The sequence below is a fragment of the Streptomyces sp. JJ38 genome (assembly GCF_019303475.1).
Lineage (GTDB): Bacteria > Actinomycetota > Actinomycetes > Streptomycetales > Streptomycetaceae > Streptomyces.
Genome location: NZ_JABLSI010000015.1, coordinates 1 through 56,186 on the forward strand (window position 1 = coordinate 1; position 56,186 = coordinate 56,186).

At 72.9% G+C, this 56,186-nt stretch carries 52 protein-coding genes and 2 pseudogenes (1 of these 54 running past the window's edge); 24 read left to right on the plus strand and 30 right to left on the minus strand.

Going from position 1 to position 56,186, the window contains the following annotated elements; all coding sequences use genetic code 11:
• Positions 1-117: 117 nt before the first annotated feature.
• The 4 genes and pseudogenes from HPT28_RS27730 to HPT28_RS10245 all read left to right on the plus strand — a co-directional run.
• Positions 118-210, plus strand: a pseudogene (locus HPT28_RS27730) (hypothetical protein); the annotation flags it as partial.
• A gap of 550 nt (positions 211-760) precedes the next feature.
• The gene (locus HPT28_RS10235; protein WP_308119150.1) at positions 761-2,227 is read left to right on the plus strand and encodes a beta-ketoacyl reductase; all 1,467 of its coding nucleotides are present in this window, start codon (positions 761-763) and stop codon (positions 2,225-2,227) included.
• Entirely contained in the window at positions 2,224-7,854 is a 5,631-nt protein-coding gene (locus HPT28_RS10240; protein ID WP_374226949.1) for an SDR family NAD(P)-dependent oxidoreductase, read from the plus strand. Before HPT28_RS10235 ends, HPT28_RS10240 begins: the two co-directional genes overlap by 4 nt.
• Before the next feature lies 1 nt (position 7,855).
• Complete coding sequence (locus tag HPT28_RS10245) at positions 7,856-9,406, plus strand: NAD(P)/FAD-dependent oxidoreductase (protein WP_219090692.1); 1,551 nt, start codon at positions 7,856-7,858, stop codon at positions 9,404-9,406.
• An 81-nt stretch (positions 9,407-9,487) separates the two neighbouring features.
• Here HPT28_RS10245 and HPT28_RS10250 read toward each other — a convergent pair whose 3' ends face one another.
• The gene (locus tag HPT28_RS10250) at positions 9,488-10,816 is read right to left on the minus strand and encodes an NADH-quinone oxidoreductase subunit D (RefSeq protein ID WP_219090693.1); all 1,329 of its coding nucleotides are present in this window, start codon (positions 10,814-10,816) and stop codon (positions 9,488-9,490) included.
• A 363-nt stretch (positions 10,817-11,179) separates the two neighbouring features.
• On the opposite strand from HPT28_RS10250, the pseudogene HPT28_RS10255 reads away from it, so the two are divergent.
• Together HPT28_RS10255 and HPT28_RS10260 are read left to right on the plus strand one after the other, a co-directional pair.
• Positions 11,180-11,290 (plus strand): annotated as a pseudogene (locus tag HPT28_RS10255) (CopG family transcriptional regulator); the annotation flags it as partial.
• 29 nt (positions 11,291-11,319) lie between these two features.
• Positions 11,320-11,676, plus strand: coding sequence for a PIN domain-containing protein (locus HPT28_RS10260; protein ID WP_219090694.1), 357 nt, complete (start codon positions 11,320-11,322; stop codon positions 11,674-11,676).
• Between the two features lie 172 nt (positions 11,677-11,848).
• On the opposite strand, the gene HPT28_RS10265 is transcribed toward HPT28_RS10260, so the two are convergent.
• A complete protein-coding gene (locus tag HPT28_RS10265; RefSeq protein WP_219090695.1) occupies positions 11,849-12,991 on the minus strand; it encodes a hypothetical protein in 1,143 nt (380 codons plus the stop codon).
• 143 nt (positions 12,992-13,134) lie between these two features.
• Here HPT28_RS10265 and HPT28_RS10270 point away from each other — a divergent pair, with 143 nt between their 5' ends.
• On the plus strand, positions 13,135-13,674 hold the full coding sequence (locus HPT28_RS10270; RefSeq protein WP_219090696.1) for a GNAT family N-acetyltransferase: 540 nt from the start codon (positions 13,135-13,137) through the stop codon (positions 13,672-13,674).
• 8 nt (positions 13,675-13,682) lie between these two features.
• Here the strand turns inward: HPT28_RS10270 and HPT28_RS10275 are convergent, their stop codons facing one another.
• A complete protein-coding gene (locus HPT28_RS10275; protein WP_219090697.1) occupies positions 13,683-13,892 on the minus strand; it encodes a hypothetical protein in 210 nt (69 codons plus the stop codon).
• Positions 13,893-14,050: 158 nt separating this feature from the next.
• On the opposite strand from HPT28_RS10275, the gene HPT28_RS10280 reads away from it, so the two are divergent.
• From HPT28_RS10280 to HPT28_RS10290, 3 genes are all read left to right on the plus strand, one after another.
• Entirely contained in the window at positions 14,051-15,223 is a 1,173-nt protein-coding gene (locus HPT28_RS10280; protein WP_219090698.1) for a sensor histidine kinase, read from the plus strand.
• The gene (locus tag HPT28_RS10285; RefSeq protein ID WP_219090699.1) at positions 15,223-15,903 is read left to right on the plus strand and encodes a response regulator transcription factor; all 681 of its coding nucleotides are present in this window, start codon (positions 15,223-15,225) and stop codon (positions 15,901-15,903) included. The genes HPT28_RS10280 and HPT28_RS10285 overlap by 1 nt, the downstream gene beginning before the upstream one ends.
• Positions 15,904-16,278: 375 nt before the next feature.
• On the plus strand, positions 16,279-17,112 hold the full coding sequence (locus tag HPT28_RS10290) for a C40 family peptidase (protein ID WP_219090700.1): 834 nt from the start codon (positions 16,279-16,281) through the stop codon (positions 17,110-17,112).
• Between the two features lie 239 nt (positions 17,113-17,351).
• Here HPT28_RS10290 and HPT28_RS10295 read toward each other — a convergent pair whose 3' ends face one another.
• From HPT28_RS10295 to HPT28_RS10320, 6 genes are all read right to left on the minus strand, one after another.
• Positions 17,352-18,632: a geranylgeranyl reductase family protein gene (locus HPT28_RS10295; protein WP_219090792.1), complete on the minus strand. Its 1,281-nt coding sequence runs from the start codon at positions 18,630-18,632 to the stop codon at positions 17,352-17,354.
• 78 nt (positions 18,633-18,710) lie between these two features.
• Positions 18,711-19,403, minus strand: a complete 693-nt coding sequence (locus HPT28_RS10300) for a demethylmenaquinone methyltransferase (RefSeq protein ID WP_219090701.1) — start codon at positions 19,401-19,403, stop codon at positions 18,711-18,713.
• A gap of 240 nt (positions 19,404-19,643) precedes the next feature.
• Entirely contained in the window at positions 19,644-20,147 is a 504-nt protein-coding gene (locus tag HPT28_RS10305; protein WP_219090702.1) for a hypothetical protein, read from the minus strand.
• Between the two features lie 18 nt (positions 20,148-20,165).
• Complete coding sequence (gene mqnC, locus HPT28_RS10310) at positions 20,166-21,362, minus strand: cyclic dehypoxanthinyl futalosine synthase (RefSeq protein ID WP_219090703.1); 1,197 nt, start codon at positions 21,360-21,362, stop codon at positions 20,166-20,168.
• Between the two features lie 82 nt (positions 21,363-21,444).
• Entirely contained in the window at positions 21,445-23,253 is a 1,809-nt protein-coding gene (locus HPT28_RS10315; protein WP_219090704.1) for a serine/threonine-protein kinase, read from the minus strand.
• A gap of 78 nt (positions 23,254-23,331) precedes the next feature.
• On the minus strand, positions 23,332-24,210 hold the full coding sequence (locus HPT28_RS10320; RefSeq protein ID WP_219090705.1) for a menaquinone biosynthetic enzyme MqnA/MqnD family protein: 879 nt from the start codon (positions 24,208-24,210) through the stop codon (positions 23,332-23,334).
• A 321-nt stretch (positions 24,211-24,531) separates the two neighbouring features.
• On the opposite strand from HPT28_RS10320, the gene HPT28_RS10325 reads away from it, so the two are divergent.
• Entirely contained in the window at positions 24,532-24,735 is a 204-nt protein-coding gene (locus HPT28_RS10325; RefSeq protein ID WP_219090706.1) for a cold-shock protein, read from the plus strand.
• Between the two features lie 83 nt (positions 24,736-24,818).
• Here the strand turns inward: HPT28_RS10325 and HPT28_RS10330 are convergent, their stop codons facing one another.
• Entirely contained in the window at positions 24,819-25,433 is a 615-nt protein-coding gene (locus tag HPT28_RS10330; RefSeq protein ID WP_257578372.1) for a Uma2 family endonuclease, read from the minus strand.
• Positions 25,434-25,875: 442 nt separating this feature from the next.
• On the opposite strand from HPT28_RS10330, the gene HPT28_RS10335 reads away from it, so the two are divergent.
• Entirely contained in the window at positions 25,876-26,430 is a 555-nt protein-coding gene (locus HPT28_RS10335; RefSeq protein ID WP_219090707.1) for a peptidase inhibitor family I36 protein, read from the plus strand.
• A 44-nt stretch (positions 26,431-26,474) separates the two neighbouring features.
• On the opposite strand, the gene HPT28_RS10340 is transcribed toward HPT28_RS10335, so the two are convergent.
• Positions 26,475-26,855 (minus strand): ATP-binding protein, encoded by a 381-nt coding sequence (locus HPT28_RS10340; protein ID WP_219090708.1) that lies wholly within the window; start codon positions 26,853-26,855, stop codon positions 26,475-26,477.
• 321 nt (positions 26,856-27,176) lie between these two features.
• Here HPT28_RS10340 and HPT28_RS10345 point away from each other — a divergent pair, with 321 nt between their 5' ends.
• From HPT28_RS10345 to HPT28_RS10360, 4 genes are all read left to right on the plus strand, one after another.
• Complete coding sequence (locus HPT28_RS10345) at positions 27,177-28,031, plus strand: helix-turn-helix transcriptional regulator (protein ID WP_219090709.1); 855 nt, start codon at positions 27,177-27,179, stop codon at positions 28,029-28,031.
• Between the two features lie 10 nt (positions 28,032-28,041).
• Complete coding sequence (locus HPT28_RS10350) at positions 28,042-28,236, plus strand: DUF397 domain-containing protein (RefSeq protein ID WP_219090710.1); 195 nt, start codon at positions 28,042-28,044, stop codon at positions 28,234-28,236.
• Between the two features lie 100 nt (positions 28,237-28,336).
• Positions 28,337-28,813 (plus strand): hypothetical protein, encoded by a 477-nt coding sequence (locus HPT28_RS10355; RefSeq protein ID WP_219090711.1) that lies wholly within the window; start codon positions 28,337-28,339, stop codon positions 28,811-28,813.
• 62 nt (positions 28,814-28,875) lie between these two features.
• Positions 28,876-29,346, plus strand: coding sequence for a GNAT family N-acetyltransferase (locus HPT28_RS10360; RefSeq protein ID WP_219090712.1), 471 nt, complete (start codon positions 28,876-28,878; stop codon positions 29,344-29,346).
• 36 nt (positions 29,347-29,382) lie between these two features.
• Here the strand turns inward: HPT28_RS10360 and HPT28_RS10365 are convergent, their stop codons facing one another.
• The 4 genes from HPT28_RS10365 to HPT28_RS10380 all read right to left on the minus strand — a co-directional run bounded on the left by HPT28_RS10365 (position 29,383) and on the right by HPT28_RS10380 (position 32,143).
• The gene (locus tag HPT28_RS10365; protein WP_257578373.1) at positions 29,383-29,775 is read right to left on the minus strand and encodes a VapC toxin family PIN domain ribonuclease; all 393 of its coding nucleotides are present in this window, start codon (positions 29,773-29,775) and stop codon (positions 29,383-29,385) included.
• Between the two features lie 61 nt (positions 29,776-29,836).
• The gene (locus HPT28_RS10370; protein WP_257578374.1) at positions 29,837-30,547 is read right to left on the minus strand and encodes a hypothetical protein; all 711 of its coding nucleotides are present in this window, start codon (positions 30,545-30,547) and stop codon (positions 29,837-29,839) included.
• On the minus strand, positions 30,544-31,605 hold the full coding sequence (locus HPT28_RS10375) for a DUF3179 domain-containing protein (RefSeq protein ID WP_219090713.1): 1,062 nt from the start codon (positions 31,603-31,605) through the stop codon (positions 30,544-30,546). The genes HPT28_RS10370 and HPT28_RS10375 overlap by 4 nt, the downstream gene beginning before the upstream one ends.
• Positions 31,606-31,816: 211 nt before the next feature.
• Positions 31,817-32,143, minus strand: coding sequence for a rhodanese-like domain-containing protein (locus HPT28_RS10380; protein WP_219090714.1), 327 nt, complete (start codon positions 32,141-32,143; stop codon positions 31,817-31,819).
• A gap of 34 nt (positions 32,144-32,177) precedes the next feature.
• Here HPT28_RS10380 and HPT28_RS10385 point away from each other — a divergent pair, with 34 nt between their 5' ends.
• On the plus strand, positions 32,178-32,789 hold the full coding sequence (locus HPT28_RS10385) for a TetR/AcrR family transcriptional regulator (RefSeq protein ID WP_257578375.1): 612 nt from the start codon (positions 32,178-32,180) through the stop codon (positions 32,787-32,789).
• 169 nt (positions 32,790-32,958) lie between these two features.
• On the opposite strand, the gene HPT28_RS10390 is transcribed toward HPT28_RS10385, so the two are convergent.
• The 3 genes from HPT28_RS10390 to HPT28_RS10400 all read right to left on the minus strand — a co-directional run bounded on the left by HPT28_RS10390 (position 32,959) and on the right by HPT28_RS10400 (position 35,902).
• The gene (locus HPT28_RS10390) at positions 32,959-33,645 is read right to left on the minus strand and encodes an alpha/beta fold hydrolase (protein ID WP_219090716.1); all 687 of its coding nucleotides are present in this window, start codon (positions 33,643-33,645) and stop codon (positions 32,959-32,961) included.
• Positions 33,646-33,748: 103 nt separating this feature from the next.
• Complete coding sequence (locus tag HPT28_RS10395) at positions 33,749-34,336, minus strand: AAA family ATPase (protein WP_219090717.1); 588 nt, start codon at positions 34,334-34,336, stop codon at positions 33,749-33,751.
• 36 nt (positions 34,337-34,372) lie between these two features.
• Positions 34,373-35,902 carry an endonuclease/exonuclease/phosphatase family protein gene (locus HPT28_RS10400; RefSeq protein WP_219090718.1) on the minus strand — a complete coding sequence of 510 codons (1,530 nt, stop codon included), beginning with the start codon at positions 35,900-35,902 and terminating at the stop codon, positions 34,373-34,375.
• Positions 35,903-36,143: 241 nt separating this feature from the next.
• Between HPT28_RS10400 and HPT28_RS10405 the strand changes: the two genes are divergently transcribed.
• The 3 genes from HPT28_RS10405 to HPT28_RS10415 are packed head-to-tail and all read left to right on the plus strand — an operon-like array spanning position 36,144 to position 39,959.
• On the plus strand, positions 36,144-36,623 hold the full coding sequence (locus HPT28_RS10405) for a hypothetical protein (RefSeq protein ID WP_219090719.1): 480 nt from the start codon (positions 36,144-36,146) through the stop codon (positions 36,621-36,623).
• Positions 36,624-36,639: 16 nt separating this feature from the next.
• Entirely contained in the window at positions 36,640-38,871 is a 2,232-nt protein-coding gene (locus tag HPT28_RS10410; RefSeq protein ID WP_219090720.1) for a hypothetical protein, read from the plus strand.
• Positions 38,871-39,959 carry a hypothetical protein gene (locus tag HPT28_RS10415; RefSeq protein WP_219090721.1) on the plus strand — a complete coding sequence of 363 codons (1,089 nt, stop codon included), beginning with the start codon at positions 38,871-38,873 and terminating at the stop codon, positions 39,957-39,959. The genes HPT28_RS10410 and HPT28_RS10415 overlap by 1 nt, the downstream gene beginning before the upstream one ends.
• A 266-nt stretch (positions 39,960-40,225) precedes the next feature.
• Here HPT28_RS10415 and HPT28_RS10420 read toward each other — a convergent pair whose 3' ends face one another.
• Positions 40,226-40,771, minus strand: coding sequence for a DUF2087 domain-containing protein (locus HPT28_RS10420; protein ID WP_219090722.1), 546 nt, complete (start codon positions 40,769-40,771; stop codon positions 40,226-40,228).
• Positions 40,772-40,774: 3 nt separating this feature from the next.
• A complete protein-coding gene (locus HPT28_RS10425; RefSeq protein WP_219090723.1) occupies positions 40,775-41,293 on the minus strand; it encodes a DinB family protein in 519 nt (172 codons plus the stop codon).
• Positions 41,294-41,472: 179 nt separating this feature from the next.
• Here HPT28_RS10425 and HPT28_RS10430 point away from each other — a divergent pair, with 179 nt between their 5' ends.
• Positions 41,473-42,804, plus strand: coding sequence for a hypothetical protein (locus tag HPT28_RS10430; RefSeq protein ID WP_219090724.1), 1,332 nt, complete (start codon positions 41,473-41,475; stop codon positions 42,802-42,804).
• Between the two features lie 211 nt (positions 42,805-43,015).
• On the opposite strand, the gene HPT28_RS10435 is transcribed toward HPT28_RS10430, so the two are convergent.
• Entirely contained in the window at positions 43,016-43,462 is a 447-nt protein-coding gene (locus HPT28_RS10435) for a DUF6463 family protein (RefSeq protein WP_257578376.1), read from the minus strand.
• Positions 43,463-43,518: 56 nt separating this feature from the next.
• Between HPT28_RS10435 and HPT28_RS10440 the strand changes: the two genes are divergently transcribed.
• Positions 43,519-44,112 carry a TetR/AcrR family transcriptional regulator gene (locus HPT28_RS10440; RefSeq protein ID WP_219090725.1) on the plus strand — a complete coding sequence of 198 codons (594 nt, stop codon included), beginning with the start codon at positions 43,519-43,521 and terminating at the stop codon, positions 44,110-44,112.
• 9 nt (positions 44,113-44,121) lie between these two features.
• Here HPT28_RS10440 and HPT28_RS10445 read toward each other — a convergent pair whose 3' ends face one another.
• The 3 genes from HPT28_RS10445 to HPT28_RS10455 all read right to left on the minus strand — a co-directional run bounded on the left by HPT28_RS10445 (position 44,122) and on the right by HPT28_RS10455 (position 47,853).
• Entirely contained in the window at positions 44,122-45,177 is a 1,056-nt protein-coding gene (locus HPT28_RS10445) for a cation diffusion facilitator family transporter (protein WP_219090726.1), read from the minus strand.
• A gap of 343 nt (positions 45,178-45,520) precedes the next feature.
• Positions 45,521-45,820 (minus strand): hypothetical protein, encoded by a 300-nt coding sequence (locus HPT28_RS10450; RefSeq protein WP_219090727.1) that lies wholly within the window; start codon positions 45,818-45,820, stop codon positions 45,521-45,523.
• 83 nt (positions 45,821-45,903) lie between these two features.
• Positions 45,904-47,853, minus strand: coding sequence for a long-chain fatty acid--CoA ligase (locus tag HPT28_RS10455; RefSeq protein ID WP_219090728.1), 1,950 nt, complete (start codon positions 47,851-47,853; stop codon positions 45,904-45,906).
• Between the two features lie 336 nt (positions 47,854-48,189).
• Between HPT28_RS10455 and HPT28_RS10460 the strand changes: the two genes are divergently transcribed.
• Positions 48,190-49,611 carry an ATP-binding protein gene (locus tag HPT28_RS10460; RefSeq protein ID WP_219090729.1) on the plus strand — a complete coding sequence of 474 codons (1,422 nt, stop codon included), beginning with the start codon at positions 48,190-48,192 and terminating at the stop codon, positions 49,609-49,611.
• Positions 49,612-49,681: 70 nt separating this feature from the next.
• Here HPT28_RS10460 and HPT28_RS10465 read toward each other — a convergent pair whose 3' ends face one another.
• From HPT28_RS10465 to HPT28_RS10490, 6 genes are all read right to left on the minus strand, one after another.
• Positions 49,682-51,055, minus strand: a complete 1,374-nt coding sequence (locus tag HPT28_RS10465; protein WP_374226947.1) for a dicarboxylate/amino acid:cation symporter — start codon at positions 51,053-51,055, stop codon at positions 49,682-49,684.
• 372 nt (positions 51,056-51,427) lie between these two features.
• Positions 51,428-51,742 (minus strand): DUF4229 domain-containing protein, encoded by a 315-nt coding sequence (locus HPT28_RS10470; protein ID WP_308119151.1) that lies wholly within the window; start codon positions 51,740-51,742, stop codon positions 51,428-51,430.
• 58 nt (positions 51,743-51,800) lie between these two features.
• Positions 51,801-52,319, minus strand: a complete 519-nt coding sequence (locus HPT28_RS10475; protein WP_219090731.1) for a GNAT family N-acetyltransferase — start codon at positions 52,317-52,319, stop codon at positions 51,801-51,803.
• Positions 52,320-52,335: 16 nt separating this feature from the next.
• Positions 52,336-53,502: an aminofutalosine synthase MqnE gene (gene mqnE, locus HPT28_RS10480; RefSeq protein WP_219090732.1), complete on the minus strand. Its 1,167-nt coding sequence runs from the start codon at positions 53,500-53,502 to the stop codon at positions 52,336-52,338.
• A gap of 166 nt (positions 53,503-53,668) precedes the next feature.
• The gene (locus HPT28_RS10485; protein ID WP_219090733.1) at positions 53,669-54,136 is read right to left on the minus strand and encodes an Lrp/AsnC family transcriptional regulator; all 468 of its coding nucleotides are present in this window, start codon (positions 54,134-54,136) and stop codon (positions 53,669-53,671) included.
• Between the two features lie 51 nt (positions 54,137-54,187).
• Positions 54,188-54,883 carry a UbiX family flavin prenyltransferase gene (locus HPT28_RS10490; RefSeq protein WP_219090734.1) on the minus strand — a complete coding sequence of 232 codons (696 nt, stop codon included), beginning with the start codon at positions 54,881-54,883 and terminating at the stop codon, positions 54,188-54,190.
• Between the two features lie 130 nt (positions 54,884-55,013).
• Between HPT28_RS10490 and HPT28_RS10495 the strand changes: the two genes are divergently transcribed.
• Positions 55,014-56,186, plus strand: the 5' portion of a protein-coding gene (locus tag HPT28_RS10495) for a hypothetical protein (protein ID WP_219090735.1). 186 nt of this gene lie beyond the right edge of the window; only the first 1,173 of its 1,359 coding nucleotides appear in the window; its start codon is at positions 55,014-55,016; its stop codon lies off the right edge, out of view.

Below are 56,186 nucleotides of genomic sequence, written 5' to 3' on the forward strand. Positions count from 1 at the left end.
CACGAGAACCACACCAACCCACACACCGAACTCCCCACCTACCCCTTCCAACACAAGAACTACTGGCTGAACCCCGCCCCCACCGAGCCCGACGCGGAGGACTCCTCCTGGACCGAGCTGGAGAAGGCGGACCCCCGCAGGCTCGCGGGCGACCTGGGGCTGGACCCCGAGGCCCTCGGTGCCGTCCTTCCGGCCCTGGCGGCGTGGCGGAGGAGCACACGCCATCTGGGGAGTTGGCGGTACCGGGTCGACTGGCGTCCGCTGGAGCTCGCCGAACCGGCGGGTGGCGTCGGGGCCACCTGGGCCGTGGTCGCGCCCGACGGCGTTCCGAAGGCGTTGACGGCGGCGTTCGAGGCGGCCGGGGCGGTTGTGGTGCCGTGCGAGGGCACCGCCGAGCTGCCAGCTCTCCGGCAGGAGCACCCTGGCCTGTCCGGCGTACTGAGCCTGCTGCCCGAGGCGGCCGACGTGGTGGACCTCGTCAACGCTCACGAGGCGGCGGGCGGACCGCCCGTTCCGCTGTGGCAGGTGACGACGAACGCGGTCCGTGTCCGGCACGACGAGGCGGCACCCAGCCCCGAGCAGGCACAGATCTGGGGGCTCGGCAGGGTCGCCGCCCTGGAACACCCCACCCGGTGGGGCNACCCGGTGGGGCGGCCTCATCGATCTGCCCCCGCACCCCCGGCCGCAGCACTACAGCCTCCTCACGCGCCACCTGGTCGCTGGGGAGGACCAGATCGCGGTCCGGGACGACGGCGTCCGCGTGCCCCGGCTCGTCCGGGCGCCGCACCCCGCCGGGGCGCGGGAGGCGTGGCGGCCGAGGGGCACCGTGCTCGTCACCGGTGGCACGACGGGGATGGGGGCGCTGGTGGCTCGTTGGCTTGCCCGGGCGGGTACGCAGCACCTGGTCCTGACGTGCCCGGGGCGCCGGGCGGAGACGGACAGGGCGGAGGGGGACGGGCCGCTGGTCGCGGAGTTGCGGGAGCTGGGCGCGGGAGCGGTGACCGTCGCGCCCTGTGATCTCACCGATCCGGAATCCGTCCGGGCGCTGCTGTCCGGCGTGCCCGAGAGCCTGCCGCTGTCCGCCGTCTTCCACACCGCCGAAGCCGATACGTGGGCGCCGATGGCGGAGTTGACGCCGGAGGCGCTGGCCGAGGGGATGTCCGTGCGGGTGACCGGGGCGCGGCTGCTGGATGAGCTGACACGCTCCGTGGGCCACTCCGGGGACGACGACGCCCGCGGCCTGGACGCCTTCGTCGTCTTCTCCTCCGTGGCCGGGGTGTGGGGCGCGGCGGGGCAGGGGGCGCATGCCGCAGCCGTCGCGTCGGTGGACGCGGTGGCACAGGCTCGCCGGGCCGCCGGGGAGCGTGCGACGTCGATCGCCTGGGGCCTGTGGGCGGAGGCGCCGATCGGGGTGCGGGACGCGGCGGCCGAGGGTGAGCGCAGGCTCCAGCTGGAACGTCGCGGGTTGACGGGGCTGGCGACGGAGGCGGCCCTGGCGGCGCTCCAGCAGGCGCTGGACCACGAGGAGACGAACGTGGTGGTCGCGGACGTGGACTGGGCGAGGTTCGCGCCCCTGTTCACCGCCTCCCGGCCGAGCCCGCTGCTCGCGGACCTGCCGGAGGTGGCTGCGGCGTTGGCGCCCGACGACGAGTCGGAGGACGTCGACGGGGGCGGGGACGGCTCGGCGTGGTCGGCCCGGCTGGCGGGGCTTTCGGCCGAGGAGCGGCGGTCGGCGGTGCTGGACGTGGTCCGGGCGGCGGCCGCGGCGGTGCTCGGGCACGAGGGCGCCGAGTCGGTGGAGGCGTCGAGGCCGTTCAAGGAGCTGGGCTTCGACTCGCTGGCGGCCATGTCGCTGCGGAACCAGCTCAACACGACGACGGGCCTGCGGCTGCCCGCGACGCTGGTGTTCGACCATCCGACGCCGGCGGCCGTGGCCGAGCTGGTCCTCGCGGAGCTGGACGCGGCCTCCGCGCCGGAGCGAACCGGAGAACGAGCCGTGGCCGGGGACGCCGGCCGGCCGGCGTCCGGCGCCGGGCCGGAACGTGTCGGGGGCCCGCTGACCTCGGCATCGGACCCGTCGTACGCGTCGGACGACCTGGGGACGGCGGAGGTCGCCTCGGCCGTCGAGGGGTTCACGGACGACGAGCTGTTCGCGTTCATCGAGGACCGACTGGGCACCTTCGAGGCCCCGACCACCGACCACAACTCCGCCCGGGGGAGCGCCTGATGGCGAACGAGGCACAACTGAGGGACTACCTGAAGCGCGTCACGGTGGACCTGCACGAGGCGCTGCGGCGACTGCACCGCGCCGAGGCGCGGCAGCGGGAGCCGGTGGCGGTCGTCGGGATGGCGTGCCGTTTCCCCGGGGGCGCGGCGTCCCCCGAGGAGCTGTGGGAACTGCTGTCGGCGGGCCGGGACGCGATCGGGGGCTTTCCCACCGACCGCGGCTGGAACCTGGACGCGCTCTACGACCCGGATCCCGACCACCCGGGTACGAGCTACACGCGGCACGGCGGGTTCGTCCACGACGTGGCGGACTTCGACGCCGAGTTCTTCGGCATCTCGCCGCGCGAGGCCCTCGCCATGGACCCGCAGCAGCGCCTCCTGCTCGAAGCCGCCTGGGAGGCGGTGGAGCGGGCGGGGCTGGACGTCGCGGAGCTGTCGGAGTCGGAGACGGGGGTGTTCGTCGGGACGAGCGGCCAGGACTACGGCTCGCTGACACTGTCGACGTCGGACCCGGTCGAGGGGTACGTACTGACGGGCAACATGGCCAGTGTCCTGTCGGGCCGGCTCTCCTACACGCTCGGGCTGGAGGGGCCCGCGGTGTCGGTGGACACGGCCTGCTCGTCGTCACTGGTGGCGACGCATCTGGCGGTGGAGTCGCTGCGCTCGGGACGCTGCGGCATGGCGCTGGCCGGCGGGGTGACGGTGCTGTCCACCCCCGCCGGGTTCGTGGAGTTCAGCCGCCAGCGGGGGCTGGCCCCGGACGGGCGCTGCAAGTCGTTCGCGGCGGGGGCGGACGGCACGGGCTGGGGCGAGGGCGCCGGGGTGCTGCTGCTGGAGCGGCTGTCCGACGCGCGGCGCCGGGGCCACCCGGTGCTGGCCGTCATCCGCGGGAGCGCGGTCAACCAGGACGGGGCCAGCAACGGGTTGACGGCACCCAACGGCCCGGCGCAGCAGCGGGTGATCCGGGCGGCGCTGGCGGCGGCCGGGCTGGAGCCGTCCGACGTGGACGCCGTCGAGGCCCACGGCACCGGCACCACCCTCGGCGACCCCATCGAGGCCCAGGCCCTCCTGACCACCTACGGCCGGCGGCCGAAGGACCGGCCCCTGTGGCTGGGCTCGATGAAGTCGAACGTCGGCCACACGGGGGCAGCAGCCGGGGTGGCCGGGATCATCAAGACGGTGCAGGCGTTGCGGCACGAGCGGCTGCCGAGGACGCTGCACGTGGACGCGCCGACCCCGCACGTCGACTGGGCCTCGGGCGCCGTGCGGCTGTTGACCGAGGAGCGGGCCTGGCCGCGTGGGGAACGGCCGCGGCGCGCGGGGGTGTCGGCGTTCGGGGTGAGCGGGACGAACGCGCACGTCATCGTCGAGGAGGCGCCGCCGGGGGCGGAGGGTGGCGGACGGGCGCCGGACGGGCAGGCCCCGCTGACGTTGGGCGCGGGGGCGCCGGTGCCGTGGGTGCTGTCGTCGCGGAGCGGGGACGGGCTGCGGGCGCAGGCGGCCCGTCTGCGTGCCCATCTGGACGCCCACCCGGAGGCGGGCCCGCTGGATGTGGCGTTCTCGCTGGCGGCCACGCGGCGGAGCTTCGCGCACCGGGCCGTGCTGGCGGCCGGGGACCGGGACGCGTTCGGCCGGGCGTTGGAGGCGCTGGCGGCGGGCGAACCCGGCGCCGTGCCCGGTGTCGGGTCCGGCACCGGGCCCCGGATGGTGCTCGGTTCCGCGGCGGACGGGGACGGGGGCGGCGGCCCAGGACCCGTGTTCGTGTTCTCCGGCGGCGGGGCGCACTGGGCCGGGATGGGCCGGGAACTCCTCGACTCCTCACCGGTGTTCGCCCGGTGGATCGCCGCCTGCGAGGAGGCGCTGCGGCCGCACGTGGACTGGTCGTTGGCCGCGGTGCTGCGGGAGGAGGCGGGCGCGCCCTCGCTGGGCTCGGCGGGGGTGGTGCAGCCGGTGCAGTGGGCCCTGGGCGTGGCTCTGGCGGAGTTGTGGCGGGCCTGCGGGGTGCGCCCTGCCGCGGTCGTCGGCCATTCGCAGGGCGAGGTGGCGGCGGCCGTGGTGGCGGGCGGGCTCGGGCTCGCCGACGGCGCGGCCCTGGTCGCGCACCGCGGCAGGGTGCTCAACTCGTTGGCCGGGAACGGCGGTATGGCGGTGGTGCCGCTGCCGGAGGAGGAGGCGGCCGAGGCGCTGGCGCGCTTCGGGGGGCGGCTGGTGGTGGCGGCGGTCAACAGCGCCTCGGCCGTCGTCGTCTCCGGGGACGGGGAGGCGCTCACGGAGCTGCTGGCCGAGCTGGCGGCCCGGGGTGTGGACGCGCGCAGGGTGAAGGTGGACTTCGCCTCGCACTCCCCCCAGCTCGACCCGTTCCGTGAGGAGTTGCTGGCCGGCTGGCGGCCGGTCGTCCCGGTGAGCGGGGAGGTCCCCTTCGTCTCGACGGTGACCGGCGGCCTGGTGGACACCGCCGGGCTGGACGCCGACTACTGGTGGCGCAACGTGCGCAGCCCCGTGCGCTTCGAGGCCGCGGTACGGGAGCTGGTGGGCCGGGGGCACCGGGCGTTCGTCGAGATCGGGGCGACACCGGTGCTGGGCCTGAACGTCGGCGAGATTCTGGAGTCGGACGGGACGCCGGGGGCGGTGCTGTCCTCGCTGCGGCGGGACGACGGCGGGCTCGCCCGCTTCCTCACCGCGCTCGGCGAGGCGAGCGCGGCCGGGCTCTCGGTGGACTGGCCCGCGCTGTTCGCGGGCAGCGGTGCGCGGGTGTGCGAGCTGCCGACCTACGCCTTCCAGCGGGAGCGTTACTGGCTCGCCCCGGCCGCGCCCGCCCTCCCCGCCGGACCGGTGTCGCCGCTGGACGCGCTGCGGTACCGCGTGGCCTGGCGCCCGGCCGGTGCGGGGGCCGCGCCGCGGCTGGACGGCACCTGGCTGGTCGTCGCCGACGGGGCTCGGCGCGGGGACGGCGGCCCCCGGGCCGAGGACGTCGTACGGGCCCTGGAGGAGGCGGGGGCCCGCTGCCTGCGGTGGGACGTCGCGGCGGGGGCCGTCGAGCGCTCCGAGGCGGCGCGGCGGCTGAGGGAGGCCACGGACGGGGGCCTGCGCGGCGTGCTGTCGCTGCTCGGCGCGAACGAGGAGCCGCATCCGGGCGCCGCCGTGGTGCCGGGCGGTCTCGCGGGCACCCTCGCTCTCGTGCAGGCGATGGCCGACGCGGAGCCGGACGCCCGGCTGTGGACCGTGACACGGGGCGCGGTCGCGGTGGACGCTCACGACGCCGCGCCCTCCCCGGGCCAGGCGGCGGTCTGGGGGCTGGGCCTGGCGGCGGCGCACGAGCATCCGGCGTTGTGGGGCGGGCTCGTGGACCTGCCGGCGGACGGCGGCTGGGAGGGCCTCGTCGCGGCGCTGACGTGTGGAGAGGACGCCGTGGCGGTACGCCGGGACGGCTCCTTCGTGCGACGGCTCGTCCGCGCCCCCGCGCCGGACGGCGCACCGGCGGACGGCGACGGGACGGCGGACGTCACCGGCGGCACCGTGCTCGTGGCCGGTGCCGCCGGGGCCACGGGCGCGGCGGTGGCGCGCTGGCTGGCCGGACGCGGTGCGGGGCATCTGCTGCTGGCGGCGGACAAGGAGGACGGCGTACGCGACCTCGCCGCGGAGCTGACGGCGGCCGGCACCCCGGCGACGGCCGCCGGTGTCGACCTCACCGACCGCTCGGCGCTCACGGCGCTGCTGGACGCCCTGCCGGACGGGGCGCCGCTCACCGCCGTCCTCCACACCGGCGCGCCGCTGGACGAGGCGCCGTTGGACCAGCTGACGCCGCAGCGGCTGGCGGAGACGTTCACCTGCTCGGCCGCCGAGGTGCGGGCCCTGCACGCGGCCACGGCGGAGCACAAACCGGCCGGGTTCCTCCTCTTCTCCTCGATCGCGGCGACGTTCGGCGGGGTCGGCCAGGGCGCCTACGCTGCCGCCTGCGCCTACCTGGACGCGACGGCCGACCGGCGCCGGGCGGGCGGTCTGCCGGGTGCGGCGCTCGCCTGGGGTCCGTGGACCGAGCCGGACCGCCCCGGAGGCGGACGGACCGAGCGGCCGGACAGCGCCGGGAACGCGAGCGCTGGGAACGGGCCGGATGGGGAGGCGGTGACGGCCGAGGCGGTGACGGCCGAGGCGGCGGCGCGGGTACGCCGGGAACGCTTCCACAGTCGGGGCCTGTCCCTTCTCGACCCCGTCCGGACCCTGGACGCGGCCCGGGCGGCGTTGAGCGGCGCCGAGGGCAGTCTCGTCGTCGCGGACATCGAGTGGTCGCGGTTCGGCCCCGCCTACGCGGCGACGCGCCCGCCCGCGCTGCTCGCCGAACTGCCCGAGGCGGGCGGCCACGCGGCGTCGGGGGAGACGACCGGCGGCGGTTCCGGGCGGGGCGCGGAGCTGTCGCGCCGACTGGCCGAAGCCGGTTCCGAGGCCGAACGGCGGGGGGTGGTCGCGGAGTTCGTCCGGGCGGAGGCGGCGGCGGTGCTGGGCCACCCGGACCCGTCCTCGCTTCCCGAGGGCGGCCTGCTGGAGCTCGGGTTCGACTCGCTGACCAGTGTGGAGCTCCGCAACCGGCTCAGCGGCGCGACGGGCGTGACCCTGCCGACGGCGGCCTTCATGAGCAATCCGGCCCCGGCCGCCCTGGCCGACCTGCTGCTCGCGGAACTCCCCGCCCACGTCGTCGAGTCGGGGGCGTCGGACGGCGGCGGCGAACCGGCCCCGGCCGCCGGGGGTTCCGCGGCCCCGGGCGGCGGCACGCTCGCCACGCTGTTCCGGCGCGCCCTGGACCGTGGCGAGTCGGCCGCCTTCCTCCGGCTGCTCGGCGACGCCGCCGCGTTCCGCCCCGCCTTCGCCGGGCCCGGGGAGCCCGGCGCCGTCCCGGCCCCGGTACGCCTCGCCCACAGCGGCACCGGCCCGCACCTGCTCTGCCTGCCCAGCGCGCTCCTGGCCTCCGGGCCGCACCAGTTCGCCCGGTTCGCCACCGCCCTGCGCGGCGTCCGCCCCGTCACGGCGCTGCCGCTGCCCGGCTTCCTGCCCGGTGAGCCGCTGCCCGCGAGCCCGGAGGCGCTGAGCGAGGCCCTGGTCGCCGCGGTGCGTGAGGCGTCGCCGGAGGGCGAGCCGTTCGTGCTGGTCGGCTACTCGTCGGGCGGCTTGCTGGCGCACACCGTCGCCGCCCGTACCGGCGCCCGGGGCGTGGTGCTGCTCGACAGCGCGCCGCTGGACGGCTACTCCCCGGCCGACCACGCGTGGCTGCTGGCGGGCATGGCCGACCGGATGGACGCCGTCGGCGACGACCGGCTCACGGCCATGGGCGGCTATCTGCGGCTGCTGGAGGCGCTGCCGCCGATCGCCGGCGAGGGCACCGGGCAGGACGCCGAGGAGGGCGGCGAGCCGCTGCCCACGCTCCTCGTCAAGGCCGCCGAGCAGCGCCCCGGCCGCGCCGTCACCTGGCCGCTCCCCCACACCGAAGTGACCGTCCCCGGTGACCACTTCACCCTCATCGAGCAGCACGCCGGAGCGGCGGCGGAGGCCGTCACCGCCTGGCTGGACCGACCGGACCGGCCCGACGAGACCCGCCCCGTACCCCGGGACACGGAAAACCCTGAGAAAGGCACGTGACATGAGCGAGAACCCCAACCCCGCGCCGACGGGCGGCTCCGCCGATCCGGTCGTGGTCGTGGGCGCCGGGCCCTGCGGCCTGGTGACGGCCTGCGAACTGCTGCGGCACGGCGTGCCCGTCCGCGTTCTGGAAGCGGCGAAGGCCCCGCCCAGGGGCTCGCGGGCGATCCTGCTGTGGCCGCCGACCCTGGAGGTCCTGGACGGCCTCGGGCTGCTCCAGGAGGCCGAGACGTGCGGCATCCGGGCCAAGGCGCTCGCCTACCACATGGGCGACGGGAAGACCTTGCGCGTCCCCCTCGGTGCCGCGAACCAGCCGCTCCTGATACCGCAGGAGGAGACGGACCGGCTCCTGCGCGGCGCGTTGGAGAAGCTCGGCGGCGGGGTCGAGTACGGCACCCGCGTCACCGACGTGGCCGCCTCGGCCGACGCCGTCACTCTCACCGTGGAGAGGCCCGGACAGGCCGAGGACACCGAGGACACCGGGGGCCCTGAACAGGCCGGGGCGGCCGGGGACGGCCCGGCGACCCTGACCACACCGTGGCTGATCGGCGCCGACGGGGTCGGCAGCACCGTGCGGCAGCGGCTCGGGACACCGTTCACCGGCGGCGGGGTGCCGATGACGTTCCTGCTGGCCGAGGGTGAGGTGGAGGGCGAGTTCCCGCGTGAGGAGGTGCACTACTACCTCCGCCCGGCCGGTGTCATCCTGCTGTCCCCGCTCCCCGGCGGGAAGGTCCGCGTCTCGGGGCCGGTGCCGCCGGATTTCCCCTGCACCCAGGAGGGAGTGCAGCGCATCCTGGACGAACGCGGACCGGGCGGGCTGCGGTTCGTCTCCCCGTCCGCCATCGGCACGTTCACCAGCCAGGAGCGCATCGCCGAAACCCTGCGCAGCGGGCGGGTGTTCCTCGTCGGCGACGCCGCGCACGTCCACTCCGTCGTCGGCGGCCAGGGGCTCAACCTGGGCATCCAGGACGGCCGCAACCTGGCCTGGAAGCTCGCCGGGGTGATCGGGGACCGGCTCGCCCCCGGGGTGCTGGACAGCTACAGCGCAGAGCGCCGCGCGGTGGCCGAGCAGGTGGTGCAGAGCACCGGCAGAATGGTGCGGATGGCCGCCGCCGGGCCGGTGGCCTCCCGGGTGCGCAACGGCGTCTGGGCGCTGATGCAGGTCACCGGCGTCCTGCACCGGTGGTACGCGGCGATGCTCGCGGGGCGTCTCACCCGCCAGCCGGACGTGCTCTTCGGTCGCCCGGCGCCGAAGCCGCCGCGCGGGCTGCCGGCTCCGGGCAGCCGGACGCCGGTGTGGATCCCGGCGCCGGCCGCGCGGGCGGAGTCGGTCTTCCGGCTGGTGACGCTCGGGCCCGGGGAAGGGCAACTGGCCTCCTCGGCCCGCAGCCTCGCCGCCCGCTTCCCCGGTCTCGTCGCGCACGACCACATCGAGCGGCGGAGGGCGGGCTGGCTGCTCCTGCGGCCGGACGGCTTCGTCGCGGCGTCCGGGAACAGCGATGCCCGGCTGGCCGAGACGGGCGAACTCCTGGAGCGCGTCGCCCGCCGCTGACCGGGCCCCCACGTGCGGGCGGCGCGGCGAAGCCCACCGGCTTCCCCGCGCCGCCCGAACCCTGGGATCGCCGCCGGACCGTCAGCGGTCGACGCCGCCCAGCACCGGGTCGATGGAGGCGATCACCACGATCACGTCCGCGACCTGACCGCCCTCGCACATCGCGGCGATGGCCTGCATGTTGGCGAAGGACGGGTCGCGGAAGTGGACCCGGTAGGGGCGGGTGCCGCCGTCGCTCACCGCGTGCACGCCCAGCTCGCCCTTGGGCGACTCCACCGCCACGTACGCCTGGCCGGGCGGGACCCGGAAGCCCTCGGTGACCAGCTTGAAGTGGTGGATCAGGGCCTCCATGGAGGTGCCCATGATGGTGCGGATGTGGTCCAGGGAGTTGCCCAGGCCGTCGGGGCCGAGCGCGAGCTGCGCGGGCCAGGCGATCTTCTTGTCGCCGACCATCACCGGACCCGGCTCCAGCCGGTCGAGGCACTGCTCGACGATGCGCAGCGACTGCCGCATCTCCTCGACCCGGATGAGGAAGCGGCCGTACGCGTCGCAGGTGTCGGTGGTGGGGACGTCGAAGTCGTATGTCTCGTAGCCGCAGTAGGGGGCCGTCTTGCGCAGGTCCTGCGGCAGCCCGGCGGAACGCAGGATGGGCCCGGTCAGGCCGAGGGCCATGCAGCCGGTGAGGTCGAGATAGGCGATGTCCTGGAGCCGGGCCTTGAAGATCGGGTTGTTGGACGCGAGGGTCTCGTACTCGCCGAAGTTCTTGCGCAGCGTCTTCACCGTCTCGCGCATCGCGTCGACGGCGCCGGGCGGCAGGTCCTGGGCGAGGCCGCCGGGCCGGATGTAGGCGTGGTTCATCCGCAGGCCGGTGATCATCTCGAACAGGTCGAGGACCATCTCGCGGTCCCGGAAGCCGTACACCATCACCGTGGTGGCGCCCAGTTCCATGCCGCCGGTGGCGATGGCCACCAGGTGGGAGCTGATCCGGTTCAGCTCCATCAGCAGCACCCGGATGATCGTCGCGCGGTCGGGGATCTGGTCCTCGATGCCGAGCAGCTTCTCCACGGACATGCAGTACGCGGCCTCGTTGTGGAACGAGGTCAGGTAGTCCATGCGCGTCACGAACGTCGAACCCTGCGTCCACGTGCGGTACTCGAGGTTCTTCTCGATGCCGGTGTGCAGGTATCCGACGCCGCAGCGGGCCTCGGTGACGGTCTCGCCGTCGATCTCCAGGATCAGCCGGATCACGCCGTGGGTGGAGGGGTGCTGCGGACCCATGTTGACGATGATGCGTTCGTCGTCGCTCTTCTGAACGGCCTGGACGACCTCGTCCCAGTCCCCGCCGGTGACGGTGTAGACCGTGCCCTCGGTGGTCTCGCGGCCGGGTGCGTGTGACGTTGAGGTGCTCATCAGCTTTCCGACCTCCGCTGATCAGGGTCCGGGATGGCTTGCCTGTCCGCTCGTGAGATTGTGAGGCAGTTCACAAGACGTGCGTGCATCCTATGCCCCACCTCTGTGACATGCGACACGGGCCGGAACGTCGATCTTGTGATCCTCAACACCCGGCGACCCGCCCACTCCGAGCCTACGACTCCCTCCGCTCCACGCGCTGCCCCCAGTCGTTCACCATGCGTGACCGACGACCAGAACCTCGCGACTCGGAGCCACCTCGCCTAGCGCACATGATCCGCCCGGCCAAATTCGCGATGGACAACGCGGCATGCTAGCCGCCAGGAGGTGTACCAACCTCGGTACATGTACCAGTACCGACACATGCCCATGAAGCGCACCAACGTCTACGCCGACGCGGAAGACCTCACGATCATCAAAGAAGCCGCACTGCGGCGCGGCATAAGCGAGGCAGAGATCATCCGGGAGGGCATCCGGAGAACGCCGCCGCGGGCGAGGCGATCATGAGCGCCGGGCTGCTCGTCATGTCACCCCTGCTGCTGGCGGACCTCGACCACGTGGCCACACGCCGCCTCGGGCGTGATGCGGCGGCGAGCGCTGTCGACGATATTCGACGCTGGCTGCGTCGCGGCCGCGTCGTCGTGCCGTCCGTCACCGAAGAACACCTGGGCACAGCCCAGTCCGTACGCGCCCGCTACCGCGGCCTCGATCTGGGCCTCGCCGATGCTGTGAACGTGGCCATCGCCGCCGAATACGACACCGACGCCATACTGACGCTCGACCGCCGTGACTTCCGCACGGTGCGCCCACTCGGCCGCCACAAGGCGTTCCGCCTGCTGCCGGACGATCTGCCGCTCTGAAGCGGGAGCCGAACTCCGGGGTCCCCACGGGCGCCACCGTGGGCGTACCGCCCGTCGGTACCGCACTCGGTGTCTGCCGGGCGCGATCCGGGCGACACCGAGCGCCCCCGCCCCGGCCGGGGCGGGATCCGTCCGGCGGGCCTCACGGCCGGGCGGGGACGCCCGCTTCAGCTCACGGAAGCTCCGCGTAGGCGGCGAAGCCGTTGAACACGTCGATGTCTCCGCCGCCGACCCACAGCCGTCCGGCGTCGGCGTCGGCGCTCGTCAGCACGACAGCCCCGGTGGTCGGACCCGCCACCTGAACCAGGCGCGGACGCTCGGCGCCCGCCTCGGTCGTGAGCACCAGCGGCGTGGAGGCCCAGTCACGGTCGAACTCCTCGCCGACGACGACGGGCCGCCCGTCGACGATCGTCACGTCGTAGACCTGTGCCGAGACCTTCGGCGTCGGCACCTCGCTCCACTTCGAGCCGTCGTGGTGCCAGACGACCGGGCGAGCCGGGCCGGGGCCGGCGTACTCGACCCCCGCCGCCCAGACGTCGGTGGCGTCGACGGCGGCGAGGCCGGTCAGGATCTGCGAACCGTCGGCGGGGAACTCCTCGACCATGGTCCAGGACGTCCCGTCGAAGTGGGCCAGGCCCGGGTTGAGCGCCAACCACGCGTCGTCGGACGCCAGCACCGTCAGGCTGTTGCCGTTGATGGCACCCTCGAGACCGTCGGAGTGCTCGGTCCACACGCCGTCGGCGTACCGGTACACGACCGCGGGCTCGGCGGAGCCGATCCGGGCCCAGCCGGTCACCCAGACCGTGCCCTCCGCGTCGACGACGACGTCGTCGAACGCGCCGATCTCGGCCGGGCCCGGGATCTCCGTCCAGGCCGTACCGTCCCAGTGCACCACCAGAGGGCTGGTCGAGCCGTCGGCGGCCGAACCGTCCCAGCCGACGGCCCAGACGTCGTCGGCGGCGGCGACGTCCACCTCCACCAGGCTCGCCCCGGCGATGGCCGGCGTCGCGTCGGTCCAGGTGTCGCCGTCACGCCGCAGCGCCACGAGCCGCTCGCCGAAGTGCTCGGTCCCGACGGCCCAGGCGGTGCCGTCGTCGGCGTCGATGTCCTCGACCATGAGACCGGGCTGACCGATCGGCGTCTCGGTCCAGTCATACGGATCGCCGCCCGGCGCCGCCGCGCCGGCGGCCGGTACCGCCAGCGCCGCGGTCCACAGGAGCGCCAGGGCCGAGGCTCCGATCGCCCACCGCGACCGTCCGGTCGGCAGGTGTCGGTCCCCGGTCCGCGCTGCCCGCACTGTCCCTAACTTCGTCATCCACGCTCCTCCGATGACGGCCCCGTCCGGCGACGCGGCCTCCTGCCGTGATGGATGCAGCCGCGGGCGGTCGGGTTTCACGTGGTGCCCCGGCTGGGGAAACACGGTGACGGGCGGGTGGGGGCAGGAGAAGAATGGGGCGGATGCGAGAACGACTGCGACTGCCCTCCGGGCTGAGCCTGCGGCCGTGGGAACCCTCCGACGCAGCCGCCGTGCTGGCGGCCTTCGCGGAGCCGTTGACGGCCCGTCAGTCCGATGCACCCGTCCTCACACCACTCGACGCGGAGCAGTGGGTCGAGCGGCGGCGGACGCAGTGGCGGGAGGGCACGGCCCATGCCTTCGCCGTCACCGACGCCTCCGACTCGGCGCTGGGCTGCGTCACGGTCAGCCACCTCAACGCCCAGCACGCCACCGGCTGGGTCTCCTACTGGACGACGCCCGCCGCCCGGGGCCGCGGCGTGGCCTCCCACGGCTGCCGGGCGCTGGCCGACTGGTGCTTCACCGAGCTCGGCCTCTTCCGCCTGGAGCTCGCGCACCGCACCGACAACCCCGCCTCGTGCACCGTGGCCCTCACCGCCGGCTTCGCCGTCGAGGGGCTGCAGCGGCAGAAGCTCGCCTACGACGGCGTCCGCCACGACGTCGAAACCCACGCCCGCCTCGCCACGGACCCGCCGTCGCGCTGAGGGTCCGGTCAGGCGTGGCGCTTGCCGATGCGGTCGCCGGCGGCGCCGAGGGCGAGGCCGAGGACGACGAGGAGGAGGTTGGTGTACACCTCGTAGCCGTCCGGGCTGAGAAACCGCAGGAAGCCGAAGAGCCGGAACCAACCGAACCACTCGTGCAGCAGGCCGGTGACGCCTCCGGCGACGAGGACGAAGCTGAGCAGACCGAGCACGTTCTTCATACCGGCGACGCTAGGCGCGGGCGGGACCGGCGCGCGTCGGCCGTCGGGACCGGGGGCGCCGACGAAGGTCTCGTCCGGTGGCCGGGCCGTTCATCCGAAGGTATCGACACCGCTGCGGTCCGCCCCGCCCCGGCGCGGGGCGGACGTAGATTGCCGTCATGCCCCGCCGCTCCGCCCGCGAATGGTTCGCCGACACCGGCTTCTTCCTCTTCGCGATCGTCTTCTCCGTGCTGACGTTCGAGGACGCGCTCGCCGGCGACCGGGTGTCCGAGGAGGCGCTCTTCTACGAGCAGGTGGTGGGGGCGCTGGCCTGCGCCGCACTGTTCCTGCGCCGCCGGTGGCCGGTGCCGCTCGCCGTCGTCCTGCTCGTCGCGGGCACGTTCTCGCACTTCGTCACCGGGGCGATCATGGTGGCCGTGTTCACCGTCGCGGCGCACCGTCCGCTGCGGGTGTCGCGCTGGGTGGGCGCGCTCGCGGCGGCGCCCCTGCCGGTGGTCCTGCTGGACGCGCCCGACGTCGCGGAGCCCGACACGGTCTCGGCGCTCGTCTACTTCGCCCTCGTCGCGGCCTCGTTCGGGTGGGGCCTCTACACGCGCTCGCGGCGGCTGCTGCTGGTCGAGCTGCGGGACCGGGCCGACCGCGCGGCCCGGGAGGCGCGGCGGCACGCGCGGGAGGACATCGCGCGGGAGATGCACGACGTGCTGGCGCACCGGCTGTCGCTGCTGAGCGTGCACGCGGGGGCACTGGAGTTCCGCCCGGACGCGCCGGCCGAGGAGGTGCGGCGGGCCTCCGGGGTGATCCGGGACAGCGCGCACCAGGCGCTGGAGGACCTGCGGGAGATCATCGGGGTGCTGCGCTCCTCGGACGCCCAGAGCGAGGGCGGTGCCGGCGGCGACGGCGACCGGCCCCGGCGCCCGCAGCCGACACTGGGGGACCTGGCCGGGCTCGTGGACGAGTCGCGGGAGGCGGGCATGCGGGTCGCGCTGGAGCTGCGCGTGGCGGAGGACGCCGAGGTGCCGACGGGCACGGGGCGCACCGTCTACCGGGTCGTGCAGGAGGCGTTGACGAACGCCCGCAAGCACGCACCGGGCGCCGGGGTCACCGTGGCGGTCGGCGGGCGGCGGGGCGCCGGGCTGGAGGTCGAGGTGCGCAACGCCGTCCCGGGCGCGGGGGGCGACGCCTCGCCGGACGTCCACGAGGACGCCATCCCCGGTGGCGGGCAGGGGCTGGTCGGGCTGGGCGAGCGCGTGCGGCTGGCCGGTGGACGGCTCCAACACGGCAGGGCGGGCGACGAGTTCCGGCTCACGGCCTGGCTACCGTGGAGCGGGTGATGGGTGAGCACAGCGCTGTCCGGGTCCTGGTCGTCGACGACGACCCGCTGGTGCGCTCCGGGCTGCGGCTCATGCTCGGCGGCGCGCCGGAGGTGGAGGTCGTCGGCGAGGCGGCGGACGGCGGGGAGGTGGCGGCGCGGGTGGCCGCGCACGCTCCCGACGTCGTCCTGATGGACGTCCGGATGCCCGGGGTCGACGGCCTGGCGGCCACCGAGGCGTTGCGCCGGGACGAGCGCGCGCCGGAGGTGCTCGTGCTGACGACGTTCCACTCGGACGACTTCGTGCTGCGCGCCCTGCGCGCGGGTGCCGCCGGGTACGTCCTCAAGGACACGCCGCCGGCCGACATCGTCGCCGCGGTGCTCAGGGTGGCGGCCGGGGAGCCGGTCCTCTCCCCCGCCGTGCTCCGTCGACTCATCGCGCGGGCGACGGTCGACGGCGCAGGGCCCGGCCCGGGCTCGCGCGCGGCACGGGCCCGGGAGCGGCTCGGCTCGCTGGGTGAGCGGGAGCGGGAGGTGGCGCTCGCGGTGGGCCGGGGCAGGTCGAACGCGGAGATCGCCGCCGAGCTGTTCATGGGCGTGCCGACGGTGAAGACGCATGTGTCCCGGATTCTCACGAAACTGGATCTGAACAACCGGGTGCAGATCGCGCTGCTCGTCCACGACGCCGAGTCCGCGCCCTGAGCCCAGCGAGCTGACGGTTCGCCAGGGAGCGTGGGATTCCGCGACGTTTGCCCATGTTGGGGCCGTCAGGGCGAGTTGTCCGGTTGGGGCGCTTGGGGCCACCGGGACGGGCGAGGAGGGGTGTGATCTGAGTCACTAAACCCGCGTGACGCCAACCGTCACATTGGCGTTATCGGGCCGAGACATGCTAGGCCCACAAGAGGGGCCGACAAAGCGGACAACTGCGTGGTCGTAAGCCCGTAGTCGGACATTGATCAACTCCCCCGGAGTGACGTGACACGAGCTCAAAAGCCCCGAACCGGACACCGCGTCCGCGCCTGTGGCGGAGAACACGACGCTTGAGTGGAACGTCCGGCGCCTGGTAGCCCTTTGCTCATGTCCTCGAAAGCTCACATACGAAGCCACCGGAAGCCCCGGCGCGGTAACACGCTCATCCGCTCGGGTGTTGCCGGTGGCGTCTTCACGACCCTCGCGGTGACGGGTGCGGCCTCCCCGTCCTCCGCCGCGGGCCAGGCAGAGGCGACCGACGCCACGGTCGAGATGCCGACGCTGGACGGTCTCCTGACCGCCAGCACCACGGAGGCCGCCGAGGCGACGCGCACGCTCGCCATCCAGTACAACGTCGAGGCGGCCAAGGAGAGCGCCGCGGCGAAGGCCAAGAAGGCCGCTGCGGAGGCCAAGAAGAAGGCCGACGAGGCCGAGGCCAAGAGGAAGGCCGAGGAGGCCGCTGAGGCCCGCGCACGGGCCGCCGAGCGGGCCGAGGAGGAGCGGGAGCGCGCGACGGCCTCCCGTAGCGCCGAGCGCCCCGAGGCCCCCGCGACGACGAGCACCACCCAGGCGCCGTCCACCGCGACCGGAAGCGCCGCCGCCATCGTGGACTTCGCGCGGGCGCAGGTCGGCAAGGCGTACGTCATGGGCTCCACGGGTCCCAACGCCTACGACTGCTCCGGCCTGACGACGGCCGCGTTCCGCCAGGTGGGCGTCAGCCTGCCCCGGACCTCGCAGCAGCAGTCCGTCACGGGCACGCAGGTGCCGCTCAGCCAGGTGCAGCCCGGGGACATCCTGTACTGGGGCAGCGCGGGCAGCGCCTACCACGTCGCGATCTACGTCGGCGACGGCAAGTTCGTCGGCGCCCAGAACTCCTCGACGGGCGTCGTCGAGCGCGACATGAGCTGGGACCCGCCGACCGGTGCGGTGCGCGTGCTCTGACGTCACCCCGGCCCAACGCGACGAAGGCGGCCGTCCCCTGGAGGGGACGGCCGCCTTCGCGTGTGTCCCGAAGGGGCGCGGGGGCACCGCGCGGGCAGCCACACGGCCGCGGTCCACGACGCGTGGCCGGGGGCGCCCGCCCGGGGCCCGGGCGGGGGCCCGGTGCCGGGGGCTGCGCTGGCCGGCCCCGCGCCTCAGCGCGGACCTCCCCAGCGCGGTCGGCCGCCCGGCCGCCGGGCCTACGCGCGCGGGCTGACCCTGGTGAGGCCGTTGATGATGCGGTCCATGGCGTCGCCGCCCGTCGGGTCGGTGAGGTTGGCCAGCATCTTGAGGGTGAAGCGCATCAGCAGCGGGTGGGTCAGGCCGCGCTCGGTGGCGAGCTTCATGACCTTCGGGTTGCCGATGAGCTTCACGAAGGCGCGGCCCATCGTGTAGTAGCCGCCGTAGGTGTCGGACAGGACCTTCGGGTAACGGCGCAGCGCCAGTTCGCGCTGGGCGGCCGTCTGCCGGGACTGGGCCTGCACGATGACGTCGGCCGCCATCTCGCCGGACTCCATGGCGTACGCGATGCCCTCGCCGTTGAAGGGGTTCACCATGCCGCCCGCGTCGCCGACGAGCAGCAGGCCGCGCGTGTAGTGCGGCTTGCGGTTGAAGGCCATGGGCAGCGCCGCGCCGCGGATCGGCGTCGTCATGTTGTCCGGGGTGTAGCCCCACTCCTCGGGCATGGACGCGCACCACGCCTTGAGCACCTCGCGCCAGTCCAGCTCGCGGAAGGCGCTGGAGCTGTTGAGGATGCCTAGGCCGACGTTGGAGGTGCCGTCGCCCATGCCGAAGATCCAGCCGTATCCGGGCAGCAGGCGGTCCTCCGGGCCGCGCCGGTCCCACAGCTCCAGCCAGGACTCCAGGTAGTCGTCGTCGTGGCGGGGCGAGGTGAAGTAGGTGCGGACCGCGACGCCCATGGGCCGGTCCTCGCGCCGGTGCAGGCCCATCTTGAGCGACAGGCGCGTGGAGTTGCCGTCGGCCGCGACGACGACGGGGGCCTTGAAGACGGCCGGCTGCCGGTCCTCGCCCAGCTTGGCCTCGACGCCGACGATCCGCCCGGAGGCGTCCAGGATCGGGTCGCCCACGTTGCAGCGCTCGTGGAGACGGGCACCGGCCTTCTCGGCCTGCCGGGCGAGCTGCTCGTCGAAGTCGTCGCGCTTGCGGACGAGTCCGTAGTCGGGGTAGCTGGCCAGCTCCGGCCAGTCGAGCTGGAGGCGGTGGCCACCGCCGATGATGCGCAGCCCCTTGTTGCGCAGCCAGCCGGCCTCCTCCGAGACGTCGATGCCCATGCCGACGAGCTGCTTGACCGCGCGCGGCGTCAGACCGTCGCCGCACACCTTCTCGCGCGGGAACGCGGTCTTCTCCAGCAGCAGGACGTCAAGGCCGGAGCGGGCCAGGTGGTATGCCGTGGTGGACCCTGCGGGCCCCGCCCCGACGACGATCACGTCGGCCTGGTGCTCCGAGGCCGGCTTCGACAGCGATTCCGCCACGAGGACTCCCGAGGGGTGAGGCGTTGGGTGCTCGAAGTCTATGCGGGGCGGATGCCCTCGCAGGGGTCAGGGCTTGGTGCCCCGGTGGAGGGCGACGATGCCGCCGGTCAGGTTGCGCCACGCCACCGCGTCCCACCCGGCCCGCTGCAACCGCCGGGCGAGCCGCGGCTGGTCCGGCCAGGAGCGGATGGACTCGGCCAGGTAGACGTAGGCCTCCGGGTTGGAGCAGACCGTCCGGGCGATCGGCGGGAGGGCCTTCATCAGGTACTCGGTGTAGACGGTGCGCAGGGGCGGCAGCACGGGGTGGCTGAACTCGCAGACGACGATCCGGCCGCCCGGCCTCGTCACCCGCAGCATCTCGCCCAGGGCCGCCTGGGTGTCCTGCACGTTCCGCAGCCCGAAGGAGATCGTGACCGCGTCGAAGACGTCGTCGCGGAAGGGCAGCCGGGTGGCGTCCCCGGCCGTGAAGGGCAGGAAGGGCCGCCGCTGCTTGCCCTCGCCCAGCATGCCGGTGGAGAAGTCGCACGGGACGGTGTAGGCGCCCGCGTCGGAGAACGGCAGGGACGAGGTGCCGGTGCCGGCGGCGAGGTCCAGGACCCGCTCCCCGGGCCGGGCGGCCACGGCCTGCGCCACGGCACGGCGCCACAGCCTGGCCTGCCCGAGCGAGATCACGTCGTTGGTCAGGTCGTACTTGGCCGCGACCTGATCGAACATCGCGGCGACGTCGTGGGGCTGCTTGTCCAGGCTGGCGCGCGTCACGCCCCCATTCTTCACCCCGCGCCGCCCCGGACCCGCGCCGGGGTGCGCGAACCGCCCCGAAAGGGCACGGTGAGGTCGCGCCCGAAGGGGCGCGGGGAACTGCGCGAGCGGGCACAGCGCGCCCGCAGCCCGCGAAGCCCGGGCAGGGGGCACCCCCTGCCCAGGGGGAACCCGGCGCCGGGGGCTGCGCTGGCCAGCCCCGCGCCTTCGCGCAGACCTCCCCAGCGCACGCGCGGGAGGCTAACGGCGGCGGTACACGATGCGGCCGGAGACGACCGTGGCGAGACAGGTGCCGTCGGGCGCGCGCACGGCGAAGTGCGCGGGGCCGCCCACGGCGAGCACCGGTTCGCGGGGTCCGGCGAGGACCGGCAGCCCCGAGCGCTGTACGGCGGTCCGCACGGGCAAACGCGTGAACGGGCCCACGAGTGCCGTCACCCCGTCGGCCAGGAGGCGTTGGAGGCCGCGACGGGCGCTGCCGCCCCAGCGGGCGTCGTCCAGCGGCCCGACGGCAGCCGGGTCCAGCGGCCCGGAGCCGAGCTCCTCCCGGGGGTCCGGGTGGTAGGCCGACTCCAGCCACGCGGCCGCGTCCGCGCGGCACCGCCCCGGCCCGATGACGCCCGCCCAGCGGCGTTCCCGCGCCGCCGGGTGCGCGGCGGCCAGCTCGGCGGCGGGGCCGAGCGCGGCGACCCGGGCGTCCGCCACGAGGACGGCGTCACCCTCGGACGGCACGTGCAGCGTCAGCACGACGAACCCCCGCCTCGCTCAGCCCGCGTCGACGAGCTTCAGCTCCGGGTGCGCGGTGCCGCCCGCGATCGCCGTGGACGACAGGTGGGAGACCACGCGGCCGTCGACCGGGTCGTTGGCCGGGTCGTCGTTGACGGTCAGGTGCTCGTAGGTCGTGGAGCGCTGCGCGGGCACCCGGCCGGCCGCCCGGATCAGGTGCAGCAGCTCGGTGAGGTTGGAGCGGTGCTTGGCCCCGGCCGAGGAGACGACGTTCTCCTCCAGCATGACCGAGCCCAGGTCGTCGGCGCCGTAGTGCAGCGAGAGCTGGCCGACGTCCTTGCCGACCGTCAGCCACGAGCCCTGGATGTGGGCGACGTTGTCCAGGAAGAGCCGGGCCACGGCGATGATGCGCAGGTACTCGAAGAGCGTGGCCTGCGTGCGGCCCTTCAGCGCGTTGTTCTGCGGCTGGTAGGTGTACGGGATGAACGCGCGGAAGCCGCCCGTGCGGTCCTGCACGTCCCGGATCATGCGCAGGTGTTCGATGCGCTCGGCGTTCGTCTCGCCCGTCCCCATCAGCATCGTGGACGTCGACTCCACGCCGAGGCCGTGGGCGATCTCCATGATCTCCAGCCAGCGCTCGCCGGACTCCTTCAGCGGGGCGATGGCCTTCCGCGGCCGCTCCGGCAGCAGTTCGGCGCCGGCTCCCGCGAACGAGTCCAGACCGGCCGCGTGGATGCGGCGGATGGCCTCCTCGGGCGTCACCTTGGAGATCCGCGCCATGTGCTCGACCTCGGAGGCCCCGAGAGAGTGGATGACCAGCTGCGGGAACTCCTTCTTGATCGCGGAGAAGTGCTCCTCGTAGTACTCGACGCCGTAGTCCGGGTGGTGCCCGCCCTGGAACATGATCTGGGTGCCGCCCAGCTCCACCGTCTCGGCGCAGCGGCGCAGGATGTCGTCCAGGCTCCGCGTCCACACGTCCTCGCTCTTCGGCGCGGCGAAGAAGGCGCAGAATTTGCACGCCGTCACACAGGCGTTGGTGTAGTTGATGTTCCGCTCGATGATGTACGTCGCGATGTGCTCGGTACCCGCGTAGCGGCGCCGGCGGACGGTGTCGGCGGCCCGGCCCAGCTCGTGCAGCGGCGCGTGCCGGTAGAGCTCCAGCGCCTCCTCCGCGGTGATCCGGCCGCCCTGCGCGGCGCGGTCGAGCACGGACGTCAGGTCGGCGTTCTCGGTCACCGGGCGGCCCCTTCCGCAGGCTGTACGACGCGCCCCAGCGTACGCGAGCCCGTCGCCGCTTCCGGCGGTCGGCCCACTGCGCTCAGTCCGTCTGGCGGGTGAGCTTGCCCGTCGGGTTGCCCGCGGGCTGGTCGCGGCTGGAGAAGTGCAGCGTCCCGCCCTCTTCCCCGAGTCGGAGGGTGGCGCCCTCGCCTGCCGTCGAGCACATCGGGACGCCGAACATCGTCGGGTTCTTGCCCACGAGCTCCTCGGTGATCATCAGCTTGGTGTCGGTGACGCTCTCCACCGTGCCGACGGAGTTGCACTCCTCGCCCGCGAAGGCGGTGGTCAGCCGCAGGGCCTCGCTGCCGACGCCACCCTCCTCGATCGTGACGGTCAGAACCCCGCTGCTCAGCCCGTTCTCCGTGAACACGCCGCCCGTCCAGGTGCCGATGAACCCCTTCGGGATCGACCGCTCGTCGCCCTCTCCCGAGTTCCCCGTCGTGCCCGCGTGCGTGCCGCCCGTCGTCCCGGCGCTGCTGCCGTCACCGCCGTCGCCCTCCCAGGGCAGGGGCACGAGGAAGCCGAGCACGAGGAGCACCACCGCCACGCCCGCGCCGACCCAGACCGGCAGCCGGTCGCGCCAGGTCGGGCGCGGCGGCGGGCGGAAGGCGTGTGGGCCCGTCCCGCCGTGCGCGACATGTGGGCCGTACGGGTGGTACGCGCCGGTGGCGGGCGCCGGGCCGGGCCGCCCAGCGGGCCCGTAGCCCGCCGAGACCGTCGGCAGACGCGCCTGCCCGGCCGCCGGGGTGGACCCGTACGCCGAGGGCCGCGGGGTGGGCGCCCCGTACGAAGGCGGCGGGGTGTGGCGGGACGGCGGAGGGGTGTGGGACGGCGCGGTGGGGCCGTAGGCCGAGGGCGCCGGGCCGAAGGAGCCCTGCGGATTCCCGGCGTTCCCGGAGCCACCCGCGTGCGTGCCGGTGTCGTCGCCGTCCTCCGGCGTCTCCGCCTCCAGCTCCAGCAGCGCCACCGCGCGGCGGCTCACGCCCTCCACCACCGGCCCCGGCAGCCAGCCTCCCGCTATCAGCTCCGCGGCACCGCCCGCGCCCGCCTCCCCGGCCAGGCGCCGGGCGACCTCCGCCACCGGGGGCCGCGCCCCGGGCTCCTTGGCCAGACAGGCCGCGACGACGTCCAGCAGCTCGCCCGCCAGCCCGGTCAGCCGCGGCTCCTCGTGCACCACCTTGTAGAGCAGCACCGCCGCCCCGTCCCCGGAGAACGGCGGACGCCCCGTCGCCGCGAACGCGAGCACGGCCCCGAGCGAGAAGACGTCCGTCGGGCCGCCGACGTCGTGCCCCTGCACCTGCTCCGGGGACATGTAGCCGGGCGAACCGACGGAGACCCCGGTCGCGGTCAGGGAGGCGGTGACGTCGGTGGCGCGGGCGATGCCGAAGTCGATCAGCCGGGGCCCGTCCAGGGTCAGCAGCACGTTGGACGGCTTGACGTCGCGGTGGAGCAGGCCCCGCTCGTGGACGGTCGTCAGCGCCTCCGCCAGCCCGGCGCCGAGGGCCCGCACCGCGGGCTCGGGCAGCGGACCGTGCTGCTCCACCGCCTGCTGGAGATCCGGTCCGGCCACGTAGCCGGTCGCCACCCAGGGCGTCGCGGCGTCGGGGTCGGCGTCCAGCACGGGTGCCGTCCAGTCTCCGCCGACCAGCCGGGCGGCCTCGATCTCCCGGCGGAACCGGGCCCGGAACTGCTCGTCGGCCGCGAAGTGCGCGTGCACCACCTTGACCGCCACCGTGCGGCCACCGCCGCTGCGGCCCAGGTACACGCGGCCCATGCCACCGGCACCGAGGCGGCGCAGCAGCCGGTAGCCCCCGATGGCCCGCGGGTCCTCCGCGCCGAGCGGCTCCATGTCTCGTCCCCCCTGTGTCCTACGCTGAGCGGCTCAGCGTAGGACACAGGGGGGACGCCGACTCCGTCCAGGTGGCCGTCAGTCCAGGTGGCCACCTGGTGCGGGCAGCAGCTCCACGGCGACGTCGGCCGGGTAGCCCGTGTCCGGGCCGGTGCACCGGGCGAACTCGGCGATCCCGGCCATCTGCTCCGGGCCCAGCCGGAAGTCGAGCGTCCGGAAGTAGCGGGCCAGCAGCTCGGCGTCGAACGTCTCCCAGCGGGCGGCCTGCTCGGCGACCTTCTCGACCTCCTCCAGCGACAGGTCCCGCGAGGCCAGGAACGCCCGGTGCACCTCCCGCACCGTCTCCGGTTCGCGGGCCAGGTAGTCACGGCGGGCGGCCCACACGGCGAAGACGAACGGCAGGCCCGTCCACTCCTTCCACAGCTGCCCGAGGTCGTGGACACGCAGCCCGAGCCGCGGCGCGTCCTGGAGGGAGGCGCGCAGCGCCGCGTCGCCGATCAGCACCGCCGCCTGGGCCTCCTGCATCATCAGCCCCAGATCGGGCGGGCAGGTGTAGTACTCGGGGCGGATGCCGTACCGCTCGGCCAGCAGGAGCTGCGCGAGCCGCACGGACGTCCGCGACGTCGAGCCCAGGGCGACCCGCTCCCCGTCCAGGGCCTCCAGTTCGCCCTGGGAGACGATCACGCAGGACATCACCGGGCCGTCGCAGCCCACCGCGATATCGGAGAGCGCGGTGAGCTGGTCGCTGTGCCGGAGGAATTCCACCAAGGTGACGGGGCCGATATCCAGGCCACCGTTCACGAGTTGTTCACTCAGCCTTTCGGGCGTGTCCTTGGTCAGCTCGAGGTCGAGCAGGCTCCCCGTCCGGGCGAGGCCCCAGTAGAGGGGCAGGCAGTTCAGAAACTGGATGTGACCGACCCGGGGCCGGGCCCGCGAAAAGCTCGTCTGCGCACTCACACTCCGGAGCGTACGCCTGGGCCCCGGCGCACTCTCACGGGCCTCTCACAGGCCCGGCGGCCGACATGCCGACCGGCGTCCCGACCGGCATCGACGCACGTCGGCGCCGGACCGACGCGCTCCGCCCGGCCGCGGCACGACGGATCTTGAACCACTACCGGTCCTGCACGGAGCGTGCTACGCTCAAAGCGAGTTGCAGTTTGGTTTCCTTGCAGTACAAAGCCTGCGGAGCATGTGACCGCAGGCTTTTGTCGTTTTCAGACTTCAAGACTTCTTGCAGGTTCTGGAGCAGGGCGACCCTTGTAGGCCCAAGGAGGGCTTATGGCTACCGGAACCGTCAAGTGGTTCAACGCCGAGAAGGGCTTCGGCTTCATCGCCCAGGAGGGCGGCGGCCCCGACGTCTTCGTCCACTACACCGCCATCAACGCGAGCGGCTTCCGCTCGCTTGAGGAGAACCAGGCCGTGACGTTCGACGTCACGCAGGGCCCGAAGGGCCCGCAGGCGGAGAACGTCTCGCCTGCCTGATTCGCAAGAAGGAACACCCAAGGAGCCCCCGCCCCGGCGGGGGCTCCTGCCTTTCCGCCGCGCCCCTTCCGGCCCCTTCCGGTTCAGAGCTCGACGAGCCCGTGCAGATCGACCTCCACCGCGAACGGCGACTCCACGAGCAACTTCCCCCGGTGCACCGGATGCTCCGGCGCCGGGACGTACGCGCCCAGATCGCGGTGGAGCCAGTACGTGTGAACCTCCGGGAGATCGTCCGTCCCCCGCTCGACGCGCCAGTAGTAGGGCACCCCGGCCGCCGCGAACATCGCCGGCTTGCGCACCCGGTCCTCCTGCCGGGACCCCGGCGACACGACCTCCACGACCAGCGCCACCCGGTCCACCGGCACGCACTCCAGGCTGAAGACATCCAGCCCCCGCTTGTCGTACACGACGACATCGGACTTGGGCGGGTTGTACGCGTCCACGAGCACACACTGCTCCGAGTTCACCGCGTACGGCTCACACCGAGCCGCCTTGAGTCTGTCGTACACGCCGTCCCGGACCTGGTTGTGCCACAGGTTGGTCATGCCTCGGACCACGATCGCCCCATCCACAAGTTCCCACTCGAACGGCAGGTCGAGCTCTTTCACCTGCTCGTACGTCCAGCCGTCCGAAGGCGGGTACATCCAGGTTTCCGGGGTCGCCTTAGCCTGCCGTTCGGCGGTCATCGCTACTCCCATGCGATCAGCGTGACGGAGAGGGAGCGGGTGGTCCCGCGAACGACAGTACTGCCACCCACCAGAGGGAACCCAGCGCCGCGCGCTTGACGCCGACCCCGGGTGGCCACGCCAACCGGGTCGCCACCGGGCTCGGAGCGCCCGGGTCCGTCTCCGACATGGGTGATCCCCTTTCGTCGACGACGACGTCACCGCCCCCGAGTGCCCCGCATGGGCGGACCTGAACGGGACGATCCGGGGCACCGCCCACACCATCGGCGCGAGGCGTCCTCCGGTCGACCGCGCGAACGCGGGCATCGGCCTCTCCACCCGGGGTCACCCCGGGGTCGGTGGGACACCCACACGAGCGCACATGCTGGTGACACTCTGTGCACGAGCGCTCACTTTCGGCACGATGGCTGTGACCACATCGTCCCCGACCAGGGGATCAACAGAAGGATCACCGATGCGTACCACGCACCAGCGCGCCACCCGCATCCTCGGCGCCGCGGCCCTCGCCGCCGGCCTCCTCACCGCCAGTCCCACCGCCTCGGCGGCCGAACCCGCCACGACGGGGGCCGTGGCGGACTACGAGGGGCACCGGATCAACCTCGCCCAGGACGGCTGGCGCGACGCCCACACCTGCGTCGTCCACACGCCCGAGGCCGTCGACTGCTACCGCGACGGCGCCCAGGCCGACCACGCGCTCGGCTACGACCGCGCCGCCGACCCGGCCGCCCTCCGCAGCGCCGCCGTCCCCGCCTGCGCCAACGGCTGGCTGTGCCTCTACGAGCACGCAGGCGGCAAGGGCCGCCGCCTGATCTTCAACGACGAGTACTGGCACAACCTCTACGACTACGGCTTCCAGAACCAGACCAGCTCCTGGCGCAACAACCAGCGCGACGGCGACTTCGGCGGCCTGCGCATGTCCGGGGACAACCGGCAGATCTGGCTCGACGCCCCGGGCTACGTGGCCTACCTGGGCAACTACAACGACCGCGCCTACATGGTCCACGGCTGACCGCCCCGGGTGGGCCGCCCTCCGCGCGGCCCACCCACCGCCCCCTAGGCCGCGACGGCGAAGTCGCCCCGCCCCCAGGCCAGCTCGACCCACACCACCTTGCCGACGGCCCCGAACCCGTCCTCCCCGACGGTGTACGCGCCCCAGTCCCGCGCCCACACCCCGACCAGCCCCAGCCCCCGTCCGCCGAGCCGCTCGTCCGGCACCGGCCGCACGGACGCGGCGGGCGGCCCGCCCAACGGCGGCGGAATCCTCGGACTCGTGTCCCACACCGCGATCCGGACCCGCTCCTCCCCACCGTCCACCTGAAGCCGCGAAGGCCCCTCGGTGTGCACGACCGCGTTGGTCACCAGCTCCGAGACGACGAGCTCGGCCACGTCTCCGAGTTGGGCGGGCCCGTAGAGCGCGAGCACGGTCCGCGCCATGCACCGCGCGACACGCGGTGCCCGCCTCTCCCCCGGCAAGGTCAGGCTGTACGTCCACGGTTCACCAAGGACCTGCCTATCCACCACAGCGATTCCCCTCTGGTCACGGTCGGTTCGGACCGCCGAGTCGGTGGCTCTGCCACCCGTCCCGCACGCGGGCAGGGCGGTGCACTTCCGGCTCCCCGCCACAGGCGGTAAGCGGCTCGCATCTCAGCGTAGGGCATCATGGAGTAACTCGTTACCCTTTCTCCCAGATACACGTGTGACTGGCATGCCCTCATGCAACGAGGCAGACTGTGCTCGGGACGGAAGAGAGGCCGCATGCCGCAGAGGAGCACACCGACCGCCAGGCAACAGCGACTTGGCGCCGAGCTGCGCAAGCTTCGAGAACGCGCAGGGCTGTCCGCGACGGACGTCAGCACACGGTTGGGTATCGAGCGAACGAAGCTGAGCAACATCGAGACCGGCCGCTCCGGGATCAGCGCGGAACGACTCCGGACCCTTGCCTGCCTCTACGAATGCTCCGACCCGAACCTCATCGACGCGTTGGCCGCCATGACCAACGACCGAAGCCGACACTGGTGGGAGCAGTACCGAGGGATACTGCCCACAGGGCTCCTTGATCTCGCCGAGGCGGAGCACCACGCCCGCGCACTGCTGGTGGCCAACGCCATGCACGTGCCCGGCCTGCTTCAGACCCGTGACTACGCCCGGGCGGTCTTCGAGCAGGTCGTACCGACACTCCCGCCCCCGCAGGTCGAGCACCGAGTAGCACATCGCATCATCAGACAGGACGTCCTCTACCGCGAATCGCCGGTTCCCTGCACGGCGTTCGTGCACGAAGCGGCGCTGCGCATGCTGTTCGGCGGGCCACAGACGATGCGGGCGCAGCTGAAGCACCTGATCGAGATGAGCGAACGCCCGCATCTCACACTGGGCGTGGTGCCGTTCTCCGCCGGTGCGTACTCCGGGGCCGGGCAGAACGTCGCGTACTTCACCGGCCCCGTTCCACAGCTCGACACCGTCCAGCTGGACACCGCACACGGTTCCGAACTTGCACACTCAGAAGCCCAGTTGACGAAATACCGGACCATACTGGAAGCCATGAGGAAGGTGGCCCTGCCTCCCCAGGCTTCCCGAGAACTCGTGCACGAGATCATCCGTGTCACCCTGTGAAGGGATCACCATGACCACGCTGGCATGGCAGAAGTCCACGTACTGCGGCGAGGGCAACTCCTGCGTGGAGATCGCCACGGACGGTGGCAACGCCTATCTCCGCGAGAGCGAGGACCCTGTCGTCACGGTGGCGACGTCACCCGAACGCGTCGGCGCACTCCTCACCGCCGTCAAGTACGGCCGCTTCGACCGCACGCTGCGGTAGCCGCGAGGCGGCGCACCCACGGTCCCGGGCGGAACCGGCCGGGGCCGCGCCGTGTCGGCTACGCTCAGGCCGCTGAGCACGGCGAGGCGACGGGGGGTCCATGGCCGACACATCGCTCTTCCTCCTGTCCGTGGTGCTGTTCGTTGCCGCGATCGGGGGCTTCCTCGTCTGGCGCCGCAGACGGCTGCGCCGTCGGCCGGTGGTGGACGGTCTCTTCTTCGCCTCAGCGGTGCTGGGCGCACTCTGCCTCTGCTTCTGGGGGTGGGTGCTCGTCATCCTGTACCTCGAGCGCGCGAGCACGATCGCCGATCCCGAGCCCTGCACGGCCACCGTCCTGTCCCTGGCCGAAGGTTCGGCCAGGATCAACGGACGCGACACCTACCTGATGGAGCTCCGGGTGCGGCCGGAGGGCGGCGCCCCCTACAGGCTCACCGTCGACGAGCCCTTGAGCAGCGTCGCGGCAGGGCGGGTGGGGGCCGGAGTGGCCACGTTCCCCTGTGTCGTGGACCGCCAGGACCGCACGCGCCTCGAGGTCTTCTGGCTCGACGACCCCGAGGCGGCTCCCACGGCTCCGTGAACGGAGGGCATGATCTACGGGGTCACCGGGCTCGCCCGGCAGGACGAACGAGGAGCGGCAACGTGAAGATCGAGGTGGACGACCTCTCCGGGCCGGAGATCGCCGAGTTCCTGGCGGAGCACGTCCGGCAGATGCTGGCCATCACGCCCCCGGAGAGCAAGCACGCGCTCGACCTCGACGCCCTGCGGAGGCCGGAGATCACGTTCTGGTCGGTGCGGGACGGCGCGGCCCTGGTCGGCTGCGGCGCGATCAAGCGGCTGGACGCGGGGCACGCGGAGCTGAAGTCGATGCGCACGGCTCCGGCCCGCAAGCGCAGCGGGGTCGCGTCCCTGCTGTTGGAGCACATCATCACCGAGGCGACGCGCATGGGCTTCACGCGCCTCAGCCTGGAGACGGGCACGGCCGCGTCCTTCCTGCCCGCCAGGAACCTGTACGAGAAGTACGGGTTCACCTACTGCGAGCCGTTCGCCGACTACCGGCCCGACCCGCACAGCACGTTCATGACGAGGAAGCTGCAGCCGCTCGCGGCGTGACCGCCGGCCCGGAGGCCCGGCTCGGCGGCGTGAGTCTCACACGTCGTCGGGCAGCAGCCGGACCGCCTCATGAGCCGACAAGGGCCGTACCGGCCGGAAGTCGCGCCGGTCCAGCGTGAGGATGGTGTCGGTGCTGTACTGGTTCGCCAGCGCCATGGTCACCGCGTCGGACAGGTCAAGCTGGAGGCTGGCGTAGTGCGTGCGCAGGTGACCGGCCTGTTCGAGGACCTCGTCGGTGATCTCGGGTACCAGGTAACGCTGAACCCTCACGTGCTGCCGGATCTCACCGGCGATCTCGACAGACGCCGCGTAGCCGAACTCGCTGCGGGCGATGTGGTCGATCTCCGGCGAGCGGTCACGACGCCGTCGCCGGGACGGACTCGCGCTGTCGGCGCTGCACCACCGGGCGCTGTGCGGTGACGACGACACGCGCACCCCGTGACCGGAGCCCTGAAGGGTCGCCAGAGCCGGGGGGTTGCCGGTGGTGTCGTCACGCGTCCGGGGTGCCGGGGCCTGACGGCGCCGCCGCGTCGCCGGTGTCGCCGGTGTCGCCGGTGTCGCCGGCGCGGCCCGCGGCGCGGCCGGCCCGGGCCGCGCCCCACACCAGCGTGCCGGTCAGGAGGGCCAGGGCGAGCGGGTAGAACACCGGGCGCAGCGGGACGAGGACGGGCAGGAGGGCGGCGGCGGTGCCGGCGCCGAGGACGAGCAGGAACGTCGGCACGCAGCAGGCGAAGCCGAGCAGGAACGCCGGGAACACCGCGGCCAGTCGGGCGTACCGGGTGCGACGGCAGGAGACGGCCTGGTGGGCGGCGTGGACGGCCACGGCGAGGTTGGCCCCGACGAGCGCGGCGACGAGGCCGCCCAGCGCCAGGTTGACGGGGCTGAGGAGGACCGCGACATGGCCGGTCGGCTGCCAGGCGAGGACCGGCTCGAACAGATAGGGCGCCCGCGCCTGGAACAGCTGCTCCGGAGCGGCGCGCAGGGCCGGGGCGTGGCTGAGGCGGCCCGAGCCGGACACCGTGAGGTCCCCGATCGAGAACAGGTACACGACGAGGGTCAGGGCGCCGGCGATCAGCGCGGCCCGGCGTGGGCCGCGAACGGCCAGCGCGGCCCGCGTGCGCCCGGGCGTGGCGGCGATGGCGGTGACGGTGGCGTCCCAGGCGTCGCCCGCCTTGGCGAGTGCGGTCAGCGGCCCGCTCATGCCCGCACCCTGGTGTCGGGGTAGAACGCGTACCAGGAGAACCACATGGCGTCGAGGAAGTCGGCCTCGACCCACCGGTCCCCGGCCCGCTGGAAGACGCGGGCGGTGCCGAGTTCCTCGTCCCAGCGGGCCTCGACCGGGGTGCCGCCGAGGTCGGCCCGCACGGTTCCGTTCGCGCGGACGAGCTGCTTGTCGATGGCCAGCCGCTCCTCGCCCACCCGGACGCCGACGACGACGTCCTTGTGTCCGAAGCGGTCACTGCTGGCCAGGACGGGGAAGACCGGTCGGCCGCTCGCGTAGTAGCCGCCGCGCTCCGGGTAGTCGTCGTAGGAGCCGTAGGGGTCGGTGCCGTAACTGCGCAGGGCGCCGGTGTCGGTGGAGAGCACCTCGGTGTCGGGGTGCTCTGTCCGCCACTGTTCCCAGGTGGTCCACACGAGGGGGACGGCGTCCAGCTGGGTGCCCTTGAGCGGACCGGTGACCGCCTGCCCGGTGAGCTGCGGCCACTGCGATCCGGTCTCCCGGTCGTACATGTAGAGGTTGGAGTTGACGAGCTTGCCGGTGGTGCCGAACGTCAGGTCCTGGACGCCGTCCGGTGCCGAGAGGCCGATGACCGTCCCGGTCAGGGGGCAGTAGGTGACGGCGAGCGGGTCGCCGCCGACCGTGTCGTTGACGATCTCGTGCCAGACCAGCACCTGCTGCGGGTACGCCTTCACCTCGCCGTCGTGCACCAGGCCGAACACCGGCTCGTCGTCCGAGAGGAAGCCCGCCTCGGCGGCCGGAACGAACTCGGGTTCGTCGATGGAGGGGATGCCGTCCCTGCCCGGGCCGGCGGAGACCGCCGAGTCGGCCAGGGCCTCCAGCGACGGTGCCTGCCCCTCCCGCACGGTCGTCGTCGGCCCGGAGGGGCGGTCGGTGAGTGCCTGCCACCCGACGACGCCCCCGCCGACGAGTACGGCCGTGGCCGTGCCGACCACCGCCGCGCCCTTGATGACCTGTCGCCGTGACGGGCGCGGTGAGCCCTGCCGTCCGGATGCGTGGGGTGACTGCTGGCCGTTCACCTGGCACCTCCCGGAACGCGCGGGGACGGGCCTCGCGAGGGCGGCGGGGCGCCGTCCCCGCACCTCCGATCGTGCCCGGGCTCGGGCGGTGGTTCGGTGAGCGCGCTCACAGTTCGCGCCCGGTACGGCGGCGCCCGGGCCAGGACGGGCGCCGGCTCGCCTGGCGACCCTGTGCGTCGCCGGGCGAGCCGGGCCTCCCCCGCTCGGGCGGTCAGGCGGACTCGGTGGGGAGGCCGGACTCCACCCAGTCCTGGATGCCCTCGCGGTACTTGCTGACGTTCGTGTAGCCGAGGACGGTGAGGCGGTCGGCGACCTGCCCGCTGTTGGGGCAGGCGGGGTTGGAGCAGTAGGTGACGATGTGGGCGCCGCGGTCGGGGAGGAGGGCGGCGGCCTTGTCGTCCACCTCTCCGGGGGCGAGCGGGACGGCGCCGGGCAGGTGCTGCCTGGCCCAGTACTCGCCGCCGAGCGCGTCGACGACGGTGACGTTCCCGGCCTCGATGGCGACCTGGAGTTCTTCACGGGTGATGAGCGCGGACATGCGACCTCCAAGGGATTCGGACTATAGTCCGGTTATGCCCGAGAAGATTAACGGACCGCAGTCCGCTTCGTCCAGCCGTCCCCGGAAGGAGCGCGCCGACGCCGCGCGCAACCGCGCCGCGATCCTGCGCGCGGCGGCCGAACTGTTCGCCGAGCACGGGGTCGCGGACGTCTCGATGGACCAGATCGCCGCCGCCGCGGGCGTGGGGAAGGGCACCCTCTTCCGGCGCTTCACCGACAAGTCCGGGCTGGCCGTGGCCCTGCTGGACGAGCGCGAGCGGGAACTCCAGGCCGCCGTGCTGAGCGGGCCCCCGCCGCTGGGCCCCGGCGCGCCGCCCGCCGAACGGCGCGCGGCCTTCGCCACGGCCTACCTCGACTACGTGCTGGCCCACCTGGACCTCGTACGGCTCTCCGAGACGTCAACCCCCGGCGCCCGCTACCGGATCGGGGCCTACCGCTTCTGGCACCGCCATCTCGCGGTGCTACTGGACGGCGAGGAGGACCCCGAAGGGGTCGCCCACACCCTCCTGGCACCGCTCGCGGCCGAGCATCTCGCCGCCGTCCTCCCCGAAACCGGCGCGGAGCGCCTCCGCGCGACCCTGGACCACCTCTTCCGCACCGCCCCCTGGGCCCCGGGTCCCGCCTGACACGGCCGGTCCGGGCGACCCCGCCGGTCCGGGCGCTAGGACGCCATGAACTCGCGGATGATCGCCCCGACCATGGCTGGATCGGTCCGGTGAGCGATGTGTGCGTGACCGTCGAGCACCCGGACCCGGGCATGGGGGATCGCGGTCACCGCCGCGTCGGTGGCCCGTTTCACCGCCGGGGGCTCTCCGAGCCCGACAGCAGCAGGGTCGGCGCCGTGACCGCGTCGAACTGTCCTGGCCGGTACACCCACTCACTCTCGGCGCGGGCCTCCCGCGGCACGGTGGGCGCCACGGCCAGGCGCCGCTCCCACTCCGGGCCGGAGCGGGCGGCGTCGAGCTGCTCGTCGGTGAACTCCAGCATGTCCCGCAGCACCAGGGTGATCACTTCATCGCCGTCGTGCCTGGCCAAAGCCCTCTCGGCCTTCTCGATCCAGCCCTGCGGGTAGGAGAGCCCCAGGCTCGGCTCGTAGAGCAGCAGGTGGCTGACGTTCTCCGTGAGCGCCGCCCCGCCCATCGCGAGACTCGCCCCGTAGGAATGGCCCCAGAGCGCGACGGGCCCGCCGACCCGCGCGGCGACCGCGTCGACGACGGCGGCCACGTCCTCGAACTCACGCCCGATCGCGTATGCGCTACCGTCACCGCTCGCGCCGAAGCCACGGCGGTCCACCGCGAAGGTGGCCGTGTCCCCGCGCAGCTCCGCGAGCAGGGCCTGGGAGATGGTGTGGTCCTGCAGCGAGCCGTGGACCAGCACCAACGCGGGCCCCTCGCCTTCGGCCCACACCGCGATCGCGGTCCCGTCGGGTGCCCGGACGTCGAACCGGACCGCGTCAGCGCTGCTCGAAGCCGTGCGGGTCATCGTCGTCCTCCCGTGCCGCGAGACGTTCCCGGCCGGAGGCGGGTACCCCGCCCGAGGCGGGGCATGCGGCGCAGCCCAGGCGGGGCACCGGGCCCCGCCCGGCTCAGCCGGCGGCGGACGCGGACCGCGACCGCAGCGCGGCGAAGGCGCGGCCCGCCGGGCGGACGTCCAGCCGCCGCCTGATGTGCTCGGCGCACGCGCGCGGAGAGAGCCGGGACGTGTCGCACTCGACGTCGTACACACCGTGCGCGTGGACGACGGGCAGCTGGGCGGCGGCGTGCCCGATCGCGCGGTCGCCCCTGGCGCGCTCCCTGCGGGCGAGCTCGTCCGGCGGGCAGTGCACGCCGACGAACGTCACGTCGAAGCCGTCCAGGACGGTGAGCAGGTCGGGGAGCCGCCACGGACGGCTGAGCACCTGGTCCACGACGACGTGGTTGCCCGCCGCCGCCATGCCCGCGACCGCCCGGTGGAACCCTGCCTGCGTCCTGCGCACGACCTCCTCCTCCGGCACCGGGCCGGACAGGGTCGCGCCAGCGCTCGGCAGCATGGCGTAGAAGCGGTCGACGCTCATCAGCAGGTGCGGCTCGTCGAGCAGGAGCACCAGCTCCGCCGCGATGCTCGACTTCCCGGAGCTCGACGCGCCGTTGAGCAGGATGATCCGGCCGGCGGGGGCCGCGGGGGTGTCGCTCACCACCGCACGATATCCGCGGCCCCTGCGCCCGGGCGCTCAGCCGGCGTCGACGGTGAAGGTCGTGACCACGGCGGCGTGGTCCGACGTCCACTCGTTGTCCGCGTGCTCGCCGTACGGCTTCGGCTCGCCGGTGACGAGGGTGTGCGAGTCCAAAACGGACAGCGCGCCCGCGTAGTGCACGAAGTCGATCCGGTCCTGCGGCTCGACCGCGCCCGTCGAGCCCTCGTGCCGCGGGTAGACCGGCGACCAGGTGGTGCCGGGCTCGGCCGCCGGATCCGGGTTGGCGACACGGTAGGAGTCGGTCAGCCCGGCCTCCTCGGCCAGCGCGGTGGCGGGCCAGCGCACGAGCCCGTAGCCGCAGTGCTGTTCGGCGGTCGCGGCCGTCCAGTCCAGGTGGCTGGGCACGTTGAAGTCACCGAGCAGCAGCACCGGGTCGGCCTCGGCGCCCGTGAGGTCGTCGCGCATCGCGGCCAGGATGTCCCGCATCTGGCCGGTGCGGCCCGACTGCTCCTCGCGCTTCATGAGGCGCCGGACCGACATCCCGTCGAAGCAGGCGTCGTACGGGCCGTAGGGCGCGTGGGCCAGGTGGGCGTTCCACAGGGCGATGTCGTGGTCGGTGCGCTCGTCGAGCCGGATGCGGGCGCTGACCGAGGCGTCGGTGCCCGCGTTCCGCTCGACGATCGGGTAGCGGCTGATCACGCCCAGGTCGTACCCGGCCTGGTAGTGGTGCCAGCCGAGCGCCTCGGCCAGCTCACGGGCGGAGGTGGACGACGTCTCCTGGAGCCCGACGACGTCGACGTCCGTCTCCAGCAGCGTGCGGAGCTGCTTGTCCCGGTGGTCGTTGACCTGTGAGCCGCCGTGCCACAGGTTCCAGCTCATCACCTTCAGTTCGCCCACCAGCGGCTGGTCGGCCGCGCGCACCGGCACGGTGACGGCGGCCTCGGCCCGCTGCCCGCTACCGTTGCGGCCCTCGACCGTGACCGTCGCCTCGCCCGCGCTCGACGGCGTCCCGCTCAGCGTGCCGTCCGCCGAGACCCCCAGCCACGAAGGCCCGGCCAGCTTGCCGAACGTGGCCGGGGTACCGCTGCCGTCCCGGAAGAGCCCGCTGACGTCCAACGTGAAGGGCTCGCCCACACGGGCGTTGGCAGTGGTGAACGCCTCGGCCGCGAAGTGCGGCGGCTCGTCCGACGTCAGCGTGACGTCGACGGACTGGGTCAGCCACGTGTAGCCGTCCCGGGCGAGGAAGTACAGCTCGTAGGAGCCCGGTTCGCGTCCCGTCGTGTCGAAGGTGACGGTTCCGGACGTGCCGGGGGCGTAGTGCCAGTCCAAGGAGGGCCCGACGTACTCCTGGTCCACCGGACCGTTGCCGGGGTCGGCGTAGAGCCCCACCCAGTTCGTGGCATCGGGCGCGTCCGTCGTGTACGTGACGGTGAGCGGCTCGCCCACCGCGACCGAGGGTGCCGCGCCCAACGATCCCTCTGCGGCGGCGGCCGGGCCCGCCGGCCCTGCCACCAGGGCCGTGAACGCCAAGGCCGCGGCGGCCATCCAGGACATCAACCGGCGCATCGTCGCCTCCGTGACACGGTCGGGGTTCCCCGCAGGTTCGGCCCGCGCGGTTCTGCCCGCCTGAACGCCCCCTGAACCCCCGCCCACCACAACGACAACATCCGTCGAGCCGGCCGCGCGCACAGCCCGTCACCGTTCGCACACCGTCGCACTAGCATACGAACCACAGGTTCACGACAAACGCCGGAGCACTTCCGACAGCCAAGTGTCGCGGCATCATCCAAGAGGGGGGGGAAGGGCCGTGTCGTTCGACGAGGAGTGGGCCCAGCTCAGGGCCGACACCACAGCCGAACAGAGCACCAGAACAAGACTCAACCAGCTCCCGCCGGACACGTCCAGCGGAGGAGGAGCCGACGGCGACCTCGCCTACTGCGTGGACACCAACAAGCAAGCGGCCGAATTCATCGAGAATCATCTCGGACCGGACACACACAAGGCAGGCGTTTCCGCCGACCAGGACACCGAAGCCCTCACCGGCGCGACCGGGACGCCCGGTTACATCAGCCCCGGAAAGCTTCGCGAGTGGGAGGTCACCGGCGCCCTGAGGGACCGCCTCGACGACTGGCAACGGCACGCCCGCCAACTGGACGGCAGGCTGCAGCACGAGCTGAACGGCCTACGCGGCGCGAACACGGCCTTCACCAACCAGGAGGTGGAGACGCAGTACCGCCTCGTGAGCCTCAGTCGCTGGCTTCCGAAGAGTCCGCTGCACGACCTCTGAACCACGAAAGTCACACATGTCTTCACTCGACTACGAGACGATCGTCTCCGCCGACCTGACCCCGCTGAAGACCGCGGCTTCCGCGTGGACCGACATGGGGAACAAGTTCGAGACACTCCACAAGGACTACGGGGACCACGTCAAAGCCGCCGTTGGCGATGAGTTCCCGGGCCCGGAGCGCCAGACCGGGCTGACCATGTTCGCCTTCAAGACCCGGGCCCAGAGAACCCACGAGGAGTACGAGGCCGCCCGCAACGAGGCCTGGGCCGTCGGGAAGCTGCTCGACGAGGCCCACTCGACGCTCACCATGCTCAGAAGAGCCGTACTGGACGTCCGGGACCAGGCGATAGAAGCGGGCATGCACGTGAGCGCCAGCGGAAAGTGCACGCTCGCCGAAACGGACGACGACGCCGCCGATACCGACGTCCTCGATGTCGCCAGGCGCATGGCCCGCGAGGGGGCATGGGATCAGGCGATCCTCAATGCCGTGCAGAACGTCAGGGACGCCGATCACAACCTCAAACTCGCGCTGAGCCAGAGACCCTTCGACATGACCGGAGTCGACGACGGCTTCTACGCCTGGACCCCCCGCGACGCCGGCGAGGCCGCCGCCCTGCACGCACTACCGCTCATCGAGAAGCTGGAGAGCGACGACGAGCTGGCCCCGGAAGAGCGAGCTGAACTGGCGCGGATCTTCCGCTCCAACGATGACGATCCAGAGTTCTCCCGCATCGTCCTGAACCACTTGGGGGTGGACAGGACTCTCGAACTCAGCAACAAAATAAGCGAGTTCTCCCATCTGGGCGACGACGCGGCCAAGAAAAACGAGTACAGATCCCTCCACCAGAGCCTCTCCGACGCGATGGCCACCGCGACAACCATCGACGAGGAGGACACCGCGGCGGACAAGCAGTTCACCGACAAGTGGCTCGCAGACCTGCGGGAGTGGGGCGACGCGAAGTACGAGATCAACCTCTTGCCAGGAGCGTCCGACCCAGAGTACGTCCGGGGGTACCAGACCCTCGCCACCCTCATGGAGCAGGGCAGCGGCTACGACAAGGAGTTCCTCCACCAACTCGCGGACGACATCCGCGCCGCAGAGGACCCTGGCAAGGGTGGGAGTCCAGACATCTGGGACCTCAACGCAGGGCCCGACTGGTTCGCACGAGACCCGCTCGACACCACACTCGGCGTGATGAGCCAGGATCCAGACGCAGCCACGGAGTACCTCGACCCCGAAGGCGGCAACGATAACCTCAAGTACCTGCTTGAGAACCGGGACTGGAAGTTCGACAACGAGCACCGGATCGACGGCAATTCCCAGAGCACCCTCAAGGACACCGACCTCCCGGACAGCCGAGTCGGCCTGGGCCAGATACTGGAAGCCGCCGCGACCGGTGAGCTCCCCCTGGGCGAGGACGGCGGTCCACTCCGCTTCGGCGCCACACACACCGAGGCCCAGGCCCGCGTCATGCAGGAGATGATCGAACTGCTCGACCCAAAGGGCCCCGATGGGTTCCCGGACTCGTTCGAATACCCTGAGAACATTCGCCGACCAGTCGCCAATGCTCTTGCCGACTACGCCGGGGACACCTTCGAAATCCTGGGGCGCGTCGACGACACATACCAATCGTCAAACGAAGCATTCCCCACGACCGAAGGCTGGCACATTTCCCCCGAGGCAGATTCTCTAATTCGCGTGATTCGCGGAGCGTCGGACGACCCAGGGGCCTACGCCGTTATCCACGAAGCCCAGCGCCAAGAGCTACGAGACGGCATGGACAGACTACCTGATCTCCACCCCGATAATCTGGAAACTCAGGACACCATGCGGAAGGCGTACCGCGGCCTGGGCGCACTGGAAGTAATACGGGAAGATATCGTAATAGATCAACGAGATAACGACATATCGGAGGCTAATTGGAACGCGAAGGTTGCGTATCACGTCGCTGGCGGACTCGTCACACCCTTTCCGGGGGGCGATGCAGCCCAGCGCGGCATCGACACACTGACGAGTGTGCTTGCTTCCGAATATTCAGCAGATGCCAGCGCTGAGGCAAACGCGAAAATCGCCAAACAATACATGGAAACGGAACGGAGCGTCACGCTGGAGATCGGGGACTGGGCGGAGCGCCGAGGCCTTGACAGAGACAGCAGCGCCACGAACGTACTCCAGGGGAATGCGCAGAATTACATAGACGAGGCGAGAACCGCAACCCAAAAGGCACTAGGAAATGGGAACGTTTGATGCGTATCAAACGAGCCACCGTAGCGGCTGTCTTCATTTCGGGTGTCATGGTAGCACTGTGGGTGTTGTTCGGGAGTGACTGGCTGGACGACCGGCGCACTGACCAATCCTTCGCGGACAATTGCAAGGACGTGGCAAGCAGTGGAGACGTAAAATACTTCATCTCCGGAAAAGGGACAAGGGCGAATGACACTCTCTACCGTGCAGGCCCAGCGGGACCCCACAGCGAAGTCCTGGTCAGTTGCCGGATCAGTCGACCCGAAGGGCCGGGGGCTGTTGATATCCGTGCAAGCCGCGGCAACGCGGATCAACAGGTGCTGCGTGCCACCGGACACGACTCCCTCTACCTCCGCGTGAACACCTCCGCCCCGATGGGGAATGGCTGGCCCGGTGTCGTGACAGTGACCGGTACGACGTCGGCCCACGGAACCCTCGTTCTCACCTGCGGAGACGACCGAGGGCATCTGACTGTTGACGTGATGGCTCACGTCTCCAACGCCGACTTCCTCCGCCAGGAGGAGAGCCGGATCGCGCTGGCGCGTACTTCGGCACGTGTCGCGCAGGCCGCAGCGGAACGCTGGGGCTGCGAAGCGCCGTCGGGGTCCCCGCTCCCCGAGGCGGTACCCCAGACTCCCGCGCACGCGGACCAACGTTCGGTCTCTGAAGCCGGGGGAACCTGCCGAGCCCTCGCCGAGGCCGCGTCGGTTGCACTCGACGCCGGAGTCACCCAGGTCAGGGAGACCACATCGGATGCCACCGCACCGATCGAGGAGTGCTACCTCCTCGATCGCGACGGTGAGAAGGCATTCCGTCTCAGCGCTCTCTACGGATCATTCGCGAAGACCTACACGATCAGCGGGTTCCGCAGGCCCTCGGCTGATGCCTCCGGGCGCTCCGAAGACGGATCACTGCACTGGCGCCGCGCTACGTGCCCCTCGCCCGTCGGCCCCGCCCTCTATCTGCTCAGCGAAGTGGTCAACGACGACTACGAGAGCCAGGAAGCAGCGCCAGCCGTCCGGCAGGAGCTCGTGGACGCGTTCGCCGCCGAGGCGGTGGAGCGGCGCGGGTGCACGTTGGCCACCGGCTGAACGGCTGCGGCGGCCGCCCGAGGTGGGTGTGCGGCGTGTGCGTACCCGCGGTACCGGTGGCTGCCGCGGCCCCTGGTCAGGTACACGACCCCGAGCACAGCCGTCGGTAGCCCCCGCGCGGCGTTGCGCGGCCGGCCGGGTCGGTGAAGGGCGCTCCCTCGGGGAAGTCGTGCCAGGGCAGGGTGAGGGCGGGGGCAGCCGGGCACCGAATGCCACGGTGACGGCCTCAGGGGCACGGCGCGCACCGAGCCGGCCGTAGCGGTGGATCAGGAGCCGGTGAGCCAGTAGCGGCCGTCGGCGCGGGTGAGGACGCAGTGGTCGATGAGGTGACGGCGGACGGTGACGTGGTCCGTCGTCGAGCCCTCGCACCACGTGCGCAGGCGGTCGTTGACCTCGCGCTCGGTGTACCGCCGGCCGGGCTCGAACGTGCGGGCCGCCAGGTGGCGCAGGAGCGCGGCGCGGCGGGTGAACTGGGCGGGGAGCTTGAGCAGGCGCTCGCCGCGCGTGAAGGTGCGCAGGAGGGTGTCCAGCTCTGCGAAGCCGGTGCCGTGGTCCTGGGCGGGGCCGGGTGGCGCGGCGCGGCGGGCGGCGTCCTTGAAGGGGTCGGCGGTGGCCCGGAGTCGGCCGTCGGTGTCGTCGACGAGCCCGCCACGGGTGAGGCGTTGGAGGGCTGCGGAGGCGGCCTGCGGGGTGACGTCGGCGGCGCGGGCGACCTCGGTTACGGAGGCGGCGCCGAGGACGACGGCGGAGAACACGCGCAGGCGTACCGGTTCGGCGAGGAGGCCGACGAGGGTGGTCGGCGGCGTGGCCATGGGTCAGTCCCCCCTGGTGCCGTCGGCGAGTTCGCGCAGGATGTCGAGGTGGCCGTTGTGGCGGGCCGTCTCCTCGATGAGGTGGAGCAGGATCCAGCGCAGGGTGACGGCCTTCCCGTCGCGACCGGCGCGGCGTGCGGTGGCGTCCAGGTCATGCGCGTCGACGAGGTCGCGGTAGCGGGCGGCCTGCTGCTCGTAGTCGGCGATGAGTTCGGCCAGCGGGGTCTCGGCGCCGATGCGCATCTCCCGGTCCGGGTCCTCCTCCGTCCACGGTGCCGCGTCGGGCTCGCCGAGGAAGACGACCTGGAGCCACCAGTACTCGACCCAGCGCAGATGGCTCAGGATGCCGCCGAGGGACATCAGCGGCGAGCCGGGCAGCGGGGCCGCAGACACGGTGGCCTGGGAGGCGTCCGCGCATTTGGCGATGGCCGTGGCGCGGGCGTAGTCGAGCATCGTGGTCAGCGTGGCGCGTTCGTCCCAGGTCGTGGGGCGGTCCGTGCGGGACGGGACGGTGTTCGTCATGCGCCACATCCTGGCCAACGGGTGCCTGGGCGTCGAACGGTTTTCAGCCACCGGAGGGGGTCGTGGCGCCGGTGCTACGGTCTGGTCGGCCGGTCGGACGGCATGGGGGAAGCGCAGTGCACCAGACGACACCAGGCGCATACGCCGGGGCGGGGACGCCCCCCGGCTTCGGGGCGCCCATGCCGGAGACGCTGCTGCGGCGCGATCTCGGTTTCGGCCAACTCTCGCTGCGGGTGGTGCTGGTGCTGGCCGCCGGGGCCGGGGTGGGCTTCGTCGGGGCGGGCGCGGACCGGTCCGACGGCTCCGGGGGCGGGCTCACCGGCGTCGGGGCGGCCCTGCTGGCGGGGGCCGTGGTCGCGTTGGCGGCGCTGGCCCGCGCCAGCCTCGCGCGGCGGCGGCTGCTGCAGGCAATGCGGCACAGCCAGCCCGCGCCGGCCGGGCTGGCCGGGCTGCGCGCCGCGTGGGGCGTCGTCTCCGGCCTGGCGCTGCTCGCCGGGCTGCTCACGCTGGGCGCGGGGCTGACCGGGGCCGCGCGGGCTGCCTACGACGAGTCGGACGTCGCGGTGTACGGGGCGCTGTTGGCGTGGGGCGTGCTGCTGCTGTCCACGGGCACGGTGGGGGCGGTGAAGGCGCTGCGCACGTTCGGAGGTTCTCCCGGGCACGCGTACGCCGCGGGCGGGCACCTCCCCGGCACGGTCGACGCTCCCCCGGGCTGGGCACCCGGTGCCGCTTCCCCGGGGCAGGCCGGCCGCACCGCCCCGGCGTTCGCGGCGCCGGTACCGCTGCCGATGAGCCCGGAGGAGGAGTACCAGGCCCGGCTGGAGCGGCTGTACTACAGGACCCGGGGCAGGCCGGTGGCCCCGCACTTCCTCAGCACGCGGCTCACGTACGCGATCCCCGGGCTCACCCGGGCCGGTGCGCTGGCGCTCTACGTCACGGCCGCGCTCGTCCTCGGGGGCACCGGGGTGGCGGCGTCCGTCCTGTCGGTGTGGGCGGACACCTTCCTGTGGCCCGTGCTGATCCTCTCGGGTGTGCTGTGGCTGGCCCTGCTCATGGAACTGGTGACGTACGGCGCCCGGGTGGGCGGGATCGTCTTCGTGACGGTGAGCGTGATCGGGGTGCTGGCGGTGCCGTACGCCGGCTACTCCAGCCAGGTCCTGCTGGACCGGGGCGAACTGGTGACCGCCGAGGTGACGCGCACGAAGATGCCGACCCGGGGCGGCGAGCGCTGCTTCCTGCGCCCGGAGGGGAGCGGGCGGGAACTCTCGCGCAGCGTGTCCTGCGCCGGGCGTGACGTGGGCGACCGCGTCCGCGTGTACATCGATCCCCGGGACCGGGTGCCGCCGAGCGACGACCCCTACGGCGACCGGACGTTCGCGTTGTGGGGCGGCGCGCTCACGCTGACGATGCTGGCCGGTTCGGCGGTGTGGTCGGTGACCACGGGCTACCGCAGACGCCGCGAGTTGGGACTCCTCGGCCGCCCCGCCGCCGACCCGCGTCAGCGGCCGTAGCGCGCCGCGACGGCGGCGGCCGTCTCGGCGAGGGCGACACGCAGGGCGGGCGGTGCGAGGGTGTGCCGTGGCGTTCCCGGGTGCGGCGCCCCCGCACGACGGCCGGGGGCCATGGGCGGCGTTCACCACGCCGCCCATGGCCCCCTTGCCACGCGTCCGCCCGCGTCGTGGCATCCCCCCGTGATGCCGGTCGCGGGGACACGGGCTCAGTTCACCGGGGGACGGGCCCCGGCGCGGCGCCCTCCCGGGCCCCACCGGCACGGCACCCGTCCGCGGGGCTCGCGGTGCCCTGGCCGCGGGCGTCCCGGACGAGGAGGACCGCGGGGACCAGCCCGAGCAGCAGCGGGCTCGGCTCCAGGATGGCGGCCCCGATCAGGCACCAGGCGCCCAGGCCCCAGCCGATCGGGGCGGGGACGACGAGCCCCTGCCGGGAGAGGTGGCAGACGAGCATGCCGAGCAGCAGCATCGGCACGGCGAAGCTGGCGATGACGAGCCAGAAGGCCCCGGCCGCCCTGCTCGGCTCGACGAACTCGTCACGGGACAGGCCCCACAGGGCGCCGCTGAGCCAGTCGTCCAGGTGTTCCGTCGTCTGCACGCCCATACCCAGGAGGTGCGCCAGGCTGAGAACGATCAGGCTTCGCCCTGCCCACAGTGTCATGACCCCGCCTTTCGAAACTGCAAGTTTCGGAACTGGCGGTACCGTAACATGGAGCCATGGGAAGGCCCAGAGACACCCGCGTCGACCAGGCGATCCTGGACGCCACGCGCATGCTGCTCGCCCGCGACGGATACGCGGGGCTGACGATGGACGCCGTCTCGGAGGAGGCGGGCATCGGCAAGGCCGCCATCTACCGCCGCTACGCGACGAAGCAGGAGATGGTCTTCGCCGCCGCCGTGCACGACACCGACCTGCCCGCCCCCGCGGACACCGGCAGCCTTGGCGGGGACCTCACGGCCCTGACGAGGGACATCGTCGAGCAGCTCACCAACCCGGCGGCGGCCAGCGCCGTCCTCGGCCTGCTCGCGGACATCGGCGCCTCCGCCGACCTGGCCGCCCGCTTTCACCGAGCCTTCGTCGTCCGGGAGCAGGCCGTCATCGCCGCAGTGCTGGACCGCGCCGTGGTCCGCGGCGAGCTGCCGGCGAGCCCGCCGGTCGCCCCGGTGCACGCCCTGCTCACCGGGCCCGTCTTCGCCGCTCTGTTCCTCCAGCGGGAGCAGCCCGCCGGGCTCGCCGAGCGCCTCGCCCGCGTCGTGGAGTCGGCCCTCACCAGCGGAGCCCTCCTCTCCACCCCGCCCGAGCCGCGGTAGGCCCGCCGCCTACAGCGGATGGCCGTGGTGGGCCAGGGGGGCGTGGGGGTCGGCTGCGCCGGTGGGGGCGTGGTCGGTGTGGACGGTCGCGGCGGTGAGCCGCGGCACCGCGTGGATCAGGGCGTGCTCGGCGGCGACCGCCAGCTCGTGCGCCCCGACGACCGTCAGCCGGGCGTCGACCACGATGTCGGCCTCGGCGTGCAGGGCGTGACCGATCCAGCGCATGCGCACCCGGCCGACGTCCCGCACCCCCTCCACGCCGTGCAAGGCCCGCTCGGCGAGATCGACCAGGGCCGGGTCGACCGAGTCCATCAGCCGCCGGAAGACCTCGCGCGCGGCGTCCTTCAGGATCAGCAGGATCGCGGCCGTGATCAGCAGCCCCACGACCGGGTCCGCCCAGCGCCAGCCGATGCCCGCGCCCGCGGCGCCGAGCAGAACGGCGAGCGAGGTGAAGCCGTCGGTGCGGGCGTGCAGGCCGTCGGCGACGAGCGCGGCCGAGCCGATCTTCCGGCCGGTGCGGATGCGGTAGCGGGCCACCCACTCGTTACCGGCGAACCCGGTCAGCGCCGCCGCCGAGACGGCCCACAGGTGGCTGACGTCCCGCGGGTCGAGCAGCCGGTCCACCGCGGCCCACGCGGCCAGGGCGGCCGAGGCCGCGATGGTGGCGACGATCAGCACCCCGGCCAGGTCCTCGGCCCGCCCGTACCCGTAGGTGTAGCGGCGGTTGGCCGCCCGCCGCCCGAGCAGGAACGCGATGCCGAGCGGGACGGCGGTCAGCGCGTCGGCGGCGTTGTGGACGGTGTCCCCGAGCAGGGCCACCGAGCCGGACAGCCCGACGATCACGGCCTGGACGACGGTGGTCAGGCCCAGCACGCCCAGGGATATCCACAGGGTGCGCATGCCCTCGCGCGAGGTCTCCATCGCCGCGTCGACCTTGTCCGCGGCCTCGTGGCTGTGCGGTGTGAGCAGATGGGCGAGCCGGTGCCGCAGCCGTCGTCGCCGCGGGCCCCGCCCGTGCTCGTGATGGTGGTGAGCGTGCGCGTGGGTGTGCCTCGTCCCCTCCATGAGCCAACGGTGGCACAGGAAGCCGATTGCGGCTATCGCCGTCGTACCCACCGTGACCAGCTGCGATGCCCTCGCAAGTACGAGGCCTCACGTACGTGTCCGGTGGCGGCCCCGGCTGGCCCGGGGGACGCTCGGGACGTGGTCGCCGAGCACGGCTCCGGGCAGCCGGCCGCTCTCGACGTTGAGGACGCGATGACCAGCCCGGTCCGCACCAGCCCGCGGCCCCACCCGTGCCCCGGGCCGCACCCCGGCCCGGGGGTATCCGATGCACGTCCTGCGCGGGCTCGGCGGCGTCCTCGGTGCCGTGGCACGCGGACGGCGAAGGGCTGAGCGCGCCCGTCGCTCAGTGGTCGTCCCAGTGGTCGCCGTGCGCGGCGTGCCGGTGTCCGTCGTGCAGGTAGTCGACGTGGTCCCCGTGCGGCACGGCCTCGTGGCCGCACATCTCGCCGTGCTGATGCTCGTGCCCGGTGTGCTGGACGTGGCGGCCGGGCTCGCACTCGTCCCAGTGGCCGGCGTGCGCGCGGTGCAGATGGCCGTCGTGCACGTAGTCGACGTGGTCGCCGTGCTCGACGCTCTGGTGGCCGCAGGTGGCACCGTGCTCGTGGGAGTGGGCCTCGTGCGGGTGGTGCGTGGCTGTCGTCATGAGTCGCTCCCTGGGTCTCTCCCCAGGCTAGCGATATGACCGGTTATGTCGCATGGTGTCCTGCTCGTTGCGGCTTTCCCTCCTCACTCGTCCCCGGGTGCGTACATCGCCGCGATCTCCCGGTGGAAGTCGCGGACGATCTGCGTCCGGCGCAGCTTGAGCGACGGCGTGACGTGCCCGGCCTGCTCGGTGAAGTCGACGGGCAGCACCGTGAACCGGCGGATGGCCTCGGCCCGGGACACCAGGCGGTTGGCCTCGTCCACGGCCTGCTGGATGTTGTGCCGCAGGTCCGGGTCCACCACGAGCTCCCGCATCGACAGGTGCTCCTTGCGGTGCATGCGGCGCCAGTGCGCGATGCCGTCGGGTTCGAGGGTGACGATCGCGGTGAGGTACTCACGGTTGTCGCCGATGACCAGACAGTGGCCGATGAGGGGGTGCCCGGTCAGCCACTCCTCCAGCGGCGCGGGGGCGATGTTCTTGCCGCCGGAGGTGATGATGAGGTCCTTCTTGCGGCCGGTGATCGTCAGATAGCCCTCGTCGTCGAGGGCGCCGAGGTCGCCGGTGGCGAACCAGCCCTGCGCGTCGGTCGCGGGCACCACCGCCTGCTGCTCGGCCTCCCAGTAGCCGCCGAAGACGCTGCCGCCCCTGATCAGCACCTCCCCGTCCCGCGCGATGCGGACGGCGGTGCCCGGCATCGGCCAGCCCACCGTGCCGAACCGGGGCTTCAGCGGCGGCGTGCAGGTGGCGGCGGCCGTCGTCTCCGTCAGCCCGTAGCCCTCGTAGACCTCGATACCCGCGCCGGCGAAGAAGGCGGACAGCCGGCGGCCGAGCGGCGAGCCCCCGGAGATGACGTACCGGACCTGCCCGCCGAGCGCGGCCCTGATCCGCCGGTAGACCAGCGCGTCGTACAGACCGCGGGCCGCCCGCAGGCCGAGACCGGGACCGCGCCCGCCGCCGGACGCGGCGGCGGTGGACGTCTCCCCGTACCGGACGGCGACGCGCTCCGCCCGGTCGAACGAGGAGGCGCGGCGCATCTCCTCGGCCGTCGCCCGGGCCCGGTTGAAGACCTTCTCCAGCACGTAGGGGACGGCCAGCAGGAACGTCGGCCGGAACGACCGGAGGTCGGAGATCAGGGCGTCCGTCTCCGTACTGGGCGCGTGCCCCAGCCGGGTGCGGGCCCGCAGGCAGCCGACGGCGATCATCCGGCCGAAGACGTGTGCGAGCGGCAGGAAGAGCAGCGTGGTGGCCGGCAGGTCGCTGACGTCCTGGAAGACGGGGTGCAGCAGGTCGACGGCGTTGTCCACCTCGCACAGGAAGTTCCCGTGCGTGAGCACACAGCCCTTGGGCGTGCCGGTCGTGCCCGAGGTGTAGATGAGCGTGGCGACGTTGTCCGGGCCGAGGGCGGCGCGGCGCTCGTTCACCAGCGCGTCGGGGACGGCCCGCCCCGCGGCGTCGAGCTGCTCGACGGCGCCGTTGTCGATCTGCCACAGATGGCGCAGCCACGGCACCGAGCCGCGGATGCCGCTGACGAGCCGCGCCCCGGCCACGTCGTACACGGCGATGCCGGTGACGCCCGCGTCCTGGAGTATCCAGCGCACCTGGGCGGCGGACGACGTCGGGTACACCGGCACCGTGATCAGGCCGACGGCCCAGGCGGCGAAGTCCAGCAGCGTCCACGCGTAGCAGGTGGGCGCCATGATGGCGAGCCGGTCACCCGGCCGCATGCCGGCGGCGATCAGCCCGCGCGCGACGGCCTGTACCTCCTCGGCGAACGCGGCGCAGGTGACGTCGTCCCACGCGCCGTCGGGGCGCCGCCGGGCCAGCACGACGTCCTCGGGCGCCTCGGCGGCGTTGGTGAACGGGATGTCGGCGAGCGAGCCCCGCCGCGGGAACGGCACGAGCGGAGGCACCTCGGCCTGCCGGACGACGCCGTCCCGGGAGCGGCGGAGCAGGGGCGGCACGAGTCCGGGGCGCCCCTGCTCCGCCCCCGGCCGCGCCGAAGACTGCGGGGCGGCACCGTGCTGTACGGACATGCGGCCCTCCACCACCAGTCGTTGACTGGGATTCGACAGAACTTACCCAGTCGTAGGTTGCCGCATGGCAGCACCTTCCGGCCAGAGGTCGTACACGTCCACCACACACCGTGACCCACTCCTTCACGCCCGCGGCACGACGCGGCCGCGGAGCGGGAGGGCTCGGCGGGAGCCGGGCGGGCTCAGCTCGGGGCGGAGGCGAGGCAGTCGATCCCGCTCTGCTGGTAGCCGACGGTGATGCCCGGGAACGGCACTCGGACTGGCCCGTGAAATGCATACAAGAAACTTGCATGGATGAAACTTTCTTGATTCCATCTCTTCTGGAGGTGGGCAGCCATGGACGGGTTTGTCGGACGTCGAGCCGAACTCGAAGCCCTCGCGGGCCTGCTCGCGCCGGTGCGGACCGGTGGACGCGGTGGGCGGCGCGGCCGCGCCGTGCTGATCAGAGGGCGTCGACGGGTCGGAAAGTCACGGCTGGTCGAGGAGTTTCTCGAGCGGACGGGCCTTCCCCACGTCTTCTTCACGGCCGTCGGAGGATCGAAGCAGGAGGACCTGGCGGGATTCACCGCCGAGGTGGCCGCGTCCGACCTGCCCGACGCCGAGCGCGTCGCGGATTTCGCCGCGGCGCAGACCTGGGACGGGGCCCTGAGTCTGCTGGCCGGAGTGTTGCCCACCGACACGCCGAGCGTCGTCGTTCTCGACGAGATGCCCTACCTCGTACGGGAGGACCCCACGTTCGAGGGTGCCCTGCAGAAGGCGTTCGACCGGAGCCTGTCCAGGCTGCCCGTGCTGCTGATCCTCATCGGCTCCGACCTGGCCATAATGGAGCGGCTCAACACCTACGGGCGACCGTTCTACCAGCGCGGGACGGAAATGGTCGTACCCCCGCTCAACCCCGCCGAGGTGGGGACCATGCTCGACCTGTCGCCCGCCGACGCCTTCGACGCCTTCCTGATCAGCGGCGGGCTTCCGCTGATCCTTGAGGAGTGGCCCCGGGGGGCAGACCTGTGGGGCTACCTGGACCAAGCCCTGCGGCAGCCGACCTCGGCGCTCCTCGTCAGCGGTGAGCGCACCCTGGCCGCCGAGTTCCCCACCGAGGCACAGGCACGCTCGGTGCTGGGCGCCATCGGACACGGTGAGCGCACCTTCACCCTCATCGGCCGCGCGGCAGGCGGCCTCAACCCCGGCTCGCTGACCCGCTCACTGGAGCAGCTCACCTCCCGGCGCATCGTCGCCGCAGACGTCCCGCTGTCCACCCGTCCCAGCCGTGAGACCCGCTACCGCATCGAGGACCCATACCTTCGCTTCTGGCTTTCCTTCATCGGCCCCCGCATCCCCACCATCGAACGGGGACGCGGCGACCGCGTCCTGGACGCGGTTCGCACCAGTTGGGCATCCTGGCGAGGCCGGGCGATCGAACCCGTCCTCCGCGACGCACTGTGGCGCCTGGCCGACGACCGTCTCCCCGACGGCACCGACGTCATCGGCGGATACTGGACCCGCACCAACGACCCCGAGATCGACATCGTCGGAGCCGACCGCTCACCCGTCGCCAAGAAGATCACCACGGTCGGCTCGATCAAGTGGCTGGAAAACAAGCCCTTCGACCGCCGGGACCTCTCGCGTCTCATCGTTCACCGATCCCGACTCCCCGGAGCTGACGACAGCACTCCGCTGCTCGCCGTGGCACGCAGCGGGTGCACCGCAGAGGGGATCGACCGGCTCGGCCCGGACGACCTCATCGCAGCCTGGACCTGACCAGTCCCGCCGCCAACGCGACGAGCCCCGCCGGCACAGCGGCGGGGCTCGGTGGGGTGTGGGAGGGTGGCTACGAGGCCGCGGGGACCGGAGGCGCGGCCTTGGCCTCGGGGGCGGTGGCCGCGGGCTCGAAGGAGTCGAGATCGAAGCTCCTGGCCGTGGCGAACGCGGTGGTGTCGAGGATGCGTTCGCGGGCCGAGACGAGGACGGGGATCACGGCTTGCCCGGTGACGTTGGTGGCGGTGCGGATCATGTCGAGCACCGGGTCGATGGCCAGGAGGAGGCCGACGCCTTCGAGGGGCAGGCCCAGAGTGGAGAGGGTGAGGGTCGTCATCACCGTGGCGCCGGTCAGGCCGGCGGTGGCGGCGGAGCCGACGACGGACACGAAGGCGATCAGCAGGTAGTCCTGGGCGCCGAGGCTGACGCCGAAGATCTCGGCGACGAAGATCGCCGCGAGCGCCGGGTAGATCGCGGCGCAGCCGTCCATCTTCGTGGTGGCCCCGAACGGGACGCTGAAGCTCGCGTACTCCTTGGGGACGCCGAGCCGCTCGACGACCTTCTGGGTGACGGGCATGGTGCCGACCGAGGAGCGGGAGACGAAGGCGAGCTGGATGGCGGGCCAGGCGCCGCGGAAGAACTGGAGCGGGCTGACGCGCGCGACGAGGCCGAGCAGCAGCGGGTAGACGCCGAACATGACGAGGGCGCAGCCGATGTAGACGTCGGCGGTGAAGGTGGCGTACTGGCCGATCAGGTCCCAGCCGTACCGGTTGATGGCGTTGCCGATGAGGCCGAGGGTGCCGAGGGGGGCGAGGCGGATGACCCACCACAGCGCCTTCTGGAGGAGCGCGAGGACGGACTCGCCGAAGGCGAGGAGGGGTTCGGCCTTGTCCCCGAGCTTGAGGGCGGCGACGCCGGTGACGGCGGCCATGAAGACGATCTGGAGAACGTTGAGCTCGGTGAACGGCGTGATGACGTCCGTGGGGACGATGCCGGTGAGGAAGTCGAGCCAGGAGCCGGCGCTCTCCGGGCGGGCGCCGTCCTCGGGGCTGAGGCCGGTGCCGGCGCCGGGGTCGGTGAGCAGGCCGATGGCCAGTCCGATGGAGACGGCGATCAGCGAGGTGACCAGGAACCACAGCAGGGTGCGGCCGGCGAGCCGGGCGGCGTTGGAGACGTTGCGGAGGTTGGTGATCGAGATGGCGATGGCGAAGAACACCAGCGGGGCGACGGCCAGCTTGAGGAGCTGCACGAAGATGTCGCCGGTCTTCTCCAGGCCGGTGCCGAGCCAGTCGACGTCACCGCTGCGGGCGGCCCAGCCCAGCAGGACGCCGAGCACGAGACCGGTCAGGATCTGGGCCCAGAAGGGCACCTTGGGGAGGCGGGGGCGGCGGGTGGACGACGGCGCTGCCGGGGACGTCTGGGACGTTTCGGGCGGCGTGGGGGACACGGGCACACTCCGGTGGGGTGGTGGGGCGTTATACGGCAGGGGTGAGCACCGACATGGTCGTGCGGGCTCGGAGATGTCGCCAGACCTGGCGTCAGGGCGGACCGTCAGGCGGGCCTGGCGGTCGGGCCGGAGGCTGCGTCAGGGGCGACAGGCCGTCGTCCGACAGCGGCAGAGGTCGACGTGCAGCCGCTCCACGAGGAGGGCACTCCGCGGTGCGGGGCGCTTCGGGGCTGCGGTCGTCATGGGCCTCACGCTAACACTGGGACTTATGGGCTCCCAAAGGATCACTTTGGGAGCGGGACACGTGAGATGACAACACCCCGTCGAGGGAAGGGGATTCCCGACGGGGTGCTGGAAGGGGTGTGACGAGCGTTACGCGACGTCGTCCTCCTGGTTGCGGTTGGCCGCGAGACGGGCCTTCATGGCGCCGGAGACGCGCTCCACACGCGGTGCGATGTGCTCGGACATCTCGTCCCGCTGACGACGCAGGAGGACGAGACTCAGCGGCGCGGAGATGAGGATGGCGAGGGCGACGAGCCACAGCGGGTTGGACTTGCCGATGCCCTCGGGGATGACGCCGACGTAGGCGAGGACGGACACGACCGCGAAGCTCGCGGCGAACAGCCCGAGGCGCATCGCGGTGTAGCGGAGCGTTGCCCTGGAGGTGGTGCTCGGGGTGCTGGTCACTTCTTCGGTCTCTTTCTCGTCCTGCGGGGCTGCGGGGTCTGCGGGGCTGCGGCGGCGCTCAGGTCAGGGGCAGCCACATCGTGATGTCGTCGCGGAAGTCGTCGTCGGCGACCCTGATCGCGTCCGGGACCCGGCCGACCTCCTTGTAGCCGCACGCCGCGTAGAAGTGCTCCAGGCCGAGCCCGCCGCGGCAGGTGAGCCGGATGCCGCGGACGCCGTCGAGGCCGCGGGCGGCCTCCTCGGCGGCGGCCATCAGGGCCCGCCCCTCACCGGAGCGCTGGGACGCGGGGTGCACCATCACGGTGTACAGCCACACCCAGTGTCGCATCAGCCGGTGGGTGTTCAGGGTGAGGAAGGCGGTGGCCTTCACCTCACCGGCGTCGTCGAAACCGGCGAGAAGGCGGGTGTGGCCCACGGTCATCGCCGTGAGGTGCCTGAGCAGCTCGGGCCGTACGTCGTCCGGCGTGACGGGCGGGACGAAGCCGACGGCCCCGCCCGCGTTGACGACGTCGGCCCACAGCCGGGCCACGCCGTCGAGCGTGGCCCGGTCGGTGCCGGGGTCGAGGACGTACCGCACCTGCGAGAGCCCCTGGTCAGAGCCGCATGGGCTGCGGGGTCTCGCGGCGCTCGGCGTCCGGGCCCGGGTACTCGCGGACGATCTCGTAGCGCGTGTTGCGCTCGACGGGACGGAAGCCGGCGTCCCGGATCAGCTCCAGCAGGTCCTCACGGGTGAGCTTGTCCGGGGTGCCGAAGTCGTCGGCGTCATGAGTGATCTTGTACTCGACGACGGAGCCGTCCATGTCGTCGGCGCCGTGCTGGAGGGCGAGCTGGGCGGTCTGTACGCCGTGCATGACCCAGAAGACCTTGACGTGCGGCACGTTGTCGAACAGCAGCCGGGAGACGGCGAAGGTCTTGAGGGCCTCGGCGCCGGTGGCCATCGTCGTGCGGGCCTGGAGCCGGTTGCGGACCTTGCCGTCCTTCATGTCGACGAAGTCGTGCTGGTAGCGCAGCGGGATGAAGACCTGGAAGCCGCCGGTCTCGTCCTGGAGTTCGCGCAGCCGCAGCACGTGGTCGACGCGGTGGCGCGGCTCCTCGATGTGCCCGTAGAGCATGGTGCTCGGCGTCTTGAGGCCCTTGGAGTGGGCGAGGCGGTGGATGCGGGACCAGTCCTCCCAGTGGGTGGCGTGGTCCACGATGTGCTGCCGGACCTCCCAGTCGAAGATCTCCGCGCCGCCGCCCGTGAGCGACTCCAGGCCCGCGTCGATCAGCTCGTCGAGGATCTCGTCGGCGCTCATCCCGGAGATCGTCTCGAAGTGGTGGATCTCGGTGGCGGTGAACGCCTTCAGCGAGACCGTCTCGGGCAGCGCCTCCTTGAGGGCGCGCAGCGAGCGCGGGTAGTACCGCCACGGGAGGGTGGGGTGGAGGCCGTTGACGATGTGCAGCTCGGTGAGGTTCTCGCCCTCCATCGCCTGGGCGAGCTTGACCGCCTCCTCGATGCGCATCGTGTAGGCGTCCTTCTCCCCCGGCTTGCGCTGGAAGGAGCAGTACGCGCAGGACGCGGTGCACACGTTGGTCATGTTGAGGTGACGGTTGACGTTGAAGTGGACGACGTCGCCGTTCTTGCGGGTGCGGACCTCGTGGGCCAGACCGCCGAGCCAGGCCAGGTCGTCGGACTCGTAGAGGGCGATGCCGTCCTCACGGGTCAGACGTTCGCCCGCGCGGACCTTCTCCTCCAGCTCCCGCTTGAGCCCAGCGTCCATGCGTCGCGCCTCCCTAGAAGTCTGCGCAGGTCTCCGCTCGCGCCTCTCGAGCGTACGCCACGACCATTCGGGGCAAGCCGGGCGGGTAGGGGTCGGCCACCGGGCCGTCCCCTCCCCCTGCGACGGGCCGTTTCCGGCCCGTCGCACCGGCCGTCCGCGGCGTGACTCAGGCGCCCGGAGGCTCCCCCTCGGGCAGCTCGCCGACGCGGTTCTCCCACTTGGTCGACAGCACGATGGTCGTGCGGGTGCGCGAGACGCCCTTGGTGCCGGACAGTCGGCGGATGGTCCGCTCCAGCCCGTCGACGTCCGTCGCACGGACCTTGAGCATGTAGGAGTCGTCCCCCGCGATGAACCAGCAGTCCTCGATCTCCTCCAGCTCGCGGAGGCGCTGGGCGACGTCGTCGTGGTCGGTGGCGTCGGAGAGCTGGACGCCGACGAGGGCTGTGACGCCGAGGCCCAGGCTGGGGGCGTCGACGGTGGCGCGGTAGCCGGTGATGACGCCCGCCGCCTCCAGCCGGTTGATCCGGTCGGTGACGCTGGGGCCGGACAGGCCGACCAGGCGGCCCAGCTCCGCGTAGGAGGCCCTGCCGTTCTCCCTCAGCGCCTGGATGAGCTGTCTGTCCACGGCATCCATGGGTCCGTCGCCCTTCAGTTGTCCGGCAGCAGTTGGCTTCGCTATCAGAATCTAAGCCATCGAGCCCGGCGCACCTGCACTACCCAGCCCGCCCCGCCACCTCCGGTACAGCGTGTGCGGGACTCCGGCGGCGTCCAGGGCCCGCCCGGCGACGAAGTCCACGAGGTCCTGGATGTGCCGGGCCCCGGCGTAGAAGGCGGGGGAGGCGGGAAGGACGACGGCCCCGGCCTGGTCGAGGGCCACGAGCTGCTGGAGTGTCGGCCCGCTCAGCGGGGTCTCCCGGACGGCGACGACGAGCGGGCGCCGCTCCTTCAGCGTCACGCTCGCCGTCCGCTGGAGGAGGTCCTTGGACAGCCCGAGGGCGACGCCCGCGACGCAGGCCGTGGAGGCCGGGACGATGAGCATGCCCCGGGCCGGGTACGAGCCCGAGGACGGCCCGGCGGCCAGGTCGCCGGCCGGCCAGTACCGGACGGCGTCGGGGTCTCCGTCCGCCGGGAGGGCCTCGGGGAAGGCGCCCGGGTCGCCGTCCGCGCCGCGGGCGAGCCAGCGCCGCAGGTCGTCCCGCCAGTGGGCGTCCCGGAAGGGATGCCCGGTCTCGTCGAGCAGGGTGAGGCGGGCGGCGCGGCTGACCACCAGGTCCACCGGCTCCCCGGCGGCGATCAGGGCGCGGAGGACGGCGGCGGCGTACGGCGTCCCGGAGGCACCGGAGACGCCGACGATCCACGGGCGGCGCTGGGCGTCGGTCACACCGCCGAGCCTACGGGCCGGGGCGGACGGGCGACGGGCCGGGGAGCCGCGGGCGCCGTGCGGCCCCGGCGCGAGGGCGCGCGATGGGGCACGTGCCGCATGCCGGAAGCCGTCGGCGCGTGGAGGGGGCGTGGAACCGGAGCACAGCGCGGGGGACGCCACAATGGTGCACGCCCCCAGGGACGCCGGGGGCGCCGCCCGCCGACCAGCCCGGGAGCCCGCCATCGCCGCTCGCATCGCACCGCGCCCCTGGTCCCGGCTCCGCGCCCGGCTCCACGGCCCGGGCGGCCGCCGGGTCCGCCCCCGGTCGCGCGCCCCGCTCGGCCGCCCGGGTGAGCCCCGGTCCCGCGGCCGGGCCCGCGCCCTGCTCCTCGTCCTCCTGCTGTGCGTCGGCCCGCTGCTCGGCGGCGGGGCCGTGGCCTGCACGACCACCCAGAAGCTCACCGCCGCCCTGCGCCTGCGGGAGGCCGTCGAGCGGCTCGGCAGGCTGGACACCGCCTCCCTCACCGCCCGGCTCGACGCCGAGCCCGACGCCGTCCTCGCCTACCTGCGGCAGCGCGCCGGGGCCGGGGCGGACGACGAGCGGCTGCGGGAGCAGGCCCGGCTCCTGGCCGACCTGGAGGTGGCCGTCGCCGTGCGGGCCGAGGGGCCACTGCGCGACCTCTCCCCCGGTGACCGGGTCGACCTGGCCGCGTCCCTCGGGTTCGGCGGCGAGGACGTCCTCGGCCTCGTCACCGTGGACGAACAGCTCCACCTGCGCTTCGGGCTCTCGGCCATGGCGGCGGAGACCCGCCGGCGCGGCCCGGTCCTGCGGGACGCGCCGGAGCTGGAGGAGTTCGCAGACGAGCTGCCGTCCGCGTTGCACTCCGTCCGGTCGGCGCTGCGCGGCGCGTGGGTACGGGTGGAGGCGGCGGAGTTCGGCGAGTTCGCCGAGGCCCTCGGCGGCCGACCGCACACCCCGGCGGAGCGGATCGCCCGCTCCACCGCCCTGCTGACCTCGGCCGAGGTCCGGCAGCACCTCGTCGGTTCCGTGCGCGACGTCCTCACGACGCGGGGCGCCCTGCGGGACGCCGGGGAGCGGGGCGGTGTCCGGCACCTGACCGTGACCCTGCCCGCGGGGGAGGCGGCCCGAGCCCTGGCGGCAGCCCTGGAACCGATCCGCTACCGCATAGGCGACCCGGACCTGGGCGCGGCCGAGCGCGTCCCCGACCGTCCCGTCGAGATCGACCTCGCCCTGCGCGACGGCGCCCTGTCCTCGCTCACCGTGGACCTCGCCCGGCTCGACCCGCGCGCGCCCGAGGGC

Bases quoted from the DNA above. Each gene is read 5' to 3' on its own strand.
- HPT28_RS10245 (WP_219090692.1), top strand. From the start codon at position 7,856: ATGAGCGAGAACCCCAACCCCGCGCCGACGGGCGGCTCCGCCGATCCG.
- HPT28_RS10250 (WP_219090693.1), bottom strand. From the start codon at position 10,816: ATGAGCACCTCAACGTCACACGCACCCGGCCGCGAGACCACCGAGGGC.
- HPT28_RS10260 (WP_219090694.1), top strand. From the start codon at position 11,320: ATGAGCGCCGGGCTGCTCGTCATGTCACCCCTGCTGCTGGCGGACCTC.
- HPT28_RS10265 (WP_219090695.1), bottom strand. From the start codon at position 12,991: ATGACGAAGTTAGGGACAGTGCGGGCAGCGCGGACCGGGGACCGACAC.
- HPT28_RS10270 (WP_219090696.1), top strand. From the start codon at position 13,135: ATGCGAGAACGACTGCGACTGCCCTCCGGGCTGAGCCTGCGGCCGTGG.
- HPT28_RS10275 (WP_219090697.1), bottom strand. From the start codon at position 13,892: ATGAAGAACGTGCTCGGTCTGCTCAGCTTCGTCCTCGTCGCCGGAGGC.
- HPT28_RS10280 (WP_219090698.1), top strand. From the start codon at position 14,051: ATGCCCCGCCGCTCCGCCCGCGAATGGTTCGCCGACACCGGCTTCTTC.
- HPT28_RS10285 (WP_219090699.1), top strand. From the start codon at position 15,223: ATGGGTGAGCACAGCGCTGTCCGGGTCCTGGTCGTCGACGACGACCCG.
- HPT28_RS10290 (WP_219090700.1), top strand. From the start codon at position 16,279: ATGTCCTCGAAAGCTCACATACGAAGCCACCGGAAGCCCCGGCGCGGT.
- HPT28_RS10315 (WP_219090704.1), bottom strand. From the start codon at position 23,253: ATGGAGCCGCTCGGCGCGGAGGACCCGCGGGCCATCGGGGGCTACCGG.
- HPT28_RS10325 (WP_219090706.1), top strand. From the start codon at position 24,532: ATGGCTACCGGAACCGTCAAGTGGTTCAACGCCGAGAAGGGCTTCGGC.
- HPT28_RS10330 (WP_257578372.1), bottom strand. From the start codon at position 25,433: ATGGGAGTAGCGATGACCGCCGAACGGCAGGCTAAGGCGACCCCGGAA.
- HPT28_RS10335 (WP_219090707.1), top strand. From the start codon at position 25,876: ATGCGTACCACGCACCAGCGCGCCACCCGCATCCTCGGCGCCGCGGCC.
- HPT28_RS10340 (WP_219090708.1), bottom strand. From the start codon at position 26,855: ATGGCGCGGACCGTGCTCGCGCTCTACGGGCCCGCCCAACTCGGAGAC.
- HPT28_RS10345 (WP_219090709.1), top strand. From the start codon at position 27,177: ATGCCGCAGAGGAGCACACCGACCGCCAGGCAACAGCGACTTGGCGCC.
- HPT28_RS10350 (WP_219090710.1), top strand. From the start codon at position 28,042: ATGACCACGCTGGCATGGCAGAAGTCCACGTACTGCGGCGAGGGCAAC.
- HPT28_RS10355 (WP_219090711.1), top strand. From the start codon at position 28,337: ATGGCCGACACATCGCTCTTCCTCCTGTCCGTGGTGCTGTTCGTTGCC.
- HPT28_RS10370 (WP_257578374.1), bottom strand. From the start codon at position 30,547: ATGAGCGGGCCGCTGACCGCACTCGCCAAGGCGGGCGACGCCTGGGAC.
- HPT28_RS10380 (WP_219090714.1), bottom strand. From the start codon at position 32,143: ATGTCCGCGCTCATCACCCGTGAAGAACTCCAGGTCGCCATCGAGGCC.
- HPT28_RS10385 (WP_257578375.1), top strand. From the start codon at position 32,178: ATGCCCGAGAAGATTAACGGACCGCAGTCCGCTTCGTCCAGCCGTCCC.
- HPT28_RS10390 (WP_219090716.1), bottom strand. From the start codon at position 33,645: ATGACCCGCACGGCTTCGAGCAGCGCTGACGCGGTCCGGTTCGACGTC.
- HPT28_RS10400 (WP_219090718.1), bottom strand. From the start codon at position 35,902: ATGCGCCGGTTGATGTCCTGGATGGCCGCCGCGGCCTTGGCGTTCACG.
- HPT28_RS10410 (WP_219090720.1), top strand. From the start codon at position 36,640: ATGTCTTCACTCGACTACGAGACGATCGTCTCCGCCGACCTGACCCCG.
- HPT28_RS10415 (WP_219090721.1), top strand. From the start codon at position 38,871: ATGCGTATCAAACGAGCCACCGTAGCGGCTGTCTTCATTTCGGGTGTC.
- HPT28_RS10420 (WP_219090722.1), bottom strand. From the start codon at position 40,771: ATGGCCACGCCGCCGACCACCCTCGTCGGCCTCCTCGCCGAACCGGTA.
- HPT28_RS10425 (WP_219090723.1), bottom strand. From the start codon at position 41,293: ATGACGAACACCGTCCCGTCCCGCACGGACCGCCCCACGACCTGGGAC.
- HPT28_RS10430 (WP_219090724.1), top strand. From the start codon at position 41,473: ATGCCGGAGACGCTGCTGCGGCGCGATCTCGGTTTCGGCCAACTCTCG.
- HPT28_RS10435 (WP_257578376.1), bottom strand. From the start codon at position 43,462: ATGACACTGTGGGCAGGGCGAAGCCTGATCGTTCTCAGCCTGGCGCAC.
- HPT28_RS10440 (WP_219090725.1), top strand. From the start codon at position 43,519: ATGGGAAGGCCCAGAGACACCCGCGTCGACCAGGCGATCCTGGACGCC.
- HPT28_RS10445 (WP_219090726.1), bottom strand. From the start codon at position 45,177: ATGGAGGGGACGAGGCACACCCACGCGCACGCTCACCACCATCACGAG.
- HPT28_RS10450 (WP_219090727.1), bottom strand. From the start codon at position 45,820: ATGACGACAGCCACGCACCACCCGCACGAGGCCCACTCCCACGAGCAC.
- HPT28_RS10455 (WP_219090728.1), bottom strand. From the start codon at position 47,853: ATGTCCGTACAGCACGGTGCCGCCCCGCAGTCTTCGGCGCGGCCGGGG.
- HPT28_RS10460 (WP_219090729.1), top strand. From the start codon at position 48,190: ATGGACGGGTTTGTCGGACGTCGAGCCGAACTCGAAGCCCTCGCGGGC.
- mqnE (WP_219090732.1), bottom strand. From the start codon at position 53,502: ATGGACGCTGGGCTCAAGCGGGAGCTGGAGGAGAAGGTCCGCGCGGGC.
- HPT28_RS10485 (WP_219090733.1), bottom strand. From the start codon at position 54,136: ATGGATGCCGTGGACAGACAGCTCATCCAGGCGCTGAGGGAGAACGGC.